This is a genomic window from Lysinibacillus sp. RC79 (assembly GCF_041262405.1).
Classification (GTDB): domain Bacteria; phylum Bacillota; class Bacilli; order Bacillales_A; family Planococcaceae; genus Lysinibacillus.
Genome location: NZ_JBGCCD010000037.1, coordinates 1 through 57,671, shown reverse-complemented (window position 1 = coordinate 57,671; position 57,671 = coordinate 1). Strand labels below are relative to the sequence as shown.

Sequence of the window (57,671 nt, the reverse complement as noted above, 5' to 3'; positions counted from 1 at the left end):
AGTACCCTTTAAATGAAGTCATTTAAAAGGTACTTTATGTTTTTGATTAAATTAATTTGTTGTTATTCCATGTAAATACGGATTGATCGGATGTCAGGAAGGTTTGTGGGAAAACCTCCTGTGCATCTGCTAAGAATTTTGGTAAATCATATGGTAAAAAGCGGGCACTTAAATGGTTCAGCAGTAAATAGTTTGCTCCTGCCTGTTGTGCCACCTTTGCCGCCTCGACATTTGTAGAGTGTCCATAGTTCGCTGCTAAATCTGTCGTAGTACCATCAAAGGTTGCTTCATGAATAACGATATCTGCTCCATTAGCTAATGAAACAGCCTCTGGACAGTATTTTGTGTCTCCTAAAATAGTGAGCATAAAGCCTTTTTTCGGCGGAGCGACAACATCTTTCGCATAAACAATTGTGCCATCCGCGAGCTCAATATCTTTCCCAGCTTTTAATTGTCCTAGCATAGGACCTTTTGGAGCACCAAGAGCCAGTGCTTTTTCCATTAACAGTTCGCCAGGCAAATCCTTTTGCTCAATACGGTAACCGAAGCATGGAACTACATGTCGCAATTCACTTGCACTTACTGTAAATTGTTCATCCTCATAAATAATACCTTCTTGGACTTCAACAAATTGTAATGGATATGTTAAATGCGTCTTTGACAAGGCAAAGGTTTGTTCAATCCATTGTTGTAAACCTTGTGGGCCAAATATTGTTAATGGCTCCTCTCCGCCTTGAAATGAACGAGAGCTTAAAAAGCCAGGTAATCCAAAAATATGGTCACCATGTAAATGTGTAATAAATATTTTCGTTACTTTACGTGGCTTTAACGATGTATGCAATATTTGATGTTGGGTCGCCTCCCCACAATCAAAAAGCCACATTTCCCCCACTTCATCTAAAAGCTTTACCATTAGGGCACTTGTATTTCGTTCCTTTGAAGGCATTCCTGCGCCTGTTCCTAAAAAATGTAGTTGCACATATGCCACCTCACTTCAATATCTATATCGCTTTATTGTACCCTATCGCTCCCAATAAAAAAAACCTTTGGTCACTAGTTTTGTCCAAAGGTTTCATAATTATTTCGGCTCCCATGATACGAGTGCAGCATGGAAATCATGACGATAATAATAACGCCCGTTCTTTTCCTCAATAAACGGCAAGAGCGATTCCTCAACATGCTCTCTATTAAAAGTATTATTTAATATTTTTTTACTTTGTGTTGTTATAAGCTGCTCATAGCTTTCATATTCATACACTCGTTGTAATGGGATGATTTTGCACTCTGCATAAATATCCATTTCATAGAGCAAATTTAAAAATTCTATATAATCTCTTCGTGGAAATTTAATATCGTAGCCATACTTTTCGTATAAAATTTCATAGTGAGGTTGAATTGGCCCTGTTGTCATGCCAATAATTGCACGCTTTTTAGCTAGACGATTCATATGGTAAAGTGCTGATTTGATTTCATACATACGATAAAAGCAATTGACACCAATGACTATATCGTGCGCTTCTACTTCATCTTCAGCAAGGCTTTCCCATTTTGCATGAATATAAGAAACATGTTGCTTATCCTCCATACAATTTTCTAAATAGCTAAGTATACTTTCTGAGCTATCTACACATGTTAGCTTTCGCACATGATCAGCTAGTGGAAACGTATAATTACCCCAACCTGGACCAATTTCCAATACCGAGTCCTCAGGTTGAATACTTTTTTTAATTTCTTGAAAAATTTTTGCAGCATAAGGATCTGTTTGTCCAGCCTTTTTACGTGCAACCGACTGCGCCCAAAACTGTTCCTCTAATTGATCATTGACCATTCTTTCAGGCATTTGGCCATGCCAGTCCTTCATACCTTCCTGCCATAACGCCTCATAATTAATAGCTAACGGTCCTTTTCTTGTCATACAGGTACCTCTATATTCATGATTTCGTATACTTTTTTCATATCGAGATTAGCACGCACATGCTTTGCCAGCATATTGTAAGCGTCCTCTCTACGTTCTGCATCACTTTTTACATCGCTTGGTAAAGTAGCAAGCCCCTTTTTCACGCGAATGTTATTGACATGCTGTCGTGTAAAAATGCGATTATGGAATAAACCGTGGAAATATGTTCCGATCACTTGTTCATCGGCACTTACTGCCCCATCTACTCGCCCATCTGCAAGCTGTAAAAATGGTGATACTTCGTCACGTAAAATTTTTGTACGACCAAGATGAATTTCATAGCCAGTAAACGTATCCTGTCCTCTTGTTCCAGTCATTTGAACTGTTTTTTTATCGCCAACAAAAATAGTTTCCATTGGTAATAAACCTAAACCTTGCGCTGAATCACCATTTCCTTCTACTGCATCTGGGTCTAGTAACGTTTCGCCAAGCATTTGGAAGCCACCGCAAATGCCGATAATTTTTGTCCCTTGTGCGCGTAAATTAGCTATCGCTTGATCGAAGCCTTGTGCCTTTAACCACACTAAATCATCCATTGTACTTTTTGTTCCAGGTAGTATAAGTAAGTCGGGCGTGCCAAGCTCATTGACATTGCCAATTAACCGTACACCAACCTCTGGCTCATCGAAAAATGGATCAACATCTGTAAAGTTTGAAATGCGTGGTAAACGAATCATTGCCACATCCACTGCAAACTCCCCTTGCTTTGGCTTTTTAAAGCGTAATGAAGATAGCGCTAGCGAGTCCTCAGCCTCAATATTGACTTCTACATACGGTACAACTCCAAGGACAGGAATCCCTGTTTCACGCTCTACCCATTCAATACCATCATCGAGTAATTCACGCATCCCTCTAAACTTATTAATAATTAGCCCTTTTACACGTGCACGTTCTGCATCGTCAAGTAATGCGAGTGTTCCAATAATCGATGCAAATACTCCACCTCGATCGATATCAGCAACTAGCACAACCGCTGCATCTGCCAGATGAGCCATCCGCATATTTGCTATATCACGGTCTTTCAAATTAATTTCTGCCGGGCTCCCCGCACCTTCAAGGACAATAACATCATATGTATTTTGTAAAGTTCGTACCGACTTTTCAACGATTGGCATCGCTTCTTGTACGAATTGATTGCGATAGCTTTTAGCGTCCATATTTAAAAAATGCTTGCCATGAACAATCACTTCCGATACCATATCCTGCTTTGGTTTTAGCAATATAGGATTCATATCCGTAGTTGCGACAACACGTGCTGCCTCTGCTTGTACACCCTGTGCACGGCCAATTTCTCCGCCATCTTGAGTTACAAACGAATTAAGGGCCATATTTTGTGATTTAAACGGTACTACCTTTAGCCCATCATCAGAGAAAATACGGCACAGCGCAGTACATATCATACTTTTTCCTACATCAGAAGCCGTTCCTTGAATCATGATAGATTTTGCTGGCATAGTCTTTTTCCCTCCCTTATTTATAGTTGAAGCGCGGGTATTCCTCCGACGCGCGGGGGTCAGCTTGCTTTGTGGGTATTTCTCCCCAAAGCGCGGGTATTCTCCTTGCTTCCGCGGGTATTTCCCCTCAAAGCGCAGGTATTCTCCTTGCTTCCGCGGGTATTTCCCCTCAAAGCGCGGGTATTCTCCTTGCTTCCGCGGGTATTCCCACCGATACGAGAAAATCTAATTAGAATTCTAGGCCTTTAACAGCGGGAATGCCTTCGTCATAATAATGTTTTGTCGCATCAATGGTTGATACTAAATCGGCCATTGCAATAAGCGCTGGATTGGCGCTACGTCCTGTTACAACTAAATGCATTGTAGATGGGCGCTGCTGAATAGCTTCAATGACTTCGGCTAATGGGAGCACATCATCGATTGGAAATTTTGTAATAGCAAGCGCATTGTTGAGCTCATCTAATACGAGTAAATCAATACTGTCGTCTTGCAGAGCTGCTTTTGTTTTTTTCCATGCCTTTGCTAACGCAGCGCGATGCTCCTCGGGTGTTTTTGTCCAAGTAAAGCCGATTCCCATTTGCTCCATTTCTACGCCTAGCTTACGAAGAGCAATTTGCTCTCCGTATGTACGCTCTGGGGATTTAATAAATTGCATATAACGTACATTTAGTCCTCGACCAACTGCGCGCAATGTAACACCAAGAGAAGCTGTTGTTTTGCCCTTCCCTTCACCTGTATAAACTAAAAACAAGCCTTTTCTAGCCATTGTTCAAGCCTCCCTTAAAGCCATGTTGTTTTTTCTTCAAATGGGGTACGTTTCTTGTCTTTAAGCTCCTGCTCTTCTGGATAGCCAATAAAGATCGTTCCTACTACCTTTTGTGAGTCACTTGCACCAATGAATGCATGCATACGTGGATCATGAACAAGCCCTACTCCGCGTGTACGCCATACAAAGCCAAGCCCTAGCTCCTCAGCGGCAAGCCACATGGACATAATGGCACTACTTACAGCAAAGACATTATCTGCTGTCGCATCAGCGTCGTCTTCTACAATATCTGCAGTAACAACTATGGCAACAGGCGTTGTTTGAACAACCTTTAACGAGCTTTCCACTAAATTTGGTTTTGTTGGGAATCGCTCTTGCAAATAAGCACTTGCCATTTCCTCATAGCGTCTCATCGCATCGTCTTGAATAACATAAAAATGCCAAGGCTCACGCATACGGTCATTTGGCGCATAAGTAGCTGCTTGTAAAATTTGCTCGATTTTTTCTTTTTCAACAGGCTGTGTCGTGTAATTACGAATCGCTCGACGATTTTTTAAAGCCTCTATTACTGTCATGATGTGTTTCCTCCTTATGCTCAAATAACTTTTGTCTTTAAGAAAGGGCTAGTCCCTTTTCTTCAAACCATTGAATTTTCTCGCGTACATTGACGACTTCGCCAACGACAATCATGGAAGGATTATAATAGCCTTCTCGTTCAATAATGCTAGCAATTTCATCAAGCTGACCTGTAATGGTACGCTGTTGATCTGTTGTTCCCCACTCAATAACGGCGACTGGAGTAGTTGCCTTGCGACCATTTTCGATGAGCTTTCTAGAAATATAAGCAATATTGCCAACACTCATATAAAAGGCGACTGTATCGATACCTGTTGCAAGTGCAGGCCAATTTAAAAAGTCCTGTCCTTTTTCCTCACGACCGTGCCCTGTTACAAGAGCAAAGCTTGTCGCAAAATCACGGTGTGTTATAGGAATACCAGCATACGCCGGAGCAGCAATCCCTGCTGTAATACCAGGTACAATTTCATACGTAATACCATGATTTTTTAAGATTTCAGCTTCCTCTGCACCACGACCAAAAACAAATGGATCGCCACCCTTTAAACGTGTGACAATTTTGCCTTCCTGCGCTTTTTCGACAAGTAATGTATGAATCTCATCTTGAATTAAGTGATGCTTACCAGGTAATTTACCGCAGTACACAAGCTCAGCATCTTTTTTCGCAAACTCTAGCAATTTTGGGTTCACAAGACGGTCATATGCAATGACATCCGCCTTTTGAATACATTCGAGCCCGTACACTGTAATGAGCTTTGGATCTCCTGGTCCAGCTCCAACTAAATACACAATTCCGTCTTTCATCGCGCTTCTCCCATCAGAATTTGTTGTAAAAATGCTTCACGTCTATCAATCTCTCCATTACGTGTCCATTCTAGTAAGCTCGGTTCAAGTAATGCTTGTAAAGCGTTACGTCTTTGTTGGCCTTTTTCAAACTTAGCAGCAATCATTAAACGTGCCTGCTGTAGGAAGCATACATAGTCATCATAAACGTCATCAAATTGCTCTTCGAGATCAGTTTTGATTTTACGCGCTAATGCTGGACTTGCACCTGACGTTGAAACAGTTAACACTAAAGGACCCCGGCGCACTGTAGCTGGCGTTATAAAGTCGCTTTCAGCCTGTGCATCTGCGCGGTTGATGAGCTGCCAATGCTGTGCTGCTTCTTGTACAGCCTCATTTACTGACGTATCATTTGTTGCTGCAATGATGAGTGATGCATCGTCTAAATCACGCGCTTCAAATTCTTTTTCACGCCACGTAATTTGTCCTGATTCAGCAAGAGGCAGTAATGAGTCATCTAGAGTTGGACTAACAACGACAATATTCGCTTTAGCTGGAAGCAATGATACTACCTTCTGTGTTGCTACGTGCCCACCGCCAACAATCACTACGGTTTTATATTCAATATTGATGTGTATAGGAAAATAATTAGTCATGATTTTTCACCTTCTTACAAGCTGTTAACCAATTGTCAACAAGCTTTGGGTTTGATACAAAATGAAAATGCGTGTAGCCAGCTACTAACTTTCCTGCTTGGTAGCCCTCTTGTTTGTTACCAAAGCGCCCCTTCGTTTCATAGGCCGGCGTATTATGTGAGCCGCTATATTTTGAATAATGGAATTCATGTCCCTTAGCTTCTTCATCCGTATCAATTAAAAAATTATTCGGTGTGCCAAAAATTTCACGGTAGCCGAGAGCCGCTAGTTTTGTTTGCATCGCTACTTCTCCCGGAATAACACCAACCATGTCATAACGGTCACCATTACTATTCGTAATAGCCTCCGTCAAATACATAAAGCCACCACACTCAGCTAATGTTGGTAAACCTTTGGCAACTGCTTCACGAATAGACTGTTTAACATCCGAATTTTCCGCCAAAATATTTGCAAATTCTTCTGGGAAGCCTCCGCCTATATACAATCCGTCTGCTTCAACTGGGACAGGCTCATTCGCAAGTGGGGAGAAAAATTGCAGCTTAGCTCCTTTTGCACGCAGTAAATCCAAATTATCTTCATAATAGAAGTTAAACGCAGCATCCTTTGCTACGGCAATGCAAATATTTTGAGATGGTTGTTCCGCAAATAGTTGCCCTGATTCTTGTAGAACAGGAGCCTTTGTTAATTCAAGCAATTGATCTAAGTCAATCGTCTCAGCCATTAGAGAGCCAAGCTTATCAAAAAATGTATCGAGTTCTCCTCGTTCGATTGCAGGGACTAATCCTAAATGACGACTAGGAATATCAATCCCTTCCTCACGCTTTAAATATCCGATAACAGGAATACCACATTCCTGCTCAATAGCAGCCTTCGCAATTTCATAATGGCCAACACTTCCGACTTGGTTGGCAATGACACCAACGATATTCGGTTGATCCGACAACATTTGAAAACCTTTCACAACTGCCGCTACACTTCGTGCCATACTCGCACAATTGACAATTAAAATAACAGGGCTCTCAGTCACAACACTAATGTCTGCTGCAGAGCCAGCATCCGATAGCGGACTTTTGCCATCATAAAAGCCCATAACTCCTTCAATAATGGACACATCAGCATCTTTGCTTGCGCGCGCGACAATTTCACGTACTGCTTCATGTGAAAACATCCAGCTATCGATATTGCGCGATACCCGTCCTGTTACGGCAGTATGATAGGTAGGGTCAATATAATCGGGACCACATTTAAAGCCCTGCACAATTTTGCCCTTTTCTTGTAATGCTTTCATGAGCCCAATGGTGAAAGTTGTTTTACCTACCCCACTGCCAGTACCTGCAAGTACAAAACGATTCGTTTGCATAGGCTTCCTCCTTAAAATGTTAATCTAGCAACAGAGATTGTAGCATTGCCCGATTTTTTCTTTTCTAGCACAAGCGACTCGACCTGCGCATAACGCATTGCTGCAGGTTCACTCACCCCGTATGCTCCTGTATATTTAAAAACGGTTTCCGAAGGTGATGGGAAGTCAATTTCATTTAATTCCGTCGGTGAATATGTTACAAATTCCCAATCGTATTTCTTTGTTATTTCTAGGAAGCATTGCTCGTCCTTCTTTAAATCAATCGTGCATAGCGCTTTAACACTTTTTTTCGAAAGCTTCAGCTCTGCAAGAGTTTCATCAATGACTTGCTCAATTTCTTCCACAGCGGTCCCACGATTACAGCCCATGCCAAGCACGACCGACTTTGGTCGATAAATGACACCATTTTCAAGAAGTACTTCTTCCTCTGGGTCAATGATGCGGTCAGTAATGAGCAATGTCGCATGTGGTTTCGCTTTAATCGCATCATATGTTGACGGATAAATTTTAATTTCTTCTGGCATCGCTGTGTCCCGCATCCACCAGTCACGTTCCCCCGTTTCCTGAACGATTGCAACATGCTCCTCGTTAACAACAGAGGCACTTACAGGTGTCAGTTTATCGGCACTATCCCATACCCAGCCAAAACGGGCACCAAATAAATCAACTGGAATGGTCTTTTGCACATCTGAGGCTGTCGTAATAATCGGATTTGCTCCAAGTGCTGCAGCTACTTCATGTGTCAGCTCATTGGCACCGCCTAAATGTCCTGATAAGACGCTAATAACGTTCTCTCCACGGTCGTCAATGACAACTACGCCTGGGTCCGTCTTTTTATCCTTTAAAATGGGTGCTATCATGCGTACAACTGCACCGAGTGAGATGATTAAAATTAAGCCTTTATATTGCTTAAAAAGAGTAGGCAGCAGTAAACGCACAGTACCAGTAAACATCTGAATATGCTTTTCTGCTTCATCACCCTGCTCAAATTTACTCATGTAATATAAGTCACTCGCAGCAAAGGTATGCTGCAAGCGACGTCCGATTTGAACACCGTGCTTTGTGATGGCGACAACCGCATAAGGATTTCGTTGGTCAACCTCTGGCAATACGCCCTCTTGTAACTCAATCACTTGTCTTCACGCCTTTTCTAAAGCCATGTGTAAAGGAAGCATCATATAATTTCGAACGATATTGATCCTTATCATGAATAGTCGGATCTAATGCCCAGCCAGCTAAAATCATCGCATGCTTACGAATACCGTTCACACGCATCGCTTCATCCAGTTCAATTAATGTTGTACGTACGATTTTTTGATCTGGCCAAGAAGCTCGTTGAATAACAGCTATTGGTGTATCATCAGCCCAGCCAGCATTCTGTAATTCTTTTACTATTTTCTTTGTTAGCGTTGCGCTCAGGAATAATGCAATTGTACAGTGATGACTCGCTAAATCGCGTAGCTTCTCGAATTCTGGTACAGGTGTACGTCCTTCGGCACGCGTTAAAATAAGTGTTTGTGTTAAGTCAGGAATTGTTAATTCTGCTCCGATTGCCGCTGCAGAAGCGAAGACAGAGCTAACACCAGGAATGACCTCATAGCCGATGCCTTCTTTTTTTAATAGTGCCACCTGCTCCATGATTGCTCCATACATCGCAGGGTCTCCAGTATGCATACGAGCTACTACTTTCCCCGCATTGACACGATCTACCATGGTCGCTACCATTTCTTCTAAATGCATCCCTGCTGTACGAATAACCTCTGCATCTGGTCGTGCCTTTGCAATAAGGTCCTCACTCACTAAAGAATCTGTATACATAACAACGTCTGCTGTTTGTAGCATATGTAAACCTTTAACTGTAATTAAATCTGGATCACCAGGACCAGCACCGACAATATATATTTTCTTCATTATTTACGCACCACCATTAACGTTAAATATTCTAAATCGACACCGTCTAGCTCCTGTACATCCCAAATAATTTCCTCGTCAGACGTTACCTTTGTTACGACCGATGCCTTATCAAGTAAATCTAAATCACGTAGCACCTCAAGCATTAAATCAATAACCTTCGCTACTTTTATGAACACCACTGCATCGTGACTTTCAATCGCTTCACGCATAGCATCATAGTCATCATGGGCAGGGACGATCGCAACACGATCATCGCCGTCTGCCAGCGCAATGCCAAGTTGGGATGCTGAACCGTTGAACGAAGAAATACCAGGAACTGTTTGAATTTCAACGTCAGGGTGCATGTCCTGCATAAGCTTCATCATATGGATGAACGTACTATATAATAATGGGTCTCCCTCTGTTACGAATGCGACGTCCTTACCTTCTTGTAATTTTGCATAGACAAGTTCCACTGATTTCGTCCATTCGCGTTCTAAAACAGCCTCATCCTTTGTCATTGGAAATACTAGGCCAAGCATATCCTTTTCTTCTGGGTTAATATAGACATCTACGATACGATGTGCGTAGCTTTTACTACCTTTTAGTTTTTTCGGATAGGCAATAACAGGCGATTCCTGAATGACACGGAATGCCTTAACTGTAATTAACTCTGGATCGCCAGGACCTACGCCCAAGCCATATAAAATACCAAGATTACTCATGATTTTCTTCCTTTCGATATGCAGAAATAATGTAAATCGGATTTAATGGGACAAAACGTGTCATATCTAATATTGGTTTACTGCGCGCAAGCTGTGCCTGCAATATGTCTACAGCAAAGCCACAAGACTTAAACGCTTCGACTGCCTTATATAAATTTTCAATTGTTGCAGCATTCAAGACAATACGACCATTTGGCTTTAAGCGTGTACAGCACAATTGTAATAACTCCACCATTTCTCCTCCTGTGCCGCCGATAAAAATCGCATCCGGATCAGGGAAGTTTTCAAGTCCTGCTGGCGCTTTACTATGAATAGCTGTAATATCTACACGGAACTTTTGCTGATTTTGCAGACAATTTTCTAAATCAGGAGCGTTTTTCTCCACTGCAAATATTTGACCTTCTGGCGCAAGCTTGCCGGCCTCAATGGCCATCGAACCCGTACATGTCCCAACGTCCCAAATGATGCTATCCTTTTGTAGCTGCATCGCTTGTAAACTTAAAACACGAATTTCTTTTTTCGTTATTAGACCTTTGTCTGGCTTCCGCTGTGAGAATTCTTCATCATCGATACCGAGTGCATAGCGTTGCGGTACTGAAGTTTGCTGTAAAATAACAACATTTAACGGAGAAAAATCAGCCATTTCTAATTCATCAAGCGAATACCAGCCGAATTTCTCACTTGTGCCCTGTAAATTTTCTGCCACAAATGCACGGTATTCTGTCATGCCAAAATGCTTTAAATACCTTGCTAGCGCATTTGGGTTATTCTCTGCATCTGTTAGCAGTGCCACTTTCTTTTTACCATCAATACGTTGTGCTAAGCCTTTCATGGAGCGCCCATGAATACTTGTGACATAAGCATCCTGCCAGCTTTCCCCCATCTTTGAAAAAGCAAGCTGTACTGAGCTCATATATGGATAAACTTCAATGTCTAGCTTTTTCGCTAAATAACCACCGATTCCATAAAATAATGGATCACCTGATGCTAAAATAACTGTATTTCTTGTTTCTGTAGATAATCTTTCAACTAGCGCTGAAAGACCACCTTTAATCAAAATTGTTTCACCAGAGAAATTCGGGAAAAATTCTAGGACACGCTCCCCACCAACAAGCACCTCACAGTCTTCAATCCACTGTACATATTGCGGTAGCAAGCTTTCTTGTCCGTTATCCCCGATCCCAATTAATTTCATCGATCGATGCAATGTCATCAGCCCTTCCTAATAATTGTCCCTGCATCGAATAGATCGATGTGGAAATCGTTAAACCGCCCTTAATGTGATGTAATGATGAATAACAGCAAGCTTCACATAAGTGGTTGAAGAATGCATCATAGCCCTTTTCTGCCATAATTTCTCCGACCTGTGAAGCAGTGTTTGCCTCTCGTACGTTTGTAACGGTTTCTTCATCTGCACCTATATCCACTGCTAATTGAGCTAAAAAGTTAAAATCAATAGGAGCACTTTTGGAGTGCACCATCATGACACCTTGTGCCACCTTAGAGAATTTCCCCATCATACCAACAAGCGATACTTGCTTCATACCAAGTCGTTTACAATGCTTTAATGTAAAGCCTACAAAATCGCCCATTTCTATAAACGCTTCCTCTGGCAAATGAGGGTACTGTGCCATCGCATACTTTTCACTGCGGCCACCTGTTGTGACAACTAAATGCTCACAACCAGCCTCTTTTGCAACACTAATCGCTTGGACAATACTAGCCATATAAGCGGAACTCGAAAAAGGCACGACGGTTCCCCTTGTGCCTAAAATGGAGATGCCTCCAATAATACCAAGTCTCCCATTTAACGTTTTTTTAGCAATTTCCTCACCTTTAGGGACGGAAATAACTACGTTAACGCCTCGTTTAATTTGAAATTCATCAAGTACGCCTTGTACAGTACTATGAATCATCTTCCGTGGTACTGGATTGATGGCTGCTTCTCCGACAGGTACTGGTAAGCCGGGCTTTGTTACGCGCCCGACACCAATTCCACCATCCAGATGAATGCCTGGTATCTCGGCCCAGCTTACCGTGCCGATAATGAGTGCTTTATGTGTTGCGTCCGGGTCATCACCCGCATCTTTAATCGTTTCACAGCTGACAGCATCATGCTGAAATGTACATTTTTCAATCGTAAAGGTCACATCTCGTCCAATTGGCAAATGAATAGTACTTGTTTCTTGCTCTTCATTTGTAATTAATGCAAGTAATGCGGCCTTCGTTACTGCAGTTGCACAGGCTCCCGTTGTATAACCGTGACGCATGTCTTTGGGATCCTTTTTAGGCTTCCGCTCCACTATTTTTTCGCCTGTTCATCCGCTAAAAGTGAGACAGCATTCAATGCGGCAACCGTCACTGTACTACCGCCTTTACGACCAACATTTGTTATATACGGAATACCTTCTAGTTTTAGTAGCTCTTCCTTCGACTCAGCAGCTGATACGAAGCCCACTGGCATACCGATAATTAAATCTGGTTTCGCTAAGCCTTCTTTAATTAAACGAATCAATTCAAGCAATGCTGTTGGTGCATTACCAATTGCATAAATGCCACCTTCGTGTAATTTAGTTGCCTTTTGCATTGAGATAATCGCACGCGTTGTGTTTTGTTTTTTCGCCTCAATCGATACGTCTTCATCTGCAATATAGCAGTGTAAATCGCCACCATGCTTTTGGAATCGTTTTTTCCCTGAACCACTTTCAATCATTTGCACATCTGCAATGACATGGCGACCAGCAAGGATTGATTTAATACCGGCCTCAAGTGCTCCTGGTGTAATAATAACGCTACGTCCTAATTCAAAGTCAGCAGAAGCGTGAATAATGCGACGTACAACTTTCCACTCATCCTCTGAGAAGTTATGCTCGCCCATTTCCTCTGCAATAATTGAGAAACTGTAATCGTAAATTTTATCTGGGTCTACTGTTAATGGTTTGAAATCTGTTTTAAAGTCCATTGTATTGCCTCCTAAAGTGTGTTGTGTACAGCTTGTAATACATCTTCAAATGTAGAATATTGCTGTCCGTATTTTATATTTGGTCTTGCGATTAAAATTGTTTCAATGCCACATGCAAGGGCAGCCTCTAGCTTTTCATCCACCGAGCCAACCTTGCCGCTTTCTTTCGTAATCATCACTGTCACACTATATTGACGAAAGAGAGCTTCGTTTAATTCCTTTGAAAAAGGGCCCTGTATGGCAACAATATCTCTTTGTGCCACACCAAGTGCTTCACATTTTTCCATATTATCGAGTCGAGGAAGCATTCGCGCAATCACTCGTGTATTTTCTAAGCCATGTAACACCTTTGTAAAGGTTGCAAGTGTTTTACTGCCCGTCGTTAGCATAATGACACCACGTTTTTCCGCTGCTAAATGGGCAGCCTCCTCATAATCTTTCACAACCGTAATTAGTGGATGGGCATAATGCTCATGTGCACGTTCATAGCGGATATACGGAACATTGGCTTGCTCAGCTGCTGCCATGGCATTTTTTGAAGCTTCATCAGCAAATGGATGAGAGGCATCTACAACTAAACGGTACCCCCGCTCTGTGATAATCGTCGCCATTTCCTCCGCCGTTAAACGACCGACTAAATGAGGAAGACCGACTTCAGCAAGGCTTGAAGCGGCTGATTCAGTAACGACCGTTGCTGTCACAGCATAACCTGCTGACTGTAGTTCAAGTGCTAGATTCCTAGCATCGCTCGTCCCTGCTAACATGAAAATCATTTCACTGGCTCCCCTTCATGGTGATGATGGTCATGGTCATGGTCGTGATGGTGGTGGTCATGTTCATGATCGTGGTCATGATGGTGATGATGATGCGCATGTCCATGCACTGCCGCATAAGCACGGTAATTTTCTAAATCTTGCATACCTGTTGATGTACCATTCACAGCTTGCTCAATACGCTCTAATAGCACATTTTGTAAACGCTCATGATAGCCAAAATAGTTGGCAATTTGAATATCACAGTCAGCATATTTTTCGTTAAATTGATTGCACATGTCGTTCATACGTTCCATGAGGATACCTGTGAATAAAAAGTACGGTAGCATAATGATTTTTTTAGCACCAAGCTGCACACAGCGCTCAATTCCTTCTTCAACACGTGGATCAGTGACACCCATAAATGCGCTTTCCACATACTTAACCGGGAGTTTTTCCCATAATAGACGTGTAATTTTATAAAAATCACCATTTGCAGCTGGGTCACTGCCGCCTCGTGCAATTAATAAAATGGCAGTATCCTTATGTTCTTCTTCAGCATTAAAGCCGATTTCTGCTAAACGGTCTTCTAAAATAGCAAATATTTCATCATGGATACCTATTGTTTGGCCATATGTGAACGTAAGATTTGGATAATGCTCACGTGCATGTTCAATTTCTGCTGGAATATGCAGTTTTGAATGTCCAGCATGAAGAAGAATAATCGGAATAACATGTACCTCTGTAGCACCCTTCTTCACACAGTTCGTAATACCTTCTTCAATGTTTGGAGATGCAAACTCTAAGAAACATGTTTCCACTAAAAAGCTTTCATCAATACGAGGTGTCATTTGCTCGATAAACGTGCGTACCTCATCATTTCCTGCTGCTAAACGGCTCCCATGGCCGACAAATAAAATTGCTTTCATCTCATTACTCCTCACTAGTCGCCGCACGGAGCTGGCTCTACTTTTATTTTTGAAGACATATCCTGATACGTAAAATGTAGGATCTTTTTCACACGCTTAAAGTATTTAAACAAACGTTCATTTGGATGTGCATTTGCTTTATATTCTTCGATAATATCGGTGATAAGTCGGATGAGCTGTTCAGGCTCTAAGCCCTCAACAACTGGCTGAGCCGCATGTGCTGTACGGCCAACCGGCTTAGCACCAATAAAAACATCAAATTTACTTTTGCGATAAACAATGCCAATATCATCAAATACTGCTCGATAACATGCCATACCGCAGCCGTTAAAGCCAATATTTAATGTTTTCGGTAACGACATACCACCAAGCTTTTCTTGAATCTCTTCCGCATATGGAATCGAATCGGCCTTTTCCCCATAACAGAAGTCACAAGCCTTTAACGATAGCACGTCGCCAATTGGTGTTAGCAAAAAGCCAACTTCACGAAGCTTTGCGGTAATCTCTTCAGGCTCTGACGTTGGAATTTTCAAATGAATTTGATGGTCTGGTGTATACTCCATCGTTCCTTCCTCACCAACTACCTCAGCTAACGTCATCATTTGTTGAGGAGTAAAAAACTTATTGGCTACCCCTGGACTAACCGCTAATTCAAAAATAGATTCGATTTTTTGTTGAACACGCTTAGGTGTTACTTTCACCGCGCTTGTTCCATTCACCAGAGCAAGAGCAGCTGTCGCCATTTCGAGTGACGATTTTTTAGGCTTTGGTTGAGGTGTTATTGCTAAACTGGGCTTAATACGATTTGCATTGGGATCTGTATCAAAATCATTACGCGCTGCTCCTGTTTCTTGATTCATCGCCCATGGTTCATTTTCTTCCTTCAGTCGTTGATGTGGTCGTAACGGTTGTTTTTCTTCACCAAGTGTATATTTGCGCTGATAACCACGTGGCGTAATCATTTTATTGTCGTAGAAGAATGTTGTTGAATTCCCGATAATAACTGTTGTTAACATGCCGATATCATGTTCAAGCATTTCTGCTAAAGTCGTCATCGTAATTTCCTGACGGTCACGATACGCGCTTTTCACAAGCCCAACCGGTGTATCTGGCGAACGATATTCTAATAAAATTCGTTGAGCCTCTACGATTTGTCTCGTACGACGTCCACTTTTTGGGTTATAAAGAGCAATAACAAAATCCGCCATTGCTGCTGCTTCTACTCGTTTTGCAATTAAATTCCAAGGTGTTAAGTGGTCACTTAAACTAATGGTGCAGGCGTCATGCATAATTGGAGCACCTAGTAAACTTGCACACGAATTAATAGCTGAAATACCTGGAACAATTTCTACCTCGATACCAGTTGCTTCCGTCCAGCCTAGCTCGATCAATACCTCATACACTAATCCTGCCATTCCATAAACGCCTGCATCACCGCTGGAAATAACCGATACGATACTTCCTGCCTCTGCTTGACGCACCGCTTCCTGTGCACGTGAAACTTCCTCTGTCATACCAGTACTAATAATCGACTTTGCACTAACTAAATCCTGAATCAGTTCAACATAAGTTTTATAGCCTATGATCATATCACTTTGTTGTAGTGCCTCCACAGCACGAGTCGTAATATGTTTAAAGTCTCCAGGGCCAAAGCCAACTACGAAAATCTTACCTTTTTGCGCCATTTTGTTACCCCTCTTTCACCTTTTCAATACCTTTAATGGCTGTTGTTTGTGCTGTACGCTGCAACGAACCTTCACGCAATGTAAAAACATGCTCATTATGTAACGATTCATGATTTAAATCTTGTACGAGTGCCTTCGCATGCTCCGTTGTCGGCACACGGTACCAATTCCCCTGAGGATAAGCAATGACAACACAAGCATCCTTACACCTACCATTACAGCGGGTCCTTGTCGTATGTATTTCCTTATCAAGCGCTAGCAACTGTATTTCATCACGTATTGCCAATGTAATGTCCTCAGCATCTTTTTTCATACAGCTACTACCATTGCAAATAAAAAGATGTGTTTTCATCCCCTCTAAATTCCAAGTCGTCATAGTTGTTCTCCCCTCATTTGCTTTTAGGAAAAAGAAAAAACCTTTACTCTAGTCGAAGAGTAAAGGTTAAGTAGAAGCCAAATAAAAACGAATATATACAGGTACTCGCTCTCGCTTCAACTTCTCCCTCCGAAAAGTTTGCATGCATCATCCCATAAGCAGGTTTCCTGACTTAAGCTTCTTTTTACTATCGCGCCTTCCTAAGTTTTCACTAGTGGCATCCGCGATTTCATCAGCTATTACAGTAGCGGGGGCTGTATCGGATTTTCACCGATTTCCCTATTATCTTGAAAATATTCAAGCACTTATGGATGTTTTATATGAATTTATGATCTTTCATGTAATTGAAAACTGTTTCTATCATATCTTATTATTTTAAAAATTCAATATTTCTTTTTTAATTTGTGACAATTTTTTTAATATTTCATAGCAAAATGTGAAATCTCTATCTATTTATCAGAATTTTCGACATAGATCCTCAATTGAAAATTTTTTCATAAAAAGTATAGCATATATATGGAAAATCATGTTACACTTTGTCGTGAAATCTCACAACTTCATCTTTTTTCGGTGCGAATTGTTCATCATTTCGCTTAAAAGGGAAGCCGGTTCAAGTCCGGCGCGGTCCCGCCACTGTATTAGGGAGTTTTATAGATAATGTCACTGTCCAAAGGATGGGAAGGCTTATAAAACGTTGAACTAAAGCCAGGAGACCTGCCGAAAAATATGTGATCGTTTCAACCTACGAGGATAGGTGTGCGGCTTAGCAGACTAGAATTTTATTTGCTTTTTTTAGCTATGCACTTTTCCAAAGTTGGAGAAGTGTCTTTTTTATTTTCGCACGCTAATTCGAAAAATTTTAATGTGAGGAGGAGAGATTTTTGAAATTCTCAGCTTGGAAGCTTAGTTATTTCTTATTGGCATTTTTATTCGTGCCAAATCGTGCATTTGCGATGCATATTATGGAGGGCTTTTTGCCAATTGAATGGGCGATTTTTTGGTGGGTCGTATCGATTCCTTTTATTATTTTAGGATTACGTTCTATTCGTAAAACAATTGATGAAAATCCTGAAACAAAAATGATTTTAGGTCTATCGGGTGCCTTTGCCTTTGTGCTATCAGCCTTAAAAATCCCTTCTGTAACGGGGAGTTGCTCGCATCCAACTGGGGTTGGGCTTGGAACAGTTCTTTTTGGACCATTAGCGATGAGTGTTATCGGAACAATCGTATTATTATTCCAAGCTTTACTTTTAGCACATGGTGGGCTTACAACATTAGGTGCAAACACCTTTTCCATGGCAATTATGGGCCCTATTATCGCTTACTATGTATTTAAGGGCTCACAAAAAATGGGACTATCATTTTCCATCGCTGTCTTTTTAGCAGCAATGCTTGGTGACTTAGGTACATATATTGTCACTTCTGTACAATTAGCTCTTGCCTTCCCTTCTGAGGTCGGAGGCTTTATGGCTTCATTCACAAAGTTTGCTGGTATTTTTGCGTTAACACAAATCCCTCTTGCTGTTAGTGAAGGAATTTTAACAGTGATCGTTATGAACTTCCTGAAAAAATACAATGTGAGTGAATTAAAAGCTCTACGTGTTTTCTCAGCAAAGGAGGCACACTAAAATGAAAAAAAACTTACTGCTTTTAGCAGTTGTTGTGTTACTAGCAATCGTTCCCCTATTTATTCAAAAAGGCGCAGAATTCGAGGGTGCTGATGGCGAAGCGGAGGCAGCAATTGGTGAAATAGATGCTAACTATGAACCATGGTTTGAAAGCTTATGGGAGCCACCAAGCGGTGAAATTGAAAGCTTATTATTCGCACTACAAGCTGCTATTGGCGCTGGATTTATCGGCTATTTCATCGGCTTAATGCGCGGCAAACATAAAGAGGGTTAAGCGATGTTACTCATTGATAAGTATGCTTATATGAATAAACTAGCGTCTGTTCATCCGCTAGAAAAAATGACGTTATCCCTTGGACTACTTATATTGTCGCTTATCATGAGAGATGAACGAATTTCACTCATTACATTTATTGTGATGAGTGCTTTTATCATTTTAGGCGCAAAAATTCCTACAAAATACTATGCAAAATTACTATTGCTACCTGGATTTTTTTTACTATCAAGTTTAGTGTCAATTTTAATTTCTATAGCACCAACAACTAGCGCGCTACCAACGCACATTTGGTCATTTTCACTTAATAGTTGGACGATTTTTATCGGCAGTTCGAGCCTCGTGACAGCGCAGCAGCTTTTTTTCATCGTCCTTGGCAGCATTAGCTGTTTGTATTTTTTAATTCTCACAACATCAGTCCAATCTATTTGTTACGTGCTACGACAATGGCAACTTCCAACTCTATTTGTAGAGCTAGTAGAACTAACGTATCGTTTTATTTTTATCTTTTTAGACAGTATGCAGAAAATCCATCTTGCCCAGCAGGCTCGTCTAGGATACAGCTCCCCTATGCAGTGGCTTCGTTCAGTATCAATGCTGATTGCTGCTTTATTTGTCGAGATGTTCCAACGCAGTCGTGAGCTAAACAATGCGATGGAAGCGCGTGGTGGCGAAACTGTCTATTGGCAAGATGATGTTATCTATAACACGAAAAATTGGGCAGGTATTGCTGCTATTTTTATACTCCTCATCATTTATGGAGGTTTTTTCTGATGACAGATTTATACTTTGATTTAACACATTTATCCTACGCTTATGCAGATGGAACTCATGCCTTAACAGATATTACACTTCAAATTCCAAAGGGGAAAAAAATCGCTTTACTTGGTCATAATGGAGCTGGAAAATCAACGTTATTCCAGCATTTAAATGGGATTTTGAAGCCTACTGCTGGAAGTATATCCTTTTGTGGTAAAGAACTGAACTATAGTAGAAAAGCATTAAAAGAATTACGTCAACAGGTTGGCATTGTTTTTCAGGATGCAGACAACCAGCTTTTTTCTGGCACAGTTAAGCAAGATATTGCATTTGGACCTTTGAATCTTGGCTGGACAACTGAAAAAATTGAAGAGAAAATTGCGTGGGCTGTCGCTCAAACCGAAGTCGAAGCATTGCTAGATAAACCGATACATTTTTTAAGTGTTGGGCAGAAAAAACGTGTCGCGATGGCAGGAGTACTTGCAATGGAACCTTCCGTTTTATTATTAGATGAACCGACAGCTGGGCTAGATAATTATTATAGTGCACAAGTTTTACAGTATTTAGCTACGTTAGAGAACGGTGAACGAACAATTTTACTGGCTACGCATGATATTCCATTAGCCTATGGATGGGCAGATCAAATAATCGTGATGGAAGCCGGGAGAATTATTTATAATGGGGATCCAGTTGAAATGTTCTTCCAAGAGGATTTGCTTGAAAGAGCCCATCTTGAACGCCCATGGGTCTTTGAAATGGCCATTGCCTTACAAAATAAAAAACTATTTGAGAAAAACATCAAAATGCCTCGTTCGAAGGAAGATTTATACAGACTTATTGAGCAGTTTTAAGACTGTGCTTTTTAATTGTGGTTGAATCCACTATCCTACTCCAATTTCACAAATCGAGTAGGATTGTACCCTATAGGTAATGAAATGGACTCTTTATAGATCCTGGGAGAATATTCGACCTCCCTTATACATATTTTTATAACGGGGAAAAATATGGTAAAATATAGAATGGTACTTTTGGAAAAATATATACGTATTTACGAAACTTTTCTATCATTCATTCGTAATAGTATAGATGTCACAAATATTTGGAACACTCAAGGAGGGAAAACAGTTGAAAAACTGGTCAAAAAAATCAATCGCTTTAGTAGCGTCTGCAGCACTAATGGTTCCTGCTACATCTGCCTTTGCTGAAGCACCTCAAAAAACAGCAAAGAACCAAGAGTTAGTGAAAGTAGCTAGCAATAAGGAACAAACATTCAAGAATCAAAATGACTGGATTAGTCAGGATACTATTATCGTCAAACATTCAGGTCTTGATAAGAATGTGCACAAAAAAATTGGCTCAAAAGTGATCCGATCTATTCCTTCACTAGGTTACGATGTTATCCAACTTAACAAAGGAACAAATTTAGAAAAAGCAGTTTCATATTATGCTAAGCAAAAAGGGGTTAAACGTGTATCCCCAAGCTACGTGTATCATTCCTTTGGCACTGAAGTAGATCCAAAGAAACAGGATATGTATCATTTGAATCTTCTTCAAATTGATAAAGCACTAGAATTAGCAGGTAACAACGAGGTAAAAGTAGCAGTTATCGATGGTGGCGTGGATTTTAAACATCCAGATTTAAAATCTCAAGTGCTACCACCATATAATGCTGCAGCACCTGCCAATACTTCTTATCCTAGTGAGCATGGAACACATGTAGCAGGAATTGTTGGAGCGGCAAAAGATAATGGGATTGGAGGACATGGGATTAATCCAAATGCCAAGCTTCTTCCAATTGATGTATTCAACGGAAAAGATGGTGCTAGTGATTTCGCCATTGCACAAGGAATCCTTTACGCTATTGAGCAAGGCGCCGATGTTATCAATATGAGTCTTGGCGGCTATGGTGAATCTCCATTAATGGAGGAAGCCGTTCAGAAAGCGATTGATAAAGGAATTACCGTTGTAGCTGCTGCTGGAAATGAATCGACAGATAATTACTCCTTCCCTGCTTCATTCGAAGGCGTTATAAGTGTAGGTTCTACGAATGATAGAAACAAACTATCAAGCTATTCAAACTACGGCCCATCGGTTGATCTAGTAGCTCCAGGCGAAGATATATATAGTTCAGTTTATGATGAGAAAAAAGGGTCCTCCTTTGTAAAATTTAGCGGAACATCGATGGCCTCTCCTGTTGTTGCAGGTGTGGCATCCCTATTAAAATCAAAATATCCAGATTTAAAGCCTTATGAAATAGAAGCTATTCTCGAAATGTCAGCAAAGGATTTAGGTGACAAGGGCTATGATCTTACATATGGACATGGCCTTGTAGATCCTGTGAAAGCATTACAGTTTAATATTAAAAATCTACCAAAACAGTATTCTGAAACAAAAGAAGAGCGCTTGAAAAACGCAAAAGTCCTTAAAAAAGATACATTAAATACTGAAAAAGGTGAATTCAAGTTACCGGACGAAAAGAAATGGTACAAGGTTGATCTAGACGCAAATGAATATGCTCAACTGACATTAAAAGGTGCAAACAAATACGATTATGCATTTGATTTATACTTCTACCCTGAAGGCCATAACGAAGAAGTAAAACCAATTAACGTCAATGATGTTCGCGTAGGCAAGCAAGAAGGATACCTATATGAAGCAGATCAAAAGGGAACCCTTCTTGTTGGAGTTAAGGATCATAATGGTAGCTATAGCTCAAAGGGCGAATCTAACTACATTTTCACAGCTCAAACTACTAAAAAATTACCAATTGATTCATTAGATATGGAACATATGGAGAAGATTGAAAAATTCCCATTCAGTACAGCAGGGAAAAACTATACCCTACTTTCTGAAGATCATCTAGGTGACCAAGATTATTTTACATTTTCAGTGAATGAACCAACGACATTGAAATTTGATTTAACTGGTATTCCGGGTGTTACAGCATCCATGGAGCTTTATCGAAAAGAAGACTTAGTTAATGTACCAACAGAGGAAGACGATGCTGAAGGTTTAAATGAGGCATATCCAATCCGAACATCTTACGGTTCGGAAAAAGGCGATGGAGTAAACTTGGTTGTTGATGTTATGCCTGATGAAGTGTATGTAATAAGCGTATCTAATAAAAACAGTAGCAATTTTTCACTTGATATGTTCTTTAGCGGCGGTATTGATACTGAGCAAACTGTTAGTGAATCAATCATTCCATACACATTAAAAGGTGAAGTCGTTACCCTTCCTAAAGACGAAGACGGTCTTCCATTAAATGAAGGAATGCTAGAAAACAACATACAAAAGGATATTTTACCTTTAACTGAATATAAAACAAAAAAACGTAATCAACTAAATGATTTCATGAATATATTTATGAATCCAGATGCTATGGGACAACCTGAAGACGTTGGCCAAATTATGGACCAAGCGATTCGTTTTGATATTGGTCAAGATCAAAAAGCATACTTCCAAACTGAAGATGATGAAGATTACTTCACATTTACAGCTAAAGAAGATGCCGTATATGGTTTCCAAATCCAAAAAGGTATGAACCAGTCACCAGCTGGTACTATATTTGAATATGATGAGGCATCAAATGAATTAATCCCAGTTTCTTCATTAACAAATGATATGGGGTTACTCAGTCTACTTCTTGGTTCAACAAGTGATCCAAACGATGCTAAGGCAATTGCATTGAAAAAGGACAAAACATATGTTGTAAAAGTAATGAATCTTGGTGACCGTTCCGCTGAACCATACACACTTAAAACAAGTAAAATGGCAGCAATTCCAGAAGAAGATAATAGAAATAATAACACACCAATAGCTGCAAAAACGATTAAACCTGGTATCGCTTATAAAGATCATCTCATTTATCAAGATGATACTGATTTCTACTACTATAAACAAAAGGGCAAAGATGAAGTCATGAGTCTTCTTGTTTCTTCTGTACCATATACAAAAGAACAGCTAGATCAATTACCTAAAGAACTTCAAAATGACTTAAAGTTTTCAGGCTCCATTATTGAAGATACTAATGGTAATATGGAAATTGATCCAGAAGAATTGGCAACAGAAATTCCATTTGGACAAGCTGAAGACCTCCTTCAATTACTACTCGGTCTTGGAGGGACAACAGATGTAAATACTTCTTTTAAAACAAAAAAAGATCACGGATATTTTATTGTTCTTAACGGAAGCAATGTTGGACAAGTATCAATCCAACCATATACTTTAACGTTGTTTGATCATAAAAGAGTAGATGAAGATGCTGATTCTAAGTTAGTTAATGGAATACCGACGAAACCAACTATTCTTACGAAAAAAGACGATAAATGGGTAGCTACTCAATATCTAAATGCTGGTGTTCCATTTGGTGATAAGGACTACTTTGAATTTAAAACCGATAGCAAACGTGATGTGTTCTTCTCTCTGCAAACAGAAAAAGAACTAGATGGCGTCATCCGTATTATTGATGCAAAAGGTAAAACAGTAGAAACTTTAGATCTTTACGGTGCTGGAGATGATGAAGTAGGAACAGTCGAACTGGATAAAGGAACTTACTATATTGAAGTAAGTGAATATTACGGCAAAGCTGGTACTCAACCGTATACACTTGAAATAAAATAAGATATACCCTTGGACTGAAAAAACGAACTTAGTAGAAGAATAAACTTTTCGGTTGAAGGTAGTGTAATAGCGGCACGATTTAAGTTTTCAAAAAAATGAAGGATTATCCCCTAGATGATGAAAAATCTAGGGGATTTTTTTGTACATTAATGTTTTATTCACCATAACGAGGGGTTTATTTCCCGTTCCGATTAGGTGCTTTCTCTGGGGCGTGTGATTCTTTTCCCCTACTGGCTCTCATCTATGATGCTGATTCCTAAGGAGTCGCCCTGTCTTCCCAGATAAAATATTGATTTGCGGTACACGATACGGAAATGTAATGGCTTCACGAGGCTCTGTTATCCCTTTATTTATCGAACAAATTAAAGCTGGCAGGCCTTTAACTATTACAGATCCAAAAATGACACGTTTTATGATGAGTCTTGATGAGGCAGTAGAACTAGTTTTATACGCCTTCTTACACGCTGACAACGGGGACATTATGGTACAAAAATCACCAGCTGCTTACATTGAGGATTTAGCACAGGCTTTACTAGAAATTTTTCAAGCTCAAAATAAGATACAAATTATCGGAACACGGCATGGTGAAAAGATTTACGAAGTATTATTAACAAAGGAAGAAGCTGCAAAAGCCATTGATATGGGGAATTTTTATAGAATCCCTGCAGATAACCGGGATTTAAATTATGGAAAATATCTTGATGAGGGCTCTCCTAAAATTACGTTAACCGACGAATACAACTCTACTAATACGAAAATACTGTCCGTCACTGAAATAAAAGAAAAATTATTAAAGCTCCCTCTTGTTCAAGAAGAATTACATAATTGGATGGGAGGATTACCTTGAAATTTTTAGTTCTCGGAGCTACTGGAATGGCTGGCCACACGATTTCACTCTATTTGTGCTCTCAAGGGCATGATGTGGCAACCTATTCTCGAACAGTCTTTTCATGTGGAAATAATATTACGGGAGATATTACAGATACAAATTTTTTAAGATCACTATTACTAGATCACGACTATGATGTTGTAGTCAATTGTATCGGTATTTTAAACGATACCTGTGATACGGACCGAGAGAAAAGCATATATCTCAATAGTTATTTGCCTCATGCCATCGTATCTTTATTAAAAAACAGGAAAACCAAGCTTATTCATTTGAGTACGGATTGTGTATTCTCAGGAAAAGCAGCTCCCTATCATGAAAAAAGCCTTCTCGAAGGAGAAACTTTTTATGATCGTACGAAGGGATTAGGGGAAATTGAAAGCACTCCACACCTAACGTTTCGTAACTCTATTATCGGCCCTGATATGAAAGAGGATGGCATAGACCTCTTTAATTGGTTTATGAAGCAGCACGATACTATTAACGGCTATACTAGCGCAATATGGACGGGAGTTACTACCCTTACGTTAGCAAAAGCAATTGAATGTGCAGCAATTGAAGGTACAACAGGCCTCTATCACCTCGTCAACAATAGCAGTATTTCAAAGTTTGATCTACTGCAATTATTTAATAAGCACTTTAAAGAAAATAAAGTAACCATCCGACCATATCAGCTCTTAAACATTGATAAAACACTAGTCAACACACGAAAAGATTTTTCATTTACTGTACCTAGCTACGAAGACATGATCCTTGAGATGAAAAAGTGGATATGGAAGCATAAAGATTTGTATCCTCATTATTTTAAATGAGTTTGGAGGATCAGGATGCCTAAGAGAAAGTTAGGAAACCGTTCAGAAAGGCAACCAGTTATAGAAAGAAAGTATAGTCACTCATACCTTGATATTAGTGAATTTAAGGGTTATATACTTATTTCTCAGTACTTTTTAAATCTTCTATTTCTTTGTTGATTCCTTTGAGTGTTTTTATATCTCAATCACTAAAAATTTAACCCCTGAAAATGCCATCAATAAGCCATTTTCAGGGGTTGGATTACGCTTCAAAACGTGACTAATGTTAAGGGTGGTGCATTTCTCACAAGTAAAACATCGCATTTTAAAAGTTTTACATTTGTGTATAATTAAAATAAAAAGGGGAATTACTAGTGAACTTTTTAATTGGCTATTTAGACGCTGAACGAAATAACGGTCATGAGGACCCTATGCTAAGTGAATTTACATATGGTGAATCTTCGAATAACGCATTGAACTTGTTAAAGGTGAATAAAGAAGATTTTCTTTTCTTTCATAAAGCTGTAAATAATAAGCGTTTTATTACAGCCTATTTTTATGTAGAGGATATTATGTTAGTAAAGGATGCACAGAAAAATTTATTAATAACCAGTAAATTTAATAATCCACATTTAAAAAAAGACGCTTCTCTATTAAAAAAAAATGAATGCATTGCATTTGGTAATCCTATTTTTTCAAGGGTTTTAGATGTACCTTTAGAGATTACACCAGAGCTACTTAGTAAATTATCTAAACCAGCTAAACTTAACTCAAACCAACCTCCATTATCTGCTATTTCTTCTGCGTTACGGACTTGGAAACAACTTAATAGTGCAGACATTAACTTTTTTTTAGATATGATTAAAGTGAATAACAATAAAAGTCGACTGACAAATAATATTTTATCTTCTTCTGAGGTTTTTCAGATATTAGAGCGAGACATTGAAAAATTTATTGCTTCTGAGCCTACAATTCTTAATCCAAATTACATTTTAGAAAAATCACAAATGGTATTTTCAGATGATTCTCGCTTAGATTTACTATTAATAGATCCAATAAACAATGAATACATTGTAGTTGAAATCAAAAAAGACACTATAGATCGCCAAGCATTGGATCAAATTAAGCATTACATTAAGTTATGTCAAAAAGAATTAGGCTATACAAATGTAAAAGGTATTTTAATTGGCAGTAGTATTTCAAAATACTATGAAGCTGACATCTTAAAGGCTGAAAAAGATGGTATTACTACCCTCACTTACGGTTGGAAATTCGCTATTAGTTAAGCAAAGTATTTTTGATTATGCAGCATAAAAAAGACACCTGCTATGAACTGCACTCCAAAAGTTAGACCAAAAATCTAACTTTTGGGGTTCACTACCTACGGTGCCTTTTTGGCATAAGACTAGTATTTGATTTTGAGAGTATCCCCATCGACATAAACTCCCTCGGAACGGGAAATCGGCAGCTTTTGCTCTGCTGAGAAGCCGATCGTTTCTCCATCCCTTAAAGTGACATTCTCTTCTACAATATATCCAGAAATAGTAATCAAAAAATCACGCAGCTCGGCAGGAGATGCTTGGCTGTCCAGGATTTCAATTTCATCCTTACCAAAGGGCTTTAGCCCATAGGTATATCCATCTACCCCGGTTTCCGTTCCGACCAGGCCGAAATAAACCAGATTCAGTAAAGGAAACATATCGTCATTCTTCATGACTTCAGCCATATCTAGAAAAAGTTCAGGCTGAAACACGGTGCCGCATGTATAGATCCCTATTGCGTTAGGAAGCTTTAAACAACTGGCAGCCAGCTTGGTGTACAGTTTGCCACTGTCCAGCGGGGAGCCGGAGCGGGTAAATGCAGCCAGGATGATTTGAGCTACATGTGTATGAGTAACCTCCACAGCTTCCTTCCACAGGTAGTTTCCCTGTGCATAATGCTCAGCCTCACCATCTGGAACGGGAGCATCGACAAAACTTACCGCTAAGAAGCAGTCGTCCACTTCAAAGACCAGGGTACCTTCATTTGTTTCTTCGGCGTTTTCCTCATCCTCTGCCGACGAGCAGGAGATGTTCCAATCATTCAAAAGGTTGGCTTTTATCTGATCAATATCACATTCTGCAGAGTTAAGCAGAACGAACCCGTTAAAAATACCAGATCCATTATCTTGCGTTTCTGTCTCGTCCTCCATGGATTGGGTAGCTTCATATGCTGCAGCCTGCTGCAGCCAGTATTCTCGGATTAATTCTACCATCTTTACAGCTTCTTGCTCTGCAGTCGCAGGGTCATAGGGTTGCATCTCGCTTAATATATGACCGCAATGCTCGGTGTCAGACGGGTCCTCATAACCCCCGCATACGCCAAGGAGCCATTTTCCGAGCATTGCTTTTTTATACCTGAATATGTAGTAGTGCATATCATGTAAATCAAATTCTCCTGCAATTTCTATTTTGCTGGGTTGTTTCCCGAGTTCACGTTCATCTGCAAGCCAGTCAATCATGGATTGCATCGCTGCTTGTTGTTGAGCTGTCATTAATTCCCCTCCTTTATGAATGTATTATTCTACCATTATTATACCACCTTTTAGGTAAAGAAATAGTGAAGCAAGAATTATTCCTCTTATGGTAGATTACTCCTATTTCTATTATAGAAAGTCGTTCATCAAGTATTGAGTGCTGGGATGAGTAGCAATATAATCCCGACCTTTTTGTCAAAAAAAATCCTCCATTCAATTGAATTGGAAAGATAATTTCGGTACTATATTCATGTAATTTTCAGGGTAATAAAAAAGGGATTCTAAGTCAGTGACCGAAGCCCCGACCGAATCCCTAATTTTTTCAAAACCTTTTTTCAATGGTTTGCATTTGTAGTTAAAACGGTAAAATTTTGTAGATATTCAGAACTAATACTATATGAAACAACCTTCTCTTTGCACTTCTTGACTACATCAACGTGATTGTCGTAACTAAAAACAAAGAAATCAACCTCTTTTTTGCCTCTTTTTACGCTGATGACAAATGGAGTAACATTAGTCTCTGGCTGTAAAAATAATTTTTCATTACCTGGAAATATATAATATTTTTTTAAAAAGGAAGCTTTATTAAAATAGTCTGTAAATCTAATTTTTTCTTCCTCTTTCAAATTCTTTCCATTAAATGTTACCGTAACATCTTTTGAATCAAGTTTTTTATGAAGTTCAAATTTACTTACTCCCCATGCCACAGCTATACTTGGAGGGCTCATTAACAATTTAATAATAGATCCAATCACTAGCGTAATAATCAAACCCGTTGTCATATCAAATCAACTCTTTCAGAAATTTTATCATTTTAGTAGCAATTACTATATTATTACCTACATTGCACATTGTCTCATAAAAAATAATTAATAATTAAGCTATATCGATGTTTTATCATCTACCTCACAATGATAAGGGATTTATATTTTTTATAACCATCCAATTCGATGCTTTTTTGACCATCCATTTATCTTAAGGATAAATATATAAATATTTTAAACGATCCTATCTACCACATTTTTAGTCATCCAATTGTCTATAAACTATTAAGAGCTTCTGCAAACCTTTTGATTCCTTCATCAATTGAATCTTCATCTTCCTTTGCAAAAGTAAAACGAACAAAACCATCTTTGGATCCCAGTGTAGAACCAGGAACATAAATGACGCCTCTTTTAATGGATTCTTCAAGCAATTGGGTTTCATTATAATTTTTAAGTATTTTACACCATATATGAATACCACCTTGAGGAATAGAATATTCCACCTGATCTTTTAAATAAGTATCAAGGCTTTTTATAATTTTATCTCTCCTTTTTTCTAATTCCTTAATTAAACTTTTTATATGAATATGAAAATTTTCTGATTCTAAAAAATCATTCGCTACCCATTGTGTATAGCTAGAATGACCGAAGTCGATTTGTTGTTTCGCATCGGATAATCTTTCAATCACCGATGTTGGGCCAATAATCCACCCTATTCTTAATCCTGAAGCAACAATTTTGGACAAAGAACTAATGTATAATACGTTTCCATTCCTATCCATTGATTTAAGGGTAGCGATTTTATCTCCTGAAAAAGCTGTTAAACTATAAGGATCATCTTCTACTACTGGAATTCCAAGCTTTGAGGATATGTCTAAAATTGCCTCTCTTTTCTTTTTATTCAATAAGGAGCCCGTTGGATTTTGAAAATATGGATTTAAAAAAATCATTTTAATTCGGTGTTTTTTATATAATGACCGCAAATCTTCTGGGTTTATTCCATCCTTATCGACAGGTAGATAATGTATTTGTATACCTACCGATCTGAAAATTGGAAGATTATAATTGTAGGAAGGATCTTCTATTGCTATTGCATCTCCAGGCTTTAACAAACATTGTACAATTAAATGTAATGCTTGTTGCGCTCCTGATGTTATAAGTATTGAAGAAGGATTAGTTTCAATTCCCCGACTTTCTTTTACGTGTTTTGTAATGGTATTTCTAAGGATTTCATTCCCCTGTGGATGATCGTATCCTAGGCTTCCAATAAAAGAACGTGTTGAAGTTATCTCGCTTAAAAAGCTTTTTGGGAAAAGTTCTTCTGACAATTCACCGGAAGCTAAATTTATTAATTTATGTTCAATAGCTTCTTTTCTTATTTTTTGCGTTACAGGTTGACTAGGTAAAAAAGAACCCGCCTCAATATACCTATTCCAGCTAGGAATCCGTTTTTTTGTTATACCCCATATATCTTTACTAATGGTAGTACCACTTCCTCTATTTCTTTCAATTAGCCCATTCGATTCTAATTCGTCATATGCATGAACGACCGTACTTCTGTTTAAATTTAGAACACTAGCTAAATATCTCTCTGATGGCAATGATTTATCAGCTGGAAATGTACCATCTGCAATTCCCTTTTCAATATATTCTGCGAGTTGTTTATAGATAGCTTTTTTCGCTTTTCTATCAGGTTTCCAATCCATATATACGCACCTCATTATTTCCTTCAAACTTGCTTAAAATTTTAGCTTTTTCTTTTAGCAGTGTTATTTCTGGGAAAGAATCATATATTAATATTATTTCAATTGTAATAAATCATCCACTTTATTGTTATTTTAGCCATCCACTTAAGAAATCAATCCTCATTTTCTATTTTATAACCAATGTTTCAATGAGCGTGAATAAATTCCTATTTAAAGAACCTTACTCTACTATTCTATCGAAGTATCATCATCAAGGAATCTCTAATGTAAGAATAGATACAAAAAGACAAGGTGCTCACTGTAAGGATTAAGGGTTTTCATAAATGTGCTTGGTGTGATGTACATGGTGGATTGGTATAGCCAGATCAATACATGGAAAAGAAGCCATGGAAGAGGGTTTCCGTGCGAAGTTTGATAAGGTTGTATCAATATTAAAACGGAATAGTAAAGCTGTATTTCAAATTTCCCCTTCTTGGACAAAGAAAAAAGCACCTCCACATACAATCCATTAGTACAGAACTTCGACTGACCGAGTACTGTAAAATTGAATCATAAGCAAAAGTGCTTATTTCTCTAAGTATAACGTTATACGTCCCAATGAAAACATCAGGATTTCCTTCACCATGGTTGCTTTGCTTCCACGCTCTTTACGCCTGCTCATTATTCTTATTTACGCTCTGGCGTTTTTCCTTAAATAAAATCACTCCAATTAAACCCACGATGGAGAAGATAACTGGCGTGATGAAACCAAAGTAATAGCCATCAAATAGATCTCCTGAAGTAGATTGAAAATAATCCAATATATATCCAAAAATGATGGGTAGCAATACAGCACTTAGAAAGCCGCCCGTATTCGCAATCCCCGTTACAATTCCTGATTCTTCTAGATTAAAAGACTGACGTACAGCTGCAAAGGTTAATGCACTTGCCCCATATCCAAAGCCAATGATAAAGAAAATAATAATTAGAAAGAAAACGGAAGGATGCCCATTACATAAAAGGAAAGAAAACCACCCTAATAAAACAATGATATGAACGACAATATACGGTCTTTTAATTGTTTCTAACCGACTTGAAATCCAACTAGCTAAAGGTGCTCCAGTAAGTGCCCCGATAAGACCGATCATAATCAGCTGGCTGGCATTTGAACGAGTCATGTCATACATATTCATCCCATATGGTACTGCCCACGAACTGATAAACCCTACACCTCCCACAATAACCGAAGAAAAGGAGATAATGTAATGGGGAAAAATCAACATATTACACCGCATCCAAATGGCGGTTATCAGGTTAAAGGAGCAGGCAATTCGAAAGCTACCAAAATATTCAACACACAATATGAAGCTATTCAATATGGTCGAGATATCGCCATAAACCAAAAATCTGAATTGCTTGTACACAATAAACAAGGTCGAATCCGAAAAAAATAGTTATGGAAACGCCCCTTATCCACCAAGTGGCTAATATTAATATCTATTCACCACTATATTAATAGGTCGAAATTTAAAAATAGAAAAGAAGGTGAAAGCTTGGTAGATTACGTTCCCTACCAGTTTTCACCTTCTTTTCATTTCAAATAACATTATTTCTCTTATTCTATTTAACTGCTAACGCCGAAGTTGAATCTGCTACTAATTCTACTTGTAGATCCGTATATGGTAATCCATGTGCATCAGCTACCGCTTTATATACTATTTTTCCATTTACTACGTTTATCCCCTTCGCTAAAACAGGATTATCTAAAGCAGCTTGGCGATAGCCTTTATTAGCTATTTGCAAACCGTATGGAACTGTTACATTTGACAAGCCCATTGTTGAGGTACGCGCGCAAGCACCTGGCATATTCGCAACTGCGTAATGCACAACACCGTATACTTCATAAGTAGGATTACTATGAGTAGTAATTCGATCAATTGTTTCAATAGAACCCCCTTGATCTACCGCTACATCCACTACAACAGACCCCTTTTGCATCGTTTGAATCATTTCTTTTGAAACTAATTGTGGTGCACGTGAACCTGGAATTAGCACAGCACCAATTAACAAATCTGCTGTTTTCACTGCTTCAGCGATATTGTAGGTATTTGAGGCAAGTGTACAAACACGTCCTTGGAACATATCATCTATTTGACTTAATCGTGTAATATTAACGTCTAAAATTGTTACGTTTGCACCTAATCCTACTGCCATTTTAGCAGCATTCGTCCCGACAACTCCAGCACCTACAATCACTACATTTCCAGGTGCAACACCAGGAATACCACCTAAGAGAACTCCTTTTCCTCCTTTGGAATTTTCTAAAAACTGTGCACCAATTTGTACAGACATTCGGCCTGCAACTTCACTCATTGGCGTTAACAACGGTAAGGCACCTGAATCTAATTGAATTGTTTCATAAGCAATTCCAGTAACTTTACTTTCAAGCAAAGCTTTCGTTAATTCTGGCTCTGGAGCTAAATGTAGGTATGTGTAGAGAATTAGATTCTCTTTAAAATATTTGTACTCCTCCTGAATCGGCTCCTTCACTTTAATCACCATATCAACATCCCAAGCTTCCTTAGTCGATTTAGTAATTTGAGCGCCTACATCTAAATAATCTTGGTCTGTAAATCCACTACCTAGCCCTGCACTCGATTCAATTATTACTTCATGACCACCTTTTTTGTAAGCCACAACACCTGCTGGAGTAATTCCTACTCGATTTTCATTATTTTTTATTTCTTTAGGTACACCAATTATCATTATATTTCCTCCTACCTATTTTTTTATTAGTTTTGGTTTATAACTACAAGTTTCATTTCTGTCATTTCCTCAATTGCATACTTCAGCCCTTCTCTTCCCATACCACTTTCCTTTACGCCACCATATGGTAGATGATCTAAACGGAATGTAGGAATATCATTTATAATGACACCACCTACATGGAGTTTTTGCGTTGCCTGTAAAGCAACATGGATATTATCTGTATAAATACCAGCTTGCAAACCATATTTGGAGTCATTTACTTGATCAAATGCCTCTTGAATAGATGTAAACTTCATAACAGATACGATTGGTGCGAATACCTCCTGACAGGAAACCTTCTGCTCCGTTTTTACATTTAATAGTACGGTAGGTTGTAAGATATTCCCTTCAGATTCTCCACCAGTTGCAATAATTGCCCCTTGCCCCTTTGCTTCTTCAATCCAACTTAATGTTCGTTTTACATCTTGTGGACTAATTAAGGCTGAAACATCCGTTGTAGGATCTAGGGGATCACCAAGTTTCAACTCTTTTGTAGCTGCTACAAATTTATCTACAAACAAATCATACATTTTTTCGTGAACATAGATTCGTTGAACTGAAATACATACCTGCCCTTGGAATGCAAATGCACCGGAAACGACACGTGGAATTAATTTATCAATATTAACATTTTCATCGATAATAACAGCCGCATTAGAACCCAATTCAAGCGTTACTTTCTTAAGACCTGCTTGATTGCGTATGCCAATACCTACAGCGGGGCTACCTGTAAAAGAAATCTTTTTCACGCGATTATCCGTGACTAATTTGTTACCAATTAAAGAACCTGCACCAGTAACGATATTTAACGCACCCTTCGGTAATCCTGCCTCTACTAATAATTCACCAATAAAATAGGAAGTTAATGGTGTTTGACTTGCAGGTTTTAATACAACCGTGTTACCTGATGCTATTGCTGGCCCTACTTTATGAGCTACTAGATTCATTGGGAAATTAAAAGGTGTAATAGCTGCCACGATGCCTAATGGTTCACGAACCGTATAGGCAATGCGCCCGTCTCCACCGGGGGCAGCATCCACAGGAATTGTTTCTCCGTGTATTCGCTTTGCTTCTTCAGCAGCAAATTTATACGTTTGAATTGTACGCTGAACTTCAGCTTTGGCGGTTGAAATAGGCTTGGCTGCTTCTAGTGCTATTAGCTCCGCTGCTTCTTCAGCACGTGCTTCTAATAAAGAAGCTAATTTTTCAAGAATAATCGCACGCTTATACAAAGGCATATTCGCCATCGTTTTACGTGCAGCATCGGCAGCTACTAAAGCTGCTTCTACTTCCTCGACATTTGCCTTCGGTATTTCTGCAATGACCTCGCTACTATATGGAGAGCATAATTCTGTATACTCTGCTGCTTCCACCCAATCCCCATTGATAAATAAATTTTTCCTCATTATAATTACCTCACCTTTCGTATTACAACTTATTTGCCAATACCTGATTCTCTACTTCTTGAATCGCTTTTTCTAGAATATCTAATAAATCTCTTAACTCCTTTTGGCTTATTGATAATGGTGGTGAAAATACAACAATATCTTGAGCATCTAGTACAACAGAGCGACATATTAATCCCAACTTTGCTGCCTCTGTCACTATTTGCGGAGCGAGGAGTCTTCCTTCATAAGAGATTTCTATACCTGCCATTAAACCTAAACCTCTTGCATCTACAATAAATGGATACTTCGCTTGTAATACTTTTAACCCTGCTAATAGCTCTTGACCACGAATTTCTGCATTTGCTACTAAATTATCTTTCTCTATAATTTCAATGTTTTTCAACCCAACTGCACAGGCCATTGGATGACCACTATAAGTGTATCCATGCAATATAGTTCCTTCTGATAACTCAGAAAATTCTTGGTGTATTTTCTCTGAGATCATTACACCACCTAATTGTGCATATCCACTAGTAACACCTTTTGCAAAGCACATCATATCCGGTACCACATTAAAATGTTCCATCGCAAAGAACTTACCCGTCCTACCAAATCCTGTGATAACTTCATCAGTTATCATCAAAATACTGTACTCATTGCAAATTTCACGAATTTCTTTGAAATAATTATCCGGTGCAACATGCACCCCTCCTGCACCTTGTACTGGCTCGGTGATGAAAGCAGCTATTGTTTCTGGACCTTCAGTTTCAATCAAATCACGTAAAGCCTGTATGGAGAAATGATCTACAAATAGAAAATCCGGTGCATTAGAATTTGTAAAATCACGAAATCCTTTTAAACCCGTCGCACTTGTAGCACCTATTGCCACCCCGTGATAAGATCTCGATCTTGAGATAATTTTTTTTCGAGAAGTTTCCCCTTTTAATATCCAATAATGACGAGCCAATTTATAGGCGCTATCATTGGATTCGGAACCACCAGACGTAAAAAATGTAGTATTTAAATCACCAGGTGCTAATTCTGCTAACTTTTTTGCTAATAGAATAGCAGGCTCATTACTAAACGTTGCAAAACAAGAACTGAAGGCTAATTTATCCATTTGTTCCTTCGCTACTTCACCAAGTTCTGTTCTACCATGTCCGATATTCACATTCCAAAGTGAAGACATACCATCAATAACTTTTTTACCTGTAATATCATACAGATAAACACCTTTTCCTTCTGTAAAAATAAATGCCGGTCCATTTTCCGTCTTTACTGGCGAAGTAGGGTGTAGAAAATGCTTTTGGTCTAACCCTTTAAGTTCTTCAATAGAATAATTTCTTTTCATAAAAATACATCCTCTCTTTTAAATATTTTTAAACAATAAGCTTGCCAACTACTAAAATGTGATTTACTTACATCTCGGAAATAAATTAATTTAATTTTCAATTATTTTTGAATACAGGAATTGTTTCGTCGATTTAATTGTTAAGAGAGATTTGTTTTATCAAATAATTTTCCACACTAATAATTTCCCGATTAAAAGTTTTTTTTAGTGTACAAATAATCCTCACTTATTCGTTTGGTTGTACTAGCAGTGCTAGGTTGATTATTCATAAGTGCCATCTTCTCAATATTTATTAAATGGTTTTCGATCGCCTTGTCCGATAAATAGTCATGCGATTCAAAAGACGACATTTATAGAAGTTGCAAAGATTGTTGCATTTCTTGTGTCATTTTTAATGCTAGATTTTGTTTTAAATCTAATACCAATTGCATTAAGCCTACCCCTTTTTCCATAACATTCCTAATCATTCAGCTACCCAAGCTAGAAGCATTATGAGAGACACTATATTAGTTTGAAATGGATATTCCCAAAAGTTAACGATGATTAACTCTCGCTCCACTTAATAATATAATTTGCCAAAACATTAGTTACTTCTACTACGCTATCTAAATGAACACATTCATCTGGTCCATGCATATTTTCTCCAATTGGCCCAAAGCACAATCCTTGTTTTCCGTAATACTGAGTAAATCGTGCATCATTTCCTCCAGCTCTTCCAACCATTATTACTTTATGTCCCATAACATCTTCTGCATTTTCGATGAATAATTTTACAAAAGGGTTCTCAGGATCTTGGTACCATGGCTCCGTTGACCATCCAAACCACTCTATAACAGGTGGATTTTTATCCATCCACTCATCGCCTAAGACAGATTTCATAATCGTGTCTTGTACTAGTTGCTTAATTTCTTCGCGAGTTTCCCCTGGGATAAAACCAATTCTTCCTTCGAGAATCGCTTCCCCTGGAACTGTCGATACCCAGTCCCCAGCTTTTAGTACACCTAAGTTTAAGTGAACGGACTGTCCAGACCCCTTTTCAAATAAATCAAACTTAACATTTTTAGCACGCCATTCACTTAATTCATCCAGCGCACTAAGGATTTTCATCATTTTTGAAATAGCATTTATGCCTTCATGCGCTAAACCAGCATGCGCTGTTCTTCCCTTTACGTACACTCGGAAATACATAATCCCCCCATGACTTATTGTCATATTCAAATTATGTGGCTCTGTCGAAATGTACCCATCTGTTACGAAGCCTTCCTCCAAACATGCTAAAGCTCCGCCTCCACCACCAGCTTCTTCTTCTATTACTGAATGTAGCTGAACATCTCCAGCAATTGGATAACCTAAATCAATTAATGTTTTCAATGCGAACCAATTTGAAATAAGTCCTGCTTTCATATCGGCAGAGCCTCGACCGTATAACTTGTTTCCAATAATATCTCCACTCCATGGGTCCATCGTCCAGTTTGAATATGGTTCTGGAGAAACAACATCTACATGCCCATGAATCGTTAATGACTTACCATTGGAGACACCTTTATGTATTCCGATAATATTTTTTCGGTCTTCAAACGGAATACCTGAATCAATAAACGCTTCATGAGCTGAAACCTTCTCATATTTTGGTTCAATCTCATGCAAAATCAAGTTAAGTTCTTCATATTTTTTTTTCATGTATAATTGCATCTCTTGTTCATTACCAACAACGCTTTTTATACGTACGACATCTTGAATTGTTTTAAATAATTCTTCTTTATTTTCTTCTATATACAGTCGAATTTTTTCTTTCAAAGCAATCACTCCTTTATTTACTTCTTGTGTCATTAAAAAGAGGAAGATTATCTAAGAGATTCTCATCCTCTAAATAGTTAATTCAAGACTTTAATCTTATCTTCATTAAAAATCTCTTTATCTAATGACTCCAAGTCATCAATAGAGTCCATGCTTCCAAGTTCTTTTTTAAAGAATCTTGTTATAAACAGCATGTAAATGATTCCGATTATAAGCCAAAAGATTCCACCTATAAATGCATCAGCGTGTAAATGATACCAAAGAACTCCAGTAGCTAATGCTCCGAAAGAAGGCATAATTAAGTACTTAAAGGTTTCACTGCCTGATCTCCTTTTCTGACGAATATAGAAATGAACAATAACAGATAGGTTAACGAATGTGAATGCAATTAATGCCCCAAAGTTAATGACTGAAGCAATTAATTCTAAATTTGGTCCTATTGCAAATAATGATACGATTCCCGTCAAAACAATCGTAAAAACAGGCGTTCTAAATTTAGGGTGTAAGTATCCGAAAGTCTTTTTAGGAAGTACACCATTTCTGCCCATAACAAACAGCAAACGAGAAGCACTTGCATGAGATGCAAGTCCTGAAGCTACAGTAGCAGCGAAAGCTCCTGCAATGAAAAGCAGTTGGAATAACTTCCCTCCTACATATAAACCAATTTCCGGCAATGTATCATCTACATTTTCGAACACAGAAACATCCGGGAATAATGCTTGTGTAAAATAAGAAGCAATAAAGAAAATACCCCCACCGATTAAAACAGTTAGAAGGATTGCTCTAGGAACTGTTGATGTATCCTTTGCTTCTTCCGTATACATTGTTATTGCGTCGAAACCTATAAACGAGAAAGCTACTACTGTTGCCCCAGTTAAAACGGCTATTAATTTCACATTTTCATGTGATAGTGGATGAATCGTGAATAAAGTACCATTTCCCATACCGTGATAAAGTTGTACAGAAGCAAGTATTATGAAGATACCTATTAAACAAATCGTGAAAACAACGAGTATAAAGTTTAAGCTGGATGTTGATTCCATACTATAAGCATTAATTGCAGTAACTACAATGACATAAGCAAAAACCCAAATCCAAACAGGTACATTCGGAAACAGAGATTCCATATATATTCGAATAATTAATGCATTAACTAAAGGTAATAATAAATAATCTAATAACGATGCCCATCCTACGAGGAATCCTAGGTGAGACCCCATTGTTTCCCGGGTGTATGTATATGCTGAACCAGCAGCCGGGAATACCTGTACCATCTTTCCATAACTAATCGCTGTCAATACCATTACTAACAAGGCGACAAAATACGCCATTGGTACTACACCATTTGTTAATTTTGATACAATTCCAAACGTATCAAAGACCACTGTAGGCGTCATATATCCTAATCCCAGTGCAACAATTGACCAAACACCTAATGACCTTTTGAGCGTAGTGTTATCTGTCATTCATCCATCCCCTTTACATATTTTTAGCTGCTTCATTAATGTTTTAAACTGCGACTAATCAATCTGATCTGTATTGAGCACTAGTGGTTTATGCTTAAGACCTTTTGTCATAAATAATAAATAAATAACACCAATTCCTAACCAAACACTACCAAGAACAATCGAATAAACATCTAGGTTGAAAAGCAAACAAGTTGTAAGTACTGCTCCGATTAATGGAAAAATCAAATAGAAGATAATCCCCTTTAAGGAGCGTTCTTTTCGCTTACCGTAATATAAAAAAACAACGGATAGATTCACAGCAGTAAATGCAAGTAGGGCGCCAAAGTTAATGAAAGACGCGACAATGGTTAGACTTAAAAACAATGAAGATAATGATAAAAGACCAATTAATAAAATGTTGTTAACCGGGGTTCTCGTTCTTTTATTTAGTTTTCCAAAAAAATTTTTAGGTAATTGTCCATCTCTTCCCATTGCGTATAATACACGTGCAGCACTTGCTTGAGATGCGGACGCGGAACCAAATACAACCACTGCAGTTTTTGCTAGGAATGCTGCTTGTAAGGCATTCCCGCCTACTAGGAATATAATTTCATAGGAAGCAGAATCAGCATCTTTAAAACTCGTATAATCTGGCCAAACATTATGTGCAAAATAAGATACGACTACAAAACATAATCCACCAATTATTGTTACTAAAGATATTGCACGCGGTATGTTTTTCTCCGGATTTTTTACTTCTTCTGAAAAAGTAGAAACTGCATCAAAACCGAGGAAAGAGAAACATAATAGTGCAGCACCAGCAACTATATACTTAAATGACTCCTCGGTATTAATAAAGGGATCAAGGTTAAATAAAATGCCAGTCCCGGTTCCAGTTACTATTGATTTAACTGATAAGATGCAAAAGACAATTATAAATAATACCGATAAGCCTGTTACAATCATGTTGATATTTGCGCTTAACTTTACACCTCTAACATTTACAAACGTCACAAGAATTACTAATGTAAGTATCCAAACATACTGTGGAACTTCAGGTATAGCAGCTGAGAAGAAAATACCAAATAGTAAAAAGTTAACCATTGGGATCAAGAGATAATCCATTAAAATTGCCCATCCCACTAAGAAACCAACATGAGAATTAATAGCTTTTTGCGCATAGGTATAGGCAGATCCCGCAATGGGGTACGCTTTTGCCATTTGACCATAACTATGAGCCGTAAACATCATCACAATTAATGCAAGTACATACGATCCAGCGACCATACCATGAGATATTTTAGAGGCTATGCCGTATGTGCTAAACACTGTAGTTAAAGCCATAAAGGCCGTCCCAGTAACAACAACAGACGTTAAAGAAAGCGATCTAGACAAATTAACTGGATGTTTCATTTTTTTCACTCCTCGAATAGTAATAAAAAAATCTTCCCGGTAAAATGATCAATTAACTAAAATAGTAGGATAGTAGACTGATTCACTATAAACAACTTCACCATCCATAATTGTTAACAAAACTTTCGTTTGAAGAATTTCTTTATTTTCTACTTCAAAGAGGTTTTTATCTAGTACAATAATATCTGCTAATTTTCCAACTTCTAATGTACCCAAATCTTTTTCTCTGAATGTGCTGTATGCTGAACCTTTTGTATACGCTTTCAACGTTTCTGCGAGTGTTATCTGCTCTTGACTATTCCACTCATAATCACCAGTAAAGTCTAGTCTCGTAATCGCATGGAAAATTTCTTTAAAAGGATCTAATGTTGCTATTGGATAGTCTGTACCAAGAGCAATATACTCGACTGCGTCGTATAACGTTTTACATAAATACGTATAAGGGTCTTTTTCTTTACCGACACGCAAAGTATGACTTTCTTTTGGCATCAATGCTAGATGAGAAGGCTGTACAGATGGAACAACCCCCAATTCTTTAAATCTCTTAATATCTGTCGGATGAATCACTTCAATATGCTCTAGCGCATGTCGTGAATCTCTCACACCATTATCCATCCTTGCTGCTTCAAATATATCTAGAGCAAGCCTAACTGCGCCATCACCAATTGTATGGAAGCGAATTTGAAATCCTTCTTTGTCCGCTTTTGTCACCCAGTTTTTGATTGTTTCTACAGGAAAAGCAGTACTCCCTCGTGTTATAGGTTTGTCTAAGTAAGGATCTAACATGTATGCGGTATGTCCAGTTACAACGCCATCAATAAACTGCTTAAGTCCTGCAAGCTGTAATTTTTCGGAATTGTACTTTTCACGCAAGCTTATCGCTCTATCTATATCATCATTTAACTCAGGGTAAAGATGAATTCGAGTCGTAAGTTTTCCAGCTTCATCATATGCCTTATACATATCGAAACTATTTAACTTATCAAAACTACTTGCAAACAAATCATTTACTGATGTAATGCCTAATTGAGCTGATTTTTTTAAGAACTCTTCAAACAATTCTTCTTTCCGTTTATCCGGAAATGCGAGAGCAATATCCACAACTAAATTCATTGCTGTTTCAAGAAGAATTCCTGTGATTTCATTATTTTCATCTTTTTGAATCGTACCATTAGGAGGGTCTTCAGTTTCATTTGTAACCCTAGCATTTTCAAGTGCTAAACTATTAACCCACGAATAATGACCTTCTGCGTGGAAAAGAATAATCGGGCGATTAGGAACTACTTTGTCTAAAGAAAAACGTGTCGGCAAGCATTTCTCTGCCCAATTTGTATGATCCCATCCATAACCTATAATCCACTCATCAGCATGCACGTTTTCCGAGAATTGCTTTACTAAACTAGCAACTTCTTCTTCCGAATGAGCATCCGATAAATTGATACTTGCATGCGAGAAAAGACTACCAAACATGAGATGAAGGTGCGCATCATGAAATCCTGGCATAATGAGTTGGTTGCCATAATGATATTCCTTCGTGTCTAAACCTATAAATGGTTTTATTTCCTCCATCGAACCTACCGCAATGATTTTGTTACCTTTAATCGCAATAGCAGCTGGCTTTGCTTCATTTTCTAAACCTGTAAATACTGCTTCACTCGAAATAACTTTGTCAGCGATAACCATTTATAACGCCTCTCTTTACCTAAGATTTACTTCTAATGGAACTCTTATAACAATCGATTGAAAGCGCTTACATAACTAAAGAAGTTAAATAATCGCGATAAACAATGGGCATCCACTGTTCGCCTATTAAAATAGGCGAACATAACGGACAAAAGACTCATACTAATTTAAGCTTGTAAACTGGATTTTTCCATTCCAAAAGTGTTGCATATTCTAATGACTCAACATCCCCAGGTAAATAGCCTGGCATTACTTTATTTAATACGTATCCGTTTTTCATTTGGAATGTTAATACAGGATCATATATTTTCCCTTTCATTACCTCTAGTGCATACTCATCTGCACTCATCCGCTCAGCATATTTATAGTAAAAAGGTATACGACCACCTACTAAGATACTTTCTAAGTTAAGTTTCTCACATATTCTTTTTCGGCCATCATACAAATGACGTCCCAATTGTAACCCTCTAAAATCTTCGTGTACTCCAATTTCAATACCATATAGGTTTCTACCATTAGGGTTATGATTTCGAATAAATCCTAAATCACAGATTTGAAAATATGAGTGACTATCTCCGTAATCTTCAAAATTTACAATTAGACTTAAAGCGGTTCCTACAATTTTACCGTTATATTCTAGACAAATTTGACCTTCTGGAAACAACTCAATCTGACTTTCAAAATGCTCATATTTTAATGCCATATCAGGTCCGAAACACCTCATAGAAAGTGCGGCAACTTCAGCAAGATCCTCTTTTAAAATATTGCGGACAACTATTTCTTGTCCATTATTTTTTAAATTTACTTGAGACATAATAAATTCACCCTCTTATTTTATTGGAATTAAATTAAAGTTTATTACTTTATTAATTGTGTAGACTGTCTCCCATACATTCTTTAGAAACTATGTATGGGAGACATGGAGAATGTAGATAAGTCTACTACAATATATATAGTTACCTAGATTAGTAACATTTTTTATTATTTTAAATAAATCGATACAAACTTCTTCTCCAAGTACTCCTCAAGTCCGTACCAACCGCCTTCTTTCCCCATTCCACTTTCCTTCATACCACCAAACGGAGCTTGTACAACCACTGGAGCTGGATCATTAATACCAACAATTCCGAACTCTAAAGCACGCATCATTCGTAAGCCTCGACCAATGTCTCGCGTATAACAATAAGCTGCAAGACCATATTCAGGATGGTTTGCTCTTTCAACTACCTCTTCTTCCGTCTTAAATGTATAAATTGGTGCAACTGGTCCAAATGTTTCTTCTGTTGTAATCTTCATATTATCGCTTGCATATTGAATAACTGTGGGCTCAAAGAAGTAACCGCTTCCATTATTTAATGTAAATACATTACCACCCGCAATTACTTTACCATCATGTTTCACAGCGTCTTCTACTTGACTTTTCACTTTTTCAAGAGCCACTTTATTAATTACTGGACCGACATTTACGCCATCTTCTAATCCATTTCCTACAACTAATTTAGATACCTTTTCAGCTAACTTTCCTGAGAATTCATCAGCTACAGTTTCTGCTACGTAAATCCGGTTGGTGCTGATGCAAGTTTGACCTGAGTTAATAAACTTAGACACTAAGATACCATTAACTGCTGCGTCAATATCAGCATCCTCAAACACAATATACGGTGCGTGTCCACCAAGCTCCATTGATATTTTCTTCACTGTATCAGACGAATCACGGATAAGTTTTTTCCCCACACGCGTCGAGCCAGTAAATGTGATTTTACGAACGTCTGGGTTACTCGTCATCTCGTTTCCAATTTCTTCAGCTGGGCCAATTACCAGGTTTGCAACTCCAGCCGGTAGTCCAACTTCATGAAAGCATTCGAATACTTTTATCGCCGAAAGAGGAGTTAAGTCAGCCGGTTTTAAAACAATCGTACAACCTGCAGCAAGTGCAGGTGCAATTTTTCTTGTAATCATCGATAACGGGAAATTCCATGGTGTAATAGCTGCACATACCCCAACAGGTTCGCGAATTACCATTAAGTGTTTATCAGCTGCAGATGCAGGAATTGTTTCCCCATAAATTCTCTTAGCTTCCTCTGCATACCATTCTAGATAGCCGATCGCACCTGCTACTTCACGAGTAGCATCTGGTAAAGGTTTACCATTTTCAAGTGTAATTGTTTCAGCTAATTCTTTTGTTTTTTCTTTCATCAATTGAACCACTTGAAACAGGTAGTTACTGCGCTCATTTCCAGTTGTCTTACCCCAGAATTCAAATGCTCTCTTCGCACTTTCGATTGCTTCTTTAGTTTCAGTTTTACCACCTGTAGCAACAGTTCTAATTATTTCTCCTGTCGCAGGATTTGTTACATCTAATTTATTTCCTGTATCTCGCCATTCACCACTTATATAAAGCACTAGAGAACCTCCCCTTTTTTTACTATAACCACCACTACTCAACTTACTTTATAGGAATAGTTTAGTTGCGTGTATTTTTAAAAGCAGTAATCGAATCGTCTATAATTTGAATCATTTTTTCAATTTCTTCTTTGTTAATAATAAGCGGTGGCGCAATTGCCACAATTTGGTTATATGCTCCAAGCGCTCTTAATATTAATTGGCGATTGAAACATGCGTCAACTACCGCGTTTGCTGGGAAAACAGTTGGATCAAACAATTTTCCACTTGTTGGATCTTCATAAAGTTCAAATGCAGCCAACAGACCAATTACTCTGCAATTTGTTACAATACTATGTTTTTCAGCTAAGTAATCTAAACCTTTTTTAAGTTCTTTCTCCATTTCGTTTACGTGGTCAATAATATTATCACGCTCTAGTATTTCAATGTTTTTCAGTCCAATCGCACAAGCAGTCGGATGGCCACTATATGTGAAACCATGTGGGATAACAGCATCGAAGTTAGCAATTGTTTCTCTAATTTCATCATTCATCATGACCCCGCCAAGTTGCGAATAACCACTCGTAATTCCTTTTGCAATTGACATCATATCAGGGACAACATTCCAGTTGTTTACACCAAACATTTTCCCCGTACGACCAAATCCACAAATAACTTCATCTGCCATGAAAAGGATATTGTGCTCGTCACAGATTTTACGAACTGCTTCTAAGTAACCTTCTGGTGGAATATTAACTCCGCCCGCACCTTGCACAGGTTCAATAATAATTCCGGCAATCGTCTCCGCACCTTCTCTTTCAATTGTTCCACGGATAGAATCTGCATAGTTCGGGTCACTTTTATCACCTAACTCGCTGTTTAATAGGTGGGCTGTTGCACGAACAACTCCGTCTATATTTGATGATGCGAACTTGTGGTATGCTGCAAGACCAGTAGCTGTTTGCGCTCCTATTGTTACACCGTGATAAGCATTCGTTAGCGCAATAATCTTTCTTTTTTCTGATTTCCCTTTAAGCTCCCAGTAGAAACGAGCTAATTTAATTGCTGTATCATTTGATTCTGACCCACCAGAAGTGTAAAATACACTATTTAAATCTCCTGGTGCTAACTCAGCTAATTTTTCAGCAAGTAGAATGGATGGTTCATTTGAGAATCCTTTAAATGATGATGCATACGCGAGGGTAGATAATTGACTATTACCAGCATCTGCAAGTTCTTGATTCCCATGTCCTAAGTTCACGTTCCAAAGCATTGACATCCCGTCGATGTATTCCACATCATCCGTACTTGTAACTGTAACGCCTTTACCTTTAACAAAGATAATAGGCGGTCCATTGTCAATTAAAGCCTTCGGATTTGTAGCTGGATGTAGCAAGTGCTTTTTGTCCAGTTTAGCTAACTCTACAGTTTTTGATTGTTGAGTAATTTTAGTTGTCATTGATAAAACCTCCATTTATAAATTAATAATTTGCGATTGGATGGACACACTCTGGTATCAACTAACTTCAAACTGAAAAATACAGTTTAGATCCAATTTTTCAACTATTCTTAATTATGAAAATATTATATCTTTACATTTTTATAATGTAAATTATAATATTTATATGACTTCCATATATTTTATGAATACTAAAAGGAGGAGTTATCAAAATGAACCTTCATCGTTTACATTGTTTTATTACAGTAGTTGAGGAAGGTAGCATTACAAAAGCTGCTACTGCACTGCAAATGACTCAACCCCCCTTAAGTATTTTAATTAGAAAATTTGAACAAGAATTAAATGTCACTTTGTTTAATCGTTCAGGTAGATCTCTTGAATTAACACCAAGTGGAGTATTTTTATATGAAAAAGGAAAAGAATTACTTGATTTATCTGAGAATACGGAGAAGAAATTAGTCGAGTTTCATGAAGGAATTAGAGGTACTGTGAAATTGGGTTGTACTACTTCAGCAAATCTATTTATTTTGCCAAATGTCTTAAAAAAAATTCAAAAGGAAACTCCTAACATAGTTACACATGTTCGCGAGGGTAATACATCATATATTTTAGAAGAACTAAGAAGTCATAAAATAGATATTGGAATTGTCCGAACTTCAGTGAGAGCGGAGGACATCCATACTTCAACACTACTAACAGAACCTTTACTTTTAGCTCTTCCACCCAACCATCATCTATGTGAAAAAGATTCAATTGATATTGCAGACTTGAAAAACGAACGATTTCTTTTAAATACAACATCTTATGGATCAGGTGTTGCTGATGATGTGATCGAGGCATGCCAAAAAAGTGGATTTACGCCTAATGTCGTTTACTGGGGGACAGAAACATTACCAACACTTATGATGGTAATGAAAAGCGCAGGAATTTGTTTTGTACCTAGCTGTTTCAAGCTACTTAATTCTCCTGATTTACCGGTACTTAGACCACTAGCAAATCCAGTGTTACAAACAAAACTTAATATAATTACACTTAAGGATCGTTACATGACATCAATTTCCAAACGATTTCTTGCGATTACCGAAGAGGTTGCAGAGAAAATGGCAAGCATTTCCAATGATTAATCTGACTACTCCCACAGCTAAAGCAGTGGGGTTCTTATGTACTTAAGAGAAGCGTTACAAAGCTCTCCACAGATGGTGTTGCCATGTCCCGTGTACAACATCTTTGATTTATCTTCTGTTCCATAAGACTTTCTTATTTACACAACCGATGTTGTGTTGGCAATAAGTTTTAACGAAGGCAGGTAGCGGAATACCCCTTACTTGATTTGTTTGATACCCATGCTAAGAGGGAATGTTTTCTTTACTTGTTTCAAGCCTTCTATATGTTGATTGTGTAACTCTAAAAAGGTAGTAAACGTTTTATTGCATAAGTCTTGATTAGTTTGATTTTTAGGACATACAATTAAAAAATACCTCTCAAATTGTTGGCTACTTCTTCAATATCTAAATCTAAATACTGTGTGGTTACCGCTAAATCACTATGTCCTAACGCTTTACTAATTAACGCGACACTTGCCCCTTTTTCTAGTAAACTCTCTGCATATGCCCGTCTAATTGCGTGTGCATTGATATTTTTCAATCCATATCGTTTAGCATATTTATTTAACTGTTTAGAACTCGCACAATTAGATGATTTATTAGTATTCATAGCCAGACCATTTTGTGTAATAAATACATTATGATTACCTGTGCCGAAATGATTTCTAACACCATCATTTAATTTGATTAAAACTTTTAATATTGCAGCTACTTCTTCATCAATTGGCAGCTTTAAAAATTTGTGATTCTTCAAAGCTAAACCATCTAACTTTAAAAATAAATTATCAAAATCAATATGACGTTCACGTAGTTCACCTAACGTACTAATACGAATTCCCGTTTTATACATTAACTTAATGGCTGCAGCATCACGAAAACCAATAAAAGTTGTTTGGTCAATTAGATGCAATAGCTTATCAATGTCCGATTCTTTCGCCCCTTCTTTAACCTCTTTATCCACTTTAATATGGATAATCGCCCAGATGCGGTCTTTAATCCAACTGTTATTATAGAACTTGCTTAATACGGCTTTAATTGATTTTAAACGAATCAACTTTGTTCGCGGCGAAACTTCTAATACATCTAAATAATGATAAATTGATTCTACTGAAATATCCTCAACGTACTGTAAACGATTAACCGTCATAAATTGATTAAAAATGTATTCATAGCTTTCAATAGTACGTTGCCGATGCCCCACAATTTGCATTTGTTTAAATACCGTTTCCAATGCTGCAGCTACTGTAATAGCATCGCGAACGTCCTCATACTGTTTTGTGGGCAGTACAACCACATCACCACTTACTGCAAATACACCATGCTTTCTACTTTTAGACAAAACAAAAAAACCTCCACTTTCATTACTGAATTTGAAGGTCTACGAATAGTTAAAATATGTAGGGATAAGAAAAGGGATATTCAACAAGAGATCAACTCCCGTTCAATATCCCTAGTCTGTTAAATCGTTGATATGACTACGTTTGTATCCACTTTATGTATGGAGACGACAGGTGTCGAACCCGAGTCTAGAAACGCCAATACTTCAGCTTCTACGAGTGTATCTTGCCTATTCATCCTATATCCTCCAATCCCCACTCCAATCAACTTATAAATATGGCATACGTTTTACAAATATCTTCCCTACCTATTATATAGAATAGGCAAAAAGTAAAAATAGATTCCTTTTTGCACTATTGACTAATTGATAACCTCCCCTTCTGGTAACTTCCCATCCTTAATCCACTCTTCTACAAAACGGTTAAAGAACTCAGGGTTCGCTAATGAGACACCGTGGCCGATGTTCGATAGCACAACACCTTGACAATTGGGATTGCTATTCACAAGTTGGATCGCAGATTTTTTCATGTTGCCCTTCTCTTTTTCACCGACAGTTACTAAAATGTTACATTGGGCTTTTGAAAAATCATGCGGGATTGTAAAAGACATATTTTCTTGCAATATTTTAATTAGGGTATCTAATTTCATCTTTGAACTATCTTCATAATATTGCTCAAAATATTCTTGATCTACATATAACGTTTTAGCTTGAAGCTTGGCGAATGATTTATTTTTTATTAAGGGAAAAGTTAATTTTATCAATGGTCGAATCCATTTTTCTGCAATTGGGGAAGGTGTCACTAAAGCACTGTTGATGATGGCAAAATCTATTAATTGCGGTTTTAAACTAACCATTTGAATAGCAATTTGTGCTCCTAATGAAAAACCGACTACTATGACACGTTTATTTTTTGCTTTTTCTTCTATTAAGGATAAGAGCTTTTTTGCACTATCTTCAATTGAAAAATCAGAGGTATTATTAGCCTCTTTATCTATTAATTCTGGTACTACGCAATGATAATCGGAAAAGTATTGGACTTGTTTATCCCACATCCACCCTCCAACACCACCCCCATGAATCAACAGTATGAGTGGCTTATGTAGATCTCCGTACTCCTTATAATGCATTACCACACCTTCTTTCTTCATTCTTGTATTTCTCGGGAAATAATTAGATTATTCTAGCATTTTTATTCACTGTATTTATTTTACTATTTATAGTGTCATATTTATAGTTTCTGCTGCATATATAATACTTGAAAAACATTTTGCATTTTTGATGAAGCATTGTGGCTCTTGGGATTGAGGAAGAAAGACAAAAAAATAATAAACATGGAGGTCATACAGATGGAACAAAACAAAACGAACGAAGCAAAAGAATTAGTTAAAGCCATTAACCCTTCCAGTTTAGACGATTTTCCCCTCTCACCAATTAGTGGTTTATATGCATGGAGCGAACAGCTAATCAGTGAGGAACTTCGCCTCGACGTAGACGGATACTACCCACAAATGGTAGCAAGCGGAACTATTATTTCAAACATGTCTTCTACTATTCATTGGATTGCTAAGTTAACAGCTAATGGTCCAGATACTTGGACAGGCAATATTCGAAATAAATACCTAGATGACATACAATCATTTCCTTATACAAATGTAAAAATACAGGTAACACGCGGTTCATTACCTGAACAGCATACTGCCGAAGTCACGTTTCTGATTGGAGGGGAGACAGACAGAACTAGCACGTTCAAGTTTCAATCTCCTTACTTCCATCCTGTGGAATTTGAATTTGATGCTGAAGAAGGTACAACACCAGTTACAACCTATCAAACGCACGCTCATCCAGACAAGCCTACATCTTTGCCGGATGAAACTTTAACAATACCAGAAGTTTTTAAACGCACTGGGTTTGATGTGAAAATATCAGAAGGTAATAATATTGTTTCCAAAGATTATACAGGGGCTGATAAAAAGTGGAACACTCAAGAGATGCATGATGCCATGCAAGTATATTGGTCACACTTTGATAATAAGCCCCAATGGTCCATGTGGACATTCTTTGCAAATACGGAAGCTGAAGAAGGCCATGGTCTGGGCGGTATTATGTTTGATAGCATAGGTCCGAATCATCGCCAAGGGACCGCCATTTTTAATAATTCATTTATTGCCGATCCACCTAAAGGTGACCCCGCTCCTGAAGCTTTTGTACAGCGATATCGTTTTTGGTGTGCTTGCCATGAGATGGGACATGCTTTTAATCTTCTGCACTCTTGGCAAAAACATCTAGGTCATCCTTGGGAACCTCTGGAGCGCCCTCTTATCCCAGAACCAAAGGCCCTAAGCTTTATGAATTATCCTTACAATTTTGATAGTAAGGCTGGTGGCAAGGAGTTCTTTAAAAACTTTGAGTATCGTTTTAGTGATCAAGAACTATTGTTTATGCGACACGCACCTGAGCGCTTCGTACAAATGGGTAATGCTGACTGGGCTGTAGATCATGGTTTTGAGCAACCGATCATTTCTATTCATCCTTCTTTTAATCTTGAATTGAGGGTTAACCGGAAATCACCCATATTCCAATGGTTAGAACCTACAGTTATTGAAATCAAACTAACTAATACTTCGAATCAACCTCAGTCAATCAATAAACATTTATTGTCCGATTTATACGGAATGACTGTAATGGTAAAAAAAGATGGAAAACAAGGACGACGATTACTACCTCATGTTCAATATCTATGGAACATAGAGAACAAAGTAATTATGCCTGGTGAATCACTGTACGAAACCATTTTCGCTTCCGTAGGGAAAAATGGCTGGTTAATTGATGATCCAGGATTCTATAACATTCAAGTAGCTCTGCAAATAAACGGCAATAACATCGTATCTAACAACTTAAGGCTACGAGTTTTACCACCTACCGGATACGATCAGGAATTCCTTGCTCAAGACTTTTTCTCTGAAGAAGTCGGCCGTATCCTTGCATTTGACGGCAGTCGTTTTTTTGAAAAAGGAAACGATATCCTTCGTGAGGTAACCGAAAAACTTAGTGACCATGCTGTTGCTCTTCACGCTCATATCGCTCTTGCTAAACCATTGGCGTTCGATTATCAATTCCTTGATTTCACAGGTGACTCAGATACTAGAGGTAAAATCAAAATAATACCTGCCCAACCAGATGAGGCACGTAAACAGTTTACTTCTGCGTTAACAGAGCACAAACAAATTGCTGCTAAAACACTTTCCAATATAGACTATCATGAATATATGGGAACATACAGTGAATTTCTAAGTAGCCAAGAAGAAAACAAGGAAGCTGCAGAGGTACAAAATGTCCTTTATCAAACGCTGTCTGAACGGAATGTTCTAGACAGTGTATTACAAAACATCAAAAATCGCCGTGAAAACTATGAACAAAAGGAAAATGAATTTTCTACGAACATATAATATTTCCACCTAAATAAGCCGCTTTCAATCTAAATACAAATAGAAAACCGTCATTTCGAAAAAAGGTTGATCGAAATGACGATTTTTTGTTTGATTTTAAGTTTGATCATTTTTTCAAAATCTTCAATTTCAACATAAAGATCTAATAAAAAATATATAAATATGTTAAAAAAATATAAAAATGTAATTTAAATGTAAATTATAGTATAATGAATATTCATAGTGCTAGTTAAAAGTATTCTTAACAAAAATATAAAGGTGGTTATAAATTTGAAAAAGCTCATATACACAGGATTGACGGCAGCGATGGTATTGTCTATTGGTATGCCAGCTACTCTTGCATCAGATTACATACCGACGACAGATGACTATAAGGTAAAAAGTATTGAAGTACCTATAGAGGACGTTTTAGATACATCGTTATATGCAACTAATCCAACTAATACAAGCATACTATCTAAAGATTTCGCTACATCAAAAACAACAGGAAAGGTTTTATCTATCGGACAATACGTTGATTTAACCAAAGTAATTCCCGCTAAATCGAAAGTTGTTAGCATCACTATCTATTGTCCAACTGATACAAGAGTGACACAATCTCAATTTACTACAATTGACAACTATCTTATTAGCTATGACGGTAGTCCATCATCTGCTACTGTAAAGTTTCAGAAAACTGATAGCCCAACATCTACTAGTAAAACAACATTTTTTAAAGATACGGATGCTAATGTTAAGTGGTTCGTTCAGTTAGAAGGAACTATTCTTAAACAACAGACAGGCATGGATGGGTTCACCGTATTCGGTAGCAAAATGATAATAGAATATAAATAAAACTTTTAAAAACGGCACTATGAGACCTAATTAAATAAATGATGCTGCAAGTTTTACGTTAAATGTCTAATTACGATCAACACTGACATTACCCTAGCTTTTTGTCTACCCTGCATACAGTGCGAAGTAGACAAAAAGTAAAAAAATACTTCAAATGCTTATAATTTGAAAGGGATGTAATACAGTTATGAAAATAACTAATTTATCGCAAATACAATCTAACCCTGTATACTCAATGAATAAAAATAACTCTATAAAAAGTGATCAGTCTCATTTAACAGAAGAATATGTATATTCTAAGGAAAGTGTTCAGACTTCCGAACTACTATGCAACTATACGCCAAATGAAGTAGGAATGAAGTCGGATGTCAATCTGGTTTCATTCAAAGGAAGTCGTTCATTAAATACACCGAATTGGGACATCATCCCGACGAAAGGCATGAAAGTTCCCCCGCAGGATGTAATAATCAGCCAACTCAAAGCATTAGCTGAAAAATATGTGCGAAATACAAATCGAAACGCCATAGAGGGCTTTCATTACGAGAAAAATAAATTACACGCACAATATATTTCTTCCGTATCCCCTGACCGAAAAACGCTTCACAAACAAGCGATGCAAGCAATAAAAAAATTCGAATCAGAGGAAACAACACAGATAGGCCCGAGGACGCTTGTGGATTATTTGATTAAACACGACAATATACAAACGGAAACAAATAAAAGTCTTGTGGCAAGTGGCATGTTGCGTCCAATTAACAATTCTTTAGGAGGTTATGAATATGATGTCGTCGTTGAGGGGATCACGGTACTAGGAACCGTAAATGGACAATGGTCTTACGGAATGACGCCAGCCGAAAAACAAAAATCAGACGAGTTTTATCAGCTCTATTGGTCATTTGTAGATGAAGCAAAAAATGAATTAGAATGAGTTCCTCTATAGGTGTTTGGACACCCGCTGAAAAGTATCATAAATTCGCATTAATCTCACCAGCTATAGAGATGGAAGACTTCTATACCTGTCGCTCTTATTTACTGAAAGAAGTTAAAGACAAACTAGAATAGCAGAAGATGAAATTGAAGCAAAAGAGTTTTCAATTCAGAATCGCCAATCTCAAAGCCATCAATTAATTAATGGCTTTGAGATTTATATTATAGCTTTAGAGTAAAGATGAATGATAAAAACCATTTAATAATATTCCGTAAGAAGCTAACTCTCCATTCGTTTTTTTTTACTTATGTTCGTCCCAAAAGTCCTTACTAAAACTCGTATTTGCTTGATATTTCCCAGCTGGTTTGGCAATATCTGAACCCCGCAAAATCGTACCTTTTCCAAACTTTTGCTCGATTTGATCAACAAGTTTAATGATTGGTTCATCTTTTACATGCTCTTCGAAGTTAAATAACGTTAGCTGCTGTGTCGTTTCTTTAATATCACTGACATTCGATACGGTAACGCCCAGTAATCGTACAGGTTCCTCATCCCAATGCTTATTAAATAGATACCAGGCATGCTCAACGATATCCTCTTTCGAATGAATCGCGTTATTGATGGACTTACTCCGTGTACACGTCTCCCAATCAGCAGAACGAATCATGATACTTACAGTAACCCCAGCAAGTTTCTTGGCCTTTAATCTGTCTGCTACCTTTTCAGAAAGTGTTGATATTATTTTAAATAATTCATCTCTATCTGTTGTATCATGAGAAAGTGTTGTTGAATTCCCTACACTTTTCGTATCGTATATTGCTTCTGGATCGACAGGTCTATCATCTTCGCCATTTGCCTTTTGCTTCATACGTAGACCATTAATGCCAAAGTTTTGTTTTAATAAATATTCATCAGCTACGGCTAATTCTCCAATTGTTCGGATACCTAAATTCCCCAATTTCTCCGATGTACTTTTGCCAACCCCATGCATCTCAATTACATTCATCGGCCACAATATTGTTGGAACATCACGCTTTCGAAGTATTGTAATACCCATTGGCTTTTTCATATCACTTGCCATTTTCGCCAAAAATTTATTCGGTGCTATGCCGATTGAACAAGGGAGTTGCAGTTCGTTCCAGATTCTATCTTGCATATTTTGTACGTGTTGCAATACATGTTGGCCTTCGACTATAGGAAGTTGCAAATATCCTTCATCGATTGAAACTGGTTGGAGAATTTCGCTATACTCTTTTAACAAATTAAAAAAAGACTTGGAGGCAGCTCTATATCGTTCGAAATTAGGAGGTAGTACAATTAGCTCCGGGCACTTTCGCCGCGCCTCCCCGACATTCATAGTTGTATAAACACCACTTGCTCTTGCTTCGTAGCTACACGTAATAATAATACCTCTACGCTCTTTAGGATCACCTGCTATTGCTATTGGTTTCCCTTTTAATGAGGCATCGTAAATTTGTTCGACAGAGGCATAAAAGCAATTAAGGTCAATATGTAAAATGATTCTTCCTTTATTCATATTTTATCACCTCATTTTACTAACCAAAGTTTCTTCAGAATTCTTAGCAGTCCTTTTATATTTCCTTAATCATAACATGTATGCAATCTTGCAGCTTCTACAGCCAAATTGGATTTGTTGTATAAGATTGTACGCTATTCTTTTTAGACTTGAATCGTGGTGCTTTATTCTGTTTTTCGAAGAATCGAGTAAACGAATCAGCAAGGTTTTTGAGTGCGGATTGAATCGCAATGTTGTCTACTTCTTTTAACCATACTAACTCTTTCTTTAGTTGTGTTAATTGAGAAGAAACCCTTTGACCAGTTTCTTTGTAAGCTTCATTCCATTGTGCCAAAAAGTGATTGAATACAAAGCGAGAACAACCAATTGTTTTAGCAATCAATGTTTCTTGTTCTTTGTTTGGATTGATGCGTTGTATGCTTTATTGACTAACATTGATTCCATCTCAACACAAGAACGTTTGTTTCTATTTTACCACAATGTCATCGTTTTTGGCTATCGCCAACCGACATTTATCTCCCACTTACTCATTAGCTGTGACCTTCACATTCCTTGAAGCGGGCGTCTACTGTCGGAAATGATCAAATCCCAAAACTATCTAATTTTATTTTTGACTTACTATTTTTTTGGTCAATAAAAATTAAAAAACTGAGAGTATTCAATTCAATGAAAACTCTCAGCTTTTTGGTTATATTATTCTAGTTTATTAATCATTCGATGGTCTTTTTTCTACTTCTCCTTTATATTTGAAAACAAGATTTTATCTCTATTTGTTTTGGTCAGATAAATGATCAAACTTAAAATTATAATTAGAAAGATTGCGCTCGTTCCGATAGTACCTAGACCAAGACCACCATCTGCACGAGACTGTGACAAGTAGTCACCGAAAGATGCTCCAAGTGGACGCGTTAGGATGTAAGCAATCCAGAAAGCCAATACGGCATTCAACTTGAAACCGTAATGGGCAATCATAACTGCAACAATCAAGCCAGCGAATATGAGACCAGACTTCCAGTACCCTAAGTCCATACCCTCTGATATAAGATCACCAGCAGCCGTACCCAAAGCAAAGGTAAAGAGGATGGTTAACCAGTAGAAAGCTTCACGCTTGCTTGTATAGATGGAATGAATAGACAATGTTTTTTCACTCATATACCAAACTACAAATGTCACGAATAACGCAATAGAAAAGAAAATAGTAGTCGTCTCTAGAGCGACCCCAAAATTGTCTACGAGGTTGTCTGTGATTAATGTTCCTACAATGTTAATTAGCACAACCACGAGCCAATAGATCCACGGCACGTACTTTTTCGATTTGAACTGGATGAACAAAGTAATAATCAAGAGGCCACTCATTAGAAAGGTCGTATTGGACAAACCCCAGTGTAAGTTAAAATTCAGGAAATCTGCAGCCGTCTCACCTACCGTAGTTGCCATAATCTTGATGATCCAGAAGAAGATAGTGACTTCTGGAACCTTACTCAATATCTGTTGTAATGGGGAGGCCACTGTTTCTTCGGATAAAAATGAATTTTTAATCAATTAATCCATCTCCTTATTATTCATATCAACTAGTCATACATACCCTTAAACAATTCCATGATGACTGTTACATGCCAACTAAAACTACATGAACCATTAACAAATACCACTGAATAATCATGTGGGAATCATTTGGACATTGAATCATGTTGTATCTTTAGGAACTTATTTACAGCCTTCACTTTAACAGGTCGTAATGAGAAGTTAACGAATCTTTTATAAGAAGTTGATTAAAGATTAATGAGTGATTTCTCATTTTTTAACTTTTTCTATCACTTACCAGTTCTAAAAGTACACAAAAAAATACACCTCCCTTTGAGAGGGCACTGAAAAACTTACGTTTTCATAAAAGCGAACCCTTTTCAGTAAAAATAAGGCACTTCTTGTTCAATTTTGAACAGGAAGTGCCTTATT

Annotated in this window: 47 protein-coding genes, 3 pseudogenes and 2 riboswitches; of the genes and pseudogenes, 13 read left to right on the top strand and 37 right to left on the bottom strand. The window is 37.9% G+C overall.

Annotation, left to right across the window (positions count from 1 at the left end; genetic code table 11):
- Window positions 1–46: 46 nt before the first annotated feature.
- The 18 genes from rnz to ABH968_RS23935 form a co-directional block, all read right to left on the bottom strand.
- Window positions 47–979 carry a ribonuclease Z gene (gene rnz, locus ABH968_RS24020; RefSeq protein WP_370048070.1) on the bottom strand — a complete coding sequence of 311 codons (933 nt, stop codon included), beginning with the start codon at window positions 977–979 and terminating at the stop codon, window positions 47–49.
- Window positions 980–1,078: 99 nt separating this feature from the next.
- Complete coding sequence (locus tag ABH968_RS24015; RefSeq protein ID WP_370048069.1) at window positions 1,079–1,915, bottom strand: class I SAM-dependent methyltransferase; 837 nt, start codon at window positions 1,913–1,915, stop codon at window positions 1,079–1,081.
- Window positions 1,912–3,411 (bottom strand): cobyric acid synthase, encoded by a 1,500-nt coding sequence (locus tag ABH968_RS24010; protein WP_370048067.1) that lies wholly within the window; start codon window positions 3,409–3,411, stop codon window positions 1,912–1,914. Before ABH968_RS24010 ends, ABH968_RS24015 begins: the two co-directional genes overlap by 4 nt.
- Window positions 3,412–3,640: 229 nt before the next feature.
- Window positions 3,641–4,177 (bottom strand): cob(I)yrinic acid a,c-diamide adenosyltransferase, encoded by a 537-nt coding sequence (locus ABH968_RS24005; protein WP_370048066.1) that lies wholly within the window; start codon window positions 4,175–4,177, stop codon window positions 3,641–3,643.
- A 14-nt stretch (window positions 4,178–4,191) separates the two neighbouring features.
- On the bottom strand, window positions 4,192–4,752 hold the full coding sequence (locus tag ABH968_RS24000) for a nitroreductase family protein (RefSeq protein WP_370048065.1): 561 nt from the start codon (window positions 4,750–4,752) through the stop codon (window positions 4,192–4,194).
- A gap of 37 nt (window positions 4,753–4,789) precedes the next feature.
- Window positions 4,790–5,557 (bottom strand): uroporphyrinogen-III C-methyltransferase, encoded by a 768-nt coding sequence (gene cobA / locus ABH968_RS23995; protein WP_370048063.1) that lies wholly within the window; start codon window positions 5,555–5,557, stop codon window positions 4,790–4,792.
- Window positions 5,554–6,192, bottom strand: coding sequence for a precorrin-2 dehydrogenase/sirohydrochlorin ferrochelatase family protein (locus ABH968_RS23990; RefSeq protein ID WP_370048062.1), 639 nt, complete (start codon window positions 6,190–6,192; stop codon window positions 5,554–5,556). The genes cobA and ABH968_RS23990 overlap by 4 nt, the downstream gene beginning before the upstream one ends.
- On the bottom strand, window positions 6,185–7,552 hold the full coding sequence (locus tag ABH968_RS23985) for a cobyrinic acid a,c-diamide synthase CobB (RefSeq protein WP_370048060.1): 1,368 nt from the start codon (window positions 7,550–7,552) through the stop codon (window positions 6,185–6,187). Before ABH968_RS23985 ends, ABH968_RS23990 begins: the two co-directional genes overlap by 8 nt.
- 11 nt (window positions 7,553–7,563) lie before the next feature.
- Window positions 7,564–8,685: a cobalt-precorrin 5A hydrolase gene (locus ABH968_RS23980; protein ID WP_370048059.1), complete on the bottom strand. Its 1,122-nt coding sequence runs from the start codon at window positions 8,683–8,685 to the stop codon at window positions 7,564–7,566.
- Entirely contained in the window at window positions 8,678–9,463 is a 786-nt protein-coding gene (gene cobM, locus ABH968_RS23975) for a precorrin-4 C(11)-methyltransferase (RefSeq protein WP_370048057.1), read from the bottom strand. Before cobM ends, ABH968_RS23980 begins: the two co-directional genes overlap by 8 nt.
- The gene (cobI, locus tag ABH968_RS23970) at window positions 9,463–10,170 is read right to left on the bottom strand and encodes a precorrin-2 C(20)-methyltransferase (RefSeq protein WP_370048056.1); all 708 of its coding nucleotides are present in this window, start codon (window positions 10,168–10,170) and stop codon (window positions 9,463–9,465) included. Before cobI ends, cobM begins: the two co-directional genes overlap by 1 nt.
- Window positions 10,163–11,383: a precorrin-6y C5,15-methyltransferase (decarboxylating) subunit CbiE gene (cbiE, locus tag ABH968_RS23965; RefSeq protein WP_370048055.1), complete on the bottom strand. Its 1,221-nt coding sequence runs from the start codon at window positions 11,381–11,383 to the stop codon at window positions 10,163–10,165. Before cbiE ends, cobI begins: the two co-directional genes overlap by 8 nt.
- Window positions 11,340–12,440: a cobalt-precorrin-5B (C(1))-methyltransferase gene (locus ABH968_RS23960; RefSeq protein WP_370048054.1), complete on the bottom strand. Its 1,101-nt coding sequence runs from the start codon at window positions 12,438–12,440 to the stop codon at window positions 11,340–11,342. Before ABH968_RS23960 ends, cbiE begins: the two co-directional genes overlap by 44 nt.
- 32 nt (window positions 12,441–12,472) lie before the next feature.
- Window positions 12,473–13,132: a precorrin-8X methylmutase gene (locus ABH968_RS23955; RefSeq protein WP_053594968.1), complete on the bottom strand. Its 660-nt coding sequence runs from the start codon at window positions 13,130–13,132 to the stop codon at window positions 12,473–12,475.
- A gap of 11 nt (window positions 13,133–13,143) precedes the next feature.
- Complete coding sequence (gene cobK, locus ABH968_RS23950) at window positions 13,144–13,905, bottom strand: precorrin-6A reductase (RefSeq protein WP_370048052.1); 762 nt, start codon at window positions 13,903–13,905, stop codon at window positions 13,144–13,146.
- Window positions 13,902–14,813, bottom strand: a complete 912-nt coding sequence (locus ABH968_RS23945) for a sirohydrochlorin chelatase (RefSeq protein WP_370048050.1) — start codon at window positions 14,811–14,813, stop codon at window positions 13,902–13,904. The genes cobK and ABH968_RS23945 overlap by 4 nt, the downstream gene beginning before the upstream one ends.
- Window positions 14,814–14,827: 14 nt before the next feature.
- Window positions 14,828–16,498 carry a precorrin-3B C(17)-methyltransferase gene (cobJ, locus tag ABH968_RS23940; protein WP_370048048.1) on the bottom strand — a complete coding sequence of 557 codons (1,671 nt, stop codon included), beginning with the start codon at window positions 16,496–16,498 and terminating at the stop codon, window positions 14,828–14,830.
- 4 nt (window positions 16,499–16,502) lie between these two features.
- Window positions 16,503–16,874: a (2Fe-2S) ferredoxin domain-containing protein gene (locus ABH968_RS23935; RefSeq protein ID WP_370048047.1), complete on the bottom strand. Its 372-nt coding sequence runs from the start codon at window positions 16,872–16,874 to the stop codon at window positions 16,503–16,505.
- A gap of 139 nt (window positions 16,875–17,013) precedes the next feature.
- Window positions 17,014–17,198, bottom strand: a riboswitch (cobalamin riboswitch).
- A gap of 227 nt (window positions 17,199–17,425) precedes the next feature.
- Window positions 17,426–17,610, top strand: a riboswitch (cobalamin riboswitch).
- A gap of 145 nt (window positions 17,611–17,755) precedes the next feature.
- On the opposite strand from ABH968_RS23935, the gene ABH968_RS23930 reads away from it, so the two are divergent.
- The 8 genes and pseudogenes from ABH968_RS23930 (at window position 17,756) to ABH968_RS23895 (ending at window position 27,121) form a co-directional block, all read left to right on the top strand.
- On the top strand, window positions 17,756–18,502 hold the full coding sequence (locus tag ABH968_RS23930; protein WP_370048045.1) for an energy-coupling factor ABC transporter permease: 747 nt from the start codon (window positions 17,756–17,758) through the stop codon (window positions 18,500–18,502).
- Between the two features lies 1 nt (window position 18,503).
- Entirely contained in the window at window positions 18,504–18,776 is a 273-nt protein-coding gene (locus ABH968_RS23925; protein ID WP_370048043.1) for an energy-coupling factor ABC transporter substrate-binding protein, read from the top strand.
- 3 nt (window positions 18,777–18,779) lie between these two features.
- Entirely contained in the window at window positions 18,780–19,550 is a 771-nt protein-coding gene (gene cbiQ / locus ABH968_RS23920) for a cobalt ECF transporter T component CbiQ (RefSeq protein WP_370048041.1), read from the top strand.
- On the top strand, window positions 19,550–20,386 hold the full coding sequence (locus ABH968_RS23915; protein WP_370048040.1) for an energy-coupling factor ABC transporter ATP-binding protein: 837 nt from the start codon (window positions 19,550–19,552) through the stop codon (window positions 20,384–20,386). Before cbiQ ends, ABH968_RS23915 begins: the two co-directional genes overlap by 1 nt.
- Window positions 20,387–20,660: 274 nt before the next feature.
- Entirely contained in the window at window positions 20,661–24,158 is a 3,498-nt protein-coding gene (locus ABH968_RS23910) for a S8 family peptidase (protein ID WP_370048038.1), read from the top strand.
- A 259-nt stretch (window positions 24,159–24,417) separates the two neighbouring features.
- A pseudogene (locus ABH968_RS23905) lies at window positions 24,418–25,005 on the top strand (polysaccharide biosynthesis protein); the annotation flags it as partial.
- Window positions 25,002–25,856 (top strand): SDR family oxidoreductase, encoded by an 855-nt coding sequence (locus tag ABH968_RS23900; protein ID WP_370048037.1) that lies wholly within the window; start codon window positions 25,002–25,004, stop codon window positions 25,854–25,856. The pseudogene ABH968_RS23905 and the gene ABH968_RS23900, both read left to right, overlap by 4 nt.
- Window positions 25,857–26,209: 353 nt before the next feature.
- The gene (locus ABH968_RS23895; RefSeq protein WP_370048035.1) at window positions 26,210–27,121 is read left to right on the top strand and encodes an endonuclease NucS domain-containing protein; all 912 of its coding nucleotides are present in this window, start codon (window positions 26,210–26,212) and stop codon (window positions 27,119–27,121) included.
- 119 nt (window positions 27,122–27,240) lie between these two features.
- On the opposite strand, the gene ABH968_RS23890 is transcribed toward ABH968_RS23895, so the two are convergent.
- From ABH968_RS23890 to ABH968_RS23875, 4 genes and pseudogenes are all read right to left on the bottom strand, one after another.
- Window positions 27,241–28,368, bottom strand: a complete 1,128-nt coding sequence (locus ABH968_RS23890; RefSeq protein WP_370048033.1) for a DUF4261 domain-containing protein — start codon at window positions 28,366–28,368, stop codon at window positions 27,241–27,243.
- A gap of 317 nt (window positions 28,369–28,685) precedes the next feature.
- Complete coding sequence (locus ABH968_RS23885) at window positions 28,686–29,132, bottom strand: YfmQ family protein (RefSeq protein ID WP_370048031.1); 447 nt, start codon at window positions 29,130–29,132, stop codon at window positions 28,686–28,688.
- Window positions 29,133–29,389: 257 nt separating this feature from the next.
- A complete protein-coding gene (pdxR, locus tag ABH968_RS23880; protein WP_370048030.1) occupies window positions 29,390–30,820 on the bottom strand; it encodes a MocR-like pyridoxine biosynthesis transcription factor PdxR in 1,431 nt (476 codons plus the stop codon).
- A gap of 647 nt (window positions 30,821–31,467) precedes the next feature.
- Window positions 31,468–32,079 (bottom strand): annotated as a pseudogene (locus ABH968_RS23875) (MFS transporter); the annotation flags it as partial.
- Here ABH968_RS23875 and ABH968_RS23870 point away from each other — a divergent pair.
- The gene (locus ABH968_RS23870; RefSeq protein ID WP_370048028.1) at window positions 32,065–32,253 is read left to right on the top strand and encodes a DUF2188 domain-containing protein; all 189 of its coding nucleotides are present in this window, start codon (window positions 32,065–32,067) and stop codon (window positions 32,251–32,253) included. The pseudogene ABH968_RS23875 and the gene ABH968_RS23870 overlap by 15 nt on opposite strands.
- A gap of 166 nt (window positions 32,254–32,419) precedes the next feature.
- Here the strand turns inward: ABH968_RS23870 and ald are convergent, their stop codons facing one another.
- From ald to ABH968_RS23820, 10 genes are all read right to left on the bottom strand, one after another.
- Entirely contained in the window at window positions 32,420–33,565 is a 1,146-nt protein-coding gene (gene ald / locus ABH968_RS23865) for an alanine dehydrogenase (protein WP_370048027.1), read from the bottom strand.
- Between the two features lie 26 nt (window positions 33,566–33,591).
- Complete coding sequence (locus ABH968_RS23860; protein WP_370048026.1) at window positions 33,592–35,013, bottom strand: aldehyde dehydrogenase family protein; 1,422 nt, start codon at window positions 35,011–35,013, stop codon at window positions 33,592–33,594.
- Between the two features lie 22 nt (window positions 35,014–35,035).
- Complete coding sequence (locus tag ABH968_RS23855) at window positions 35,036–36,346, bottom strand: aminotransferase family protein (RefSeq protein WP_370048025.1); 1,311 nt, start codon at window positions 36,344–36,346, stop codon at window positions 35,036–35,038.
- Window positions 36,347–36,889: 543 nt separating this feature from the next.
- On the bottom strand, window positions 36,890–38,143 hold the full coding sequence (locus tag ABH968_RS23850) for an ArgE/DapE family deacylase (protein ID WP_197140246.1): 1,254 nt from the start codon (window positions 38,141–38,143) through the stop codon (window positions 36,890–36,892).
- Between the two features lie 77 nt (window positions 38,144–38,220).
- The gene (locus tag ABH968_RS23845) at window positions 38,221–39,609 is read right to left on the bottom strand and encodes an APC family permease (RefSeq protein WP_370048023.1); all 1,389 of its coding nucleotides are present in this window, start codon (window positions 39,607–39,609) and stop codon (window positions 38,221–38,223) included.
- Between the two features lie 54 nt (window positions 39,610–39,663).
- Window positions 39,664–41,004: an APC family permease gene (locus tag ABH968_RS23840; RefSeq protein WP_370048021.1), complete on the bottom strand. Its 1,341-nt coding sequence runs from the start codon at window positions 41,002–41,004 to the stop codon at window positions 39,664–39,666.
- A gap of 48 nt (window positions 41,005–41,052) precedes the next feature.
- A complete protein-coding gene (locus tag ABH968_RS23835; RefSeq protein WP_370048020.1) occupies window positions 41,053–42,687 on the bottom strand; it encodes an amidohydrolase in 1,635 nt (544 codons plus the stop codon).
- Window positions 42,688–42,844: 157 nt separating this feature from the next.
- A complete protein-coding gene (locus ABH968_RS23830) occupies window positions 42,845–43,501 on the bottom strand; it encodes a GNAT family N-acetyltransferase (RefSeq protein WP_370048018.1) in 657 nt (218 codons plus the stop codon).
- A gap of 167 nt (window positions 43,502–43,668) precedes the next feature.
- Entirely contained in the window at window positions 43,669–45,090 is a 1,422-nt protein-coding gene (locus tag ABH968_RS23825) for an NAD-dependent succinate-semialdehyde dehydrogenase (protein ID WP_370048017.1), read from the bottom strand.
- Between the two features lie 61 nt (window positions 45,091–45,151).
- On the bottom strand, window positions 45,152–46,528 hold the full coding sequence (locus tag ABH968_RS23820; protein ID WP_370048016.1) for an aminotransferase family protein: 1,377 nt from the start codon (window positions 46,526–46,528) through the stop codon (window positions 45,152–45,154).
- Window positions 46,529–46,740: 212 nt separating this feature from the next.
- On the opposite strand from ABH968_RS23820, the gene ABH968_RS23815 reads away from it, so the two are divergent.
- The gene (locus ABH968_RS23815) at window positions 46,741–47,652 is read left to right on the top strand and encodes a LysR family transcriptional regulator (protein WP_370048014.1); all 912 of its coding nucleotides are present in this window, start codon (window positions 46,741–46,743) and stop codon (window positions 47,650–47,652) included.
- Between the two features lie 343 nt (window positions 47,653–47,995).
- Here ABH968_RS23815 and ABH968_RS23810 read toward each other — a convergent pair whose 3' ends face one another.
- Window positions 47,996–48,970 carry a tyrosine-type recombinase/integrase gene (locus ABH968_RS23810; protein WP_370048013.1) on the bottom strand — a complete coding sequence of 325 codons (975 nt, stop codon included), beginning with the start codon at window positions 48,968–48,970 and terminating at the stop codon, window positions 47,996–47,998.
- 359 nt (window positions 48,971–49,329) lie between these two features.
- Window positions 49,330–50,103, bottom strand: a complete 774-nt coding sequence (locus ABH968_RS23805; RefSeq protein ID WP_370048072.1) for an alpha/beta fold hydrolase — start codon at window positions 50,101–50,103, stop codon at window positions 49,330–49,332.
- Window positions 50,104–50,316: 213 nt separating this feature from the next.
- Here ABH968_RS23805 and ABH968_RS23800 point away from each other — a divergent pair, with 213 nt between their 5' ends.
- The 3 genes from ABH968_RS23800 (at window position 50,317) to ABH968_RS23790 (ending at window position 54,178) form a co-directional block, all read left to right on the top strand.
- The gene (locus ABH968_RS23800) at window positions 50,317–52,416 is read left to right on the top strand and encodes a hypothetical protein (RefSeq protein ID WP_370048011.1); all 2,100 of its coding nucleotides are present in this window, start codon (window positions 50,317–50,319) and stop codon (window positions 52,414–52,416) included.
- Between the two features lie 270 nt (window positions 52,417–52,686).
- Window positions 52,687–53,250, top strand: a complete 564-nt coding sequence (locus tag ABH968_RS23795) for a hypothetical protein (protein WP_370048010.1) — start codon at window positions 52,687–52,689, stop codon at window positions 53,248–53,250.
- A gap of 187 nt (window positions 53,251–53,437) precedes the next feature.
- Window positions 53,438–54,178, top strand: coding sequence for a hypothetical protein (locus ABH968_RS23790; RefSeq protein WP_370048008.1), 741 nt, complete (start codon window positions 53,438–53,440; stop codon window positions 54,176–54,178).
- Window positions 54,179–54,479: 301 nt separating this feature from the next.
- Here ABH968_RS23790 and ABH968_RS23785 read toward each other — a convergent pair whose 3' ends face one another.
- From ABH968_RS23785 to ABH968_RS23775, 3 genes and pseudogenes are all read right to left on the bottom strand, one after another.
- Window positions 54,480–55,715: a DNA polymerase IV gene (locus ABH968_RS23785; protein WP_370048007.1), complete on the bottom strand. Its 1,236-nt coding sequence runs from the start codon at window positions 55,713–55,715 to the stop codon at window positions 54,480–54,482.
- 115 nt (window positions 55,716–55,830) lie between these two features.
- Window positions 55,831–56,150: pseudogene (locus ABH968_RS23780) on the bottom strand (helix-turn-helix domain-containing protein); the annotation flags it as partial.
- A 294-nt stretch (window positions 56,151–56,444) separates the two neighbouring features.
- A complete protein-coding gene (locus tag ABH968_RS23775; protein ID WP_370048071.1) occupies window positions 56,445–57,254 on the bottom strand; it encodes a COG4705 family protein in 810 nt (269 codons plus the stop codon).
- Between the last annotated feature and the right edge of the window lie 417 nt (window positions 57,255–57,671).

Excerpts from the sequence above, each read along its gene's own strand:
- cbiQ (WP_370048041.1), top strand. The coding sequence starts at position 18,780 with ATGTTACTCATTGATAAGTATGCTTATATGAATAAACTAGCGTCTGTT.
- ald (WP_370048027.1), bottom strand. The coding sequence starts at position 33,565 with ATGATAATTGGTGTACCTAAAGAAATAAAAAATAATGAAAATCGAGTA.
- ABH968_RS24005 (WP_370048066.1), bottom strand. The coding sequence starts at position 4,177 with ATGGCTAGAAAAGGCTTGTTTTTAGTTTATACAGGTGAAGGGAAGGGC.
- cobA (WP_370048063.1), bottom strand. The coding sequence starts at position 5,557 with ATGAAAGACGGAATTGTGTATTTAGTTGGAGCTGGACCAGGAGATCCA.
- ABH968_RS23800 (WP_370048011.1), top strand. The coding sequence starts at position 50,317 with ATGGAACAAAACAAAACGAACGAAGCAAAAGAATTAGTTAAAGCCATT.
- ABH968_RS23945 (WP_370048050.1), bottom strand. The coding sequence starts at position 14,813 with ATGAAAGCAATTTTATTTGTCGGCCATGGGAGCCGTTTAGCAGCAGGA.
- ABH968_RS23855 (WP_370048025.1), bottom strand. The coding sequence starts at position 36,346 with ATGAAAAGAAATTATTCTATTGAAGAACTTAAAGGGTTAGACCAAAAG.
- ABH968_RS23935 (WP_370048047.1), bottom strand. The coding sequence starts at position 16,874 with ATGACGACTTGGAATTTAGAGGGGATGAAAACACATCTTTTTATTTGC.
- ABH968_RS23840 (WP_370048021.1), bottom strand. The coding sequence starts at position 41,004 with ATGAAACATCCAGTTAATTTGTCTAGATCGCTTTCTTTAACGTCTGTT.
- ABH968_RS23915 (WP_370048040.1), top strand. The coding sequence starts at position 19,550 with ATGACAGATTTATACTTTGATTTAACACATTTATCCTACGCTTATGCA.
- ABH968_RS23955 (WP_053594968.1), bottom strand. The coding sequence starts at position 13,132 with ATGGACTTTAAAACAGATTTCAAACCATTAACAGTAGACCCAGATAAA.
- ABH968_RS24015 (WP_370048069.1), bottom strand. The coding sequence starts at position 1,915 with ATGACAAGAAAAGGACCGTTAGCTATTAATTATGAGGCGTTATGGCAG.
- ABH968_RS23870 (WP_370048028.1), top strand. The coding sequence starts at position 32,065 with ATGGGGAAAAATCAACATATTACACCGCATCCAAATGGCGGTTATCAG.
- pdxR (WP_370048030.1), bottom strand. The coding sequence starts at position 30,820 with ATGGATTGGAAACCTGATAGAAAAGCGAAAAAAGCTATCTATAAACAA.
- ABH968_RS23885 (WP_370048031.1), bottom strand. The coding sequence starts at position 29,132 with ATGACAACGGGTTTGATTATTACGCTAGTGATTGGATCTATTATTAAA.
- ABH968_RS23890 (WP_370048033.1), bottom strand. The coding sequence starts at position 28,368 with ATGACAGCTCAACAACAAGCAGCGATGCAATCCATGATTGACTGGCTT.
- ABH968_RS23820 (WP_370048016.1), bottom strand. The coding sequence starts at position 46,528 with ATGACAACTAAAATTACTCAACAATCAAAAACTGTAGAGTTAGCTAAA.
- ABH968_RS23925 (WP_370048043.1), top strand. The coding sequence starts at position 18,504 with ATGAAAAAAAACTTACTGCTTTTAGCAGTTGTTGTGTTACTAGCAATC.
- ABH968_RS23845 (WP_370048023.1), bottom strand. The coding sequence starts at position 39,609 with ATGACAGATAACACTACGCTCAAAAGGTCATTAGGTGTTTGGTCAATT.
- ABH968_RS24010 (WP_370048067.1), bottom strand. The coding sequence starts at position 3,411 with ATGCCAGCAAAATCTATCATGATTCAAGGAACGGCTTCTGATGTAGGA.
- ABH968_RS23790 (WP_370048008.1), top strand. The coding sequence starts at position 53,438 with ATGAAAATAACTAATTTATCGCAAATACAATCTAACCCTGTATACTCA.
- cobJ (WP_370048048.1), bottom strand. The coding sequence starts at position 16,498 with ATGGCGCAAAAAGGTAAGATTTTCGTAGTTGGCTTTGGCCCTGGAGAC.
- cobK (WP_370048052.1), bottom strand. The coding sequence starts at position 13,905 with ATGATTTTCATGTTAGCAGGGACGAGCGATGCTAGGAATCTAGCACTT.
- ABH968_RS23985 (WP_370048060.1), bottom strand. The coding sequence starts at position 7,552 with ATGCAAACGAATCGTTTTGTACTTGCAGGTACTGGCAGTGGGGTAGGT.
- ABH968_RS23815 (WP_370048014.1), top strand. The coding sequence starts at position 46,741 with ATGAACCTTCATCGTTTACATTGTTTTATTACAGTAGTTGAGGAAGGT.
- ABH968_RS23835 (WP_370048020.1), bottom strand. The coding sequence starts at position 42,687 with ATGGTTATCGCTGACAAAGTTATTTCGAGTGAAGCAGTATTTACAGGT.
- cobM (WP_370048057.1), bottom strand. The coding sequence starts at position 9,463 with ATGAAGAAAATATATATTGTCGGTGCTGGTCCTGGTGATCCAGATTTA.
- cobI (WP_370048056.1), bottom strand. The coding sequence starts at position 10,170 with ATGAGTAATCTTGGTATTTTATATGGCTTGGGCGTAGGTCCTGGCGAT.
- ABH968_RS24000 (WP_370048065.1), bottom strand. The coding sequence starts at position 4,752 with ATGACAGTAATAGAGGCTTTAAAAAATCGTCGAGCGATTCGTAATTAC.
- ABH968_RS23990 (WP_370048062.1), bottom strand. The coding sequence starts at position 6,192 with ATGACTAATTATTTTCCTATACACATCAATATTGAATATAAAACCGTA.
- cbiE (WP_370048055.1), bottom strand. The coding sequence starts at position 11,383 with ATGACATTGCATCGATCGATGAAATTAATTGGGATCGGGGATAACGGA.
- ABH968_RS23960 (WP_370048054.1), bottom strand. The coding sequence starts at position 12,440 with ATGCGTCACGGTTATACAACGGGAGCCTGTGCAACTGCAGTAACGAAG.
- ABH968_RS23785 (WP_370048007.1), bottom strand. The coding sequence starts at position 55,715 with ATGAATAAAGGAAGAATCATTTTACATATTGACCTTAATTGCTTTTAT.
- ABH968_RS23830 (WP_370048018.1), bottom strand. The coding sequence starts at position 43,501 with ATGTCTCAAGTAAATTTAAAAAATAATGGACAAGAAATAGTTGTCCGC.
- ABH968_RS23860 (WP_370048026.1), bottom strand. The coding sequence starts at position 35,013 with ATGAGGAAAAATTTATTTATCAATGGGGATTGGGTGGAAGCAGCAGAG.